Raw genomic sequence first — 53,767 nt, 5'->3', positions numbered from 1 at the left:
GCTATCGTCCACAGTTCTACTTCCGTACTACTGACGTAACTGGCGCAATCCAATTACAAGATGGTACTGAAATGGTTATGCCTGGTGATAACGTTGAGATGGGCGTAGAGCTTATCCACCCAATCGCTATGGACAAAGGTCTTCGCTTCGCTATTCGTGAAGGCGGCCGTACTGTAGGCGCTGGTGTTGTTGCTAACGTATTGAACTAAGCATTAACCTATCAGAGTAATCTGATAGTCGTTAAGCAGTTCGTGAAAAGCCGCTCTCTTTATTGAGGGTGGCTTTTTTTTGGGTGGCAGAATGTTGTTTTAGAATTCTTAGAGAGATTTAAATTGAATGCCATATCTGCTATGTCTCCTATTGTAATATAGCGCTTGTCTTGTTATATTAACGCTGCTTCTTACGAAGCATTTTTTATGAAAAGAGCGTTTGTTGATTAGAGAAATTAGCTAAAATATACAATTTTAACGCTAAAGGCTTGCATTCTATGCTCAATATTGTATAATGCTGTCCTTTACACCCATAGGCGATTGGCTCAATTGGTAGAGCATCGGTCTCCAAAACCGAGGGTTGTAGGTTCGAGTCCTACATCGCCTGCCATCTTCTTATCACATCTTTGTTACACCTCACCATCTCCGAAGCGAGTTCTTTATGAGCAATAATCAAGATAACCTCGAGAATAAGTTATCTGATGCCAAGGCGGGTGCTGGTGGAATGCTGTCTAAAGGTCAGCACATCTCAGCAGGCAATCAAACGACGGCTGTTGAAGTTGCTAAAACTGGCTCAATGAAAGATGTGATTCTGTGGCTACTTGCCGCAGCAGTTTTAATTGGGGCGACGTTAGTTAATCAATATTTACCTGGCTATTGGCAGCCTGCCAATGATGTCTGGATACGTATTGGTATTATCGTTGCCCTTATTGTATTTGCTTTAGTCTGTTTAGCATTAACGCATCAGGGTCGCGCTTTTAAAATATTGTTAAAAGATGCTGCCGTTGAATTACGCCGCGTGACATGGCCAGGCAAAGACGAGACTTTTCAGTATACTTGGCAAGTTCTTGTGATGATTGCCATTGTTGGATTTCTAGTTTGGTTATTAGATAATTTCTTCAACTGGTTCGTTGGCCTCTTTATTGGTTAATAGCACGTATTAGTGAGTATTAACCCAAAATTTACTTATAACGATTAGGAGCGTGACATGCGTTGGTATATTGTCCAAGCGTTTTCAGGATATGAAAAGCAAGTACAGCGTTCATTAACTGATCGTATTAATCGTAGTGACTTCGCTGAATCATTCGGTGACGTATTGGTTCCTACTGAAGAAGTCGTCGAAATGAAAGACGGCAAAAAGCGTAAAAGCGAGCGTAAATTCTTTCCAGGCTATGTATTGATCCAAATGGAAATGAACGACAACACTTGGCACATCGTCAAAGACTGTCCACGTATTATGGGTTTCATCGGTGGTACACCTGAAACGCCAGCGCCAATTACCCAAGTAGAAGCAGATCGTATTTTAAACCGTTTGAATCAGACTGAAACTGACCCACGTCCTAAGACTCTGTTTGAGCCAGGCGAAGAGTTGTTGGTTATCGATGGTCCATTTACTGACTTTAAAGGGTTGGTTGAAAAAGTGGATTATGAAAAGTCTAAACTACATTTAACGGTAAACGTATTTAATCGACCGACTCAGGTCGAGCTTGAGTTTAGTAAAGTTGAGAAACTAGACTAAACCCGTAAAAATTCATCAACCGGGGAGCTGTTAGTCAATAAGGTTTATACCACGTTGATTTGGCGCTATTACCCATTTAGGAGAGTATCATGGCTAAGAAGATTGATGGTTACATCAAACTGCAAGTGCCTGCAGGCAAAGCAAATCCTTCACCACCGATTGGTCCAGCATTGGGTCAAAAAGGCGTGAACATCATGGCATTCTGTAAAGAATTTAACGCTGCAACCTCAAACCAAGAGCCGGGTCTACCGATTCCTACTGAGATCACTGTATATAGCGATAAGTCTTTTACCTTTATCATGAAGTCGCCACCGGCTGCATACTTACTACGTAAGGCTGCTGGTATCGCTAAAGGTTCTGGTACGCCAAACACCGCTAAAGTCGGTAAAGTTGACCGTGCACAATTAGAAGATATCGTTAAGACTAAAGATGCAGATTTAACTGCTGCTGATCTTGATGCTGCTGTTCGTACCATCGCTGGTACTGCACGTTCAATGGGTATTACCGTGGAGGGTGTGTAAATGAGTAAACTTACTAAGCGTCAAAAGTTAATCGCTGAGCGTGTAGAAAACGAAAAGTTATACACAATTGAAGAAGCGGTTCAAATCTTAAACGATTTGCCAGCATTAAAATTCAAAGAGTCTATCGACATCGCAGTAAACTTGGGCGTTGACCCACGTAAATCTGATCAAGTCGTTCGTGGCGCTACCAACCTACCTGCTGGTACTGGTAAAACCAAACGCGTTGCTGTATTTGCTCAAGGTGCTGCTGCTGAAGCCGCCAAAGAAGCTGGTGCTGACATCGTTGGTTTTGAAGACCTAGCAGAACAAATCAAAGCTGGCAACATGGACTTTGATATCGTTATTGCTGCTCCTGATGCAATGCGTGTTGTTGGTCAGTTAGGTACTATCTTAGGTCCACGTGGCCTAATGCCTAACCCAAAAGTTGGTACGGTAACGCCTAACGTTGCTGAAGCTGTGAAAAATGCTAAAGCTGGTCAAGCACAGTATCGTGTAGACAAAGCTGGTATCATTCATACTACTATTGGTCAAGTTGGTTTCACTGCTGAGCAAGTTATTCAAAATGCTGAAGCACTAATCACAGATCTAAAACGTGCTAAACCTGCTACGTCTAAAGGTACTTTCATTAAGAAAATTACCTTGTCTAGCACTATGGGTCCAGGTATCACTATTGATGCTGTTCCTTATCGCACTGCTAAATAATTAAGTATTCACTCTTCAAATATTTTGAATAATGCGTACAAACCAATTCTAAAAAATTAGGTCAGCGTAGCATATGCTACGCTGTCTAAGACCGTAGGTAGAGAGTGGTTTAGTGTCATAGATAGCAATTTTCGAATGGTTAAATATGATAACAAGCTGCTTTTTTTAATCGACTACTGATGAAAATCTTAGTTGTCCTACGCAGACGGTGATCCACCCAGTTGTTGATAAGAGCCGATAGTTCAATCTATCACTTGATGTCATTCTGATAACGGTGCCGTAATCAGTCGTTATGAGTAGGTTTTATTTTTATAGAATTTATGAATAACGTGTCGTATCAAGTCAGTCTAATTCAGTTGTTTAATAATTGAAAATTTCGATTTTTAAGAATTAAAATACTGAGCAGACTGATAAGATTAAAGGAGTCAACTTATGGCATTAACGCTAGAGCAAAAACAACAAGTTGTGGCTGAAGTGTCTGAAGTTGCTGCTAATGCTTACTCAGCAGTAGCTGCCGAATATCACGGTATTGGTGTTGCAAAGCTTACTAAGCTGCGCGAACAAGCCCGTGAGAAAGGCGTGATTTTGAAAGTGGTAAAAAATACCCTAGCAAAACGCGCTTTTGAAGGCACTAAGTTTGAGAGCATGTCAGACCGTATGACTGGTCCACTACTTTTGGCTTTCTCTATGGAAGATTTGGGATCTGCCGCTCGAGTCGTTTTCGACTTTAGCAAAGATAACAAAGCTTTAGAGACCAAATTAGTATCAGTCGGTGGTGTTGTTTATGGTCCAGAAGAGCTAGAGCGCGTATCGAAGCTACCAACTCGCGACGAAGCAATCTCTATCTTGATGGCTACTATGAATGCACCAGTGACCAAGCTTGTCCAGACTATGAACGCTGTTCCTGGCAAGTTCGTTCGCACTGTAGCGGCAATCAAAGACGCAAAAGAAGCTGCTTAATTGCTTGTTTTAACGTAACTTTGACATCGCTGATTGTACTTTATTGCCAACACTATTTGAACATTTGGCAAACAATCAAAGCGATATTAAAATCAATTAAATTTTATCAGATAACGGAGAGTTCTCATGGCACTATCTAAAGATGATGTGTTAAACGCAATCGCTGAAATGTCAGTAATGGATATCGTTGAGTTAATCAGCGACATGGAAGAAAAATTCGGCGTAACAGCTGCTGTTGCTGCTGCACCTGCTGCTGCTGGCCCTGCTGCTGCTGCTGCTGAAGAAAAAGACGAGTTTGACGTAGTTCTTGCCAGCTTTGGCGAGAAGAAAGTTGGCGTTATTAAAGCCGTACGTGAAGCTACTGGTCTTGGCTTGAAAGAAGCGAAAGATTTGGTTGAAAGCGCTCCAGCTCCAATCAAAGAAGGCGTTAACAAAGCTGAAGCTGAAGAGTTGAAAAAGAAACTTGAAGAAGCTGGTGCAACTGTTGAACTAAAATAAGCTGAGCTTATCTTAGTGTTGTACAAAAAAAGCTGGTAATGCCTTGCATTGCCAGCTTTTTTTTATTATAATTCGTAGCTTGACCTTTTGTGTCTGCCAACATACGTATGCAACAACACGGTGGATACCCATCAAAAGGACAGACGATAGCTATGCAAATAGACACAGTGCAAGCACACATACCAGTTTTTGAAATCAGTTAATATCAGCTAAACGTCCATAGATGTTTGGCATTTTTTTGTGTCTGCATGCTTTCCCAGTAATACTATAGTTTATACTGATTCTAAAAGTTATAGTTACCCCAATTATTATTAATTCTGAAAAGCTGTTAATCTTAGGTTATCCATTTAGCATGGTTTTACTGTCAGTAGGTAGGCTCGTAGACGGTATATATCAGCGACGACATTGGTTTTGATGGTAAGTAGATTAGGATCACCCTAATAGAAGTTGTTTCTTCTCAAGAGTATTGGTAAGTATTAACCTATAAATCAATTTATTATAGATTGGCTTATATTGAAACTATCGGTCTAAACCATCATATAGAGTGGCTTAGATACCGATGATAAGACTAGATTGATTTGTAAGATTAAATGCAGTTGTAACATTAAATGATAGTGTCATAGTGGCGCACTGATGAAGCACATACCAATGTATCACCTGTACGAATAGATAAACAGTCACTAGCTGAGTATTAACACCCGTTTTATATTATCGTTTACGTTGCCAAGTTTGCATAATATTAATATCAAATAGTATTGATGCATGCTGGCCACGCTTTCAATTTGTTTCCACGTTTACTGTAAGGACTCTCGATGGCATATTCTTATACTGAAAAAAAGCGTATTCGCAAAAGTTTTGCTGAATTGCCCACTGTGATGGACATTCCCTATTTACTGTCTATTCAAGTAGATTCCTACGAGCAATTTTTGCAAGAGCATAAAAAGCCAAAAGCTCGTGAGAATAGTGGCCTGCAAGCTGCGTATTCCTCTATTTTCCCAATTGAGAGTCACTCTGGTAATGCTGAGTTACAATTCGTTGAATATTATTTGGGCGATCCTGAGTTTGATGAGCGTGAGTGTATCTTACGTGGCTCAACGTTTGCAGCACCAATGCGTGTCAAAATCCGCTTAATTATCAAAGATAAAGACAGCAAAGACAAAGACAGTAAAGCGGCAATCAAAGATATCCGTGAGCAAAGTGTCTATATGGGTGAAATCCCATTGATGACCCAAAACGGTACCTTTATTATCAATGGTACTGAGCGTGTTATCGTATCGCAATTACATCGCTCACCTGGCGTGTTCTTTGATCATGATAAAGGCAAGTCACATTCAAGTGGTAAAGTGCTTTATAACGCCCGTATCATCCCTTACCGTGGTTCATGGCTTGATTTTGAATTTGATGCAAAAGACCTAGTCTTTGCTCGTATTGACCGTCGTCGTAAATTACTGGCATCTATTATCCTTCGTGCCCTAGGCTTGAGCACTGCTGAAATCTTAGATCTTTTCTTTGATAAAGTAGCGGTTTATAAAGGTGAAGAGCAGTTTGAGATTGATCTGGTTGCAGATCGTCTGCGCGGCGAGATGGCTCAGTTCGATATCGTATCACCTGAAGGTGACGTCATCGTAGAGCAGGGCAAACGTATCAATGCCCGTCGTATCCGTCAGCTTGAAGAAGCGGGTATGACCAAAATCTCTATCCCTGATGAATACTTATATGAGCGTATTTTGGCCGAGGATATCGTCGTTAACGATGAAGTCATCGCTAAAGCCAATACATTAATTGACCATGAATTATTGGTTAAATTAAGCGCATTTGAAGCCAGTGACTCTATCAAAGAGTTCAGCATCTTGTTCACCAACGATATCGATCAAGGCAGTTATATTGCCGATACGTTACGTGCTGACAGTACTTCAAGCCGTGAAGAAGCATTGATTGAAATCTATAAAGTCATGCGTCCAGGTGAGCCACCAACGGTCGAAACTGCTGAAAAACTATTTGATAGCATGTTCTTTAACGCTGATCGTTATGACCTATCAAATGTTGGTCGTATGAAATTCAACCGTCGTCTTGGTTTAGAATTTGATAACACGGATGATCCAGATATCCAGCGCGAACGTAGCGTATTGACCAATGCCGATATCGTTAACGTGCTAAAAGAGCTGATCGAAATTCGTAACGGTCGCGGCGAAGTCGATGATATTGACCATCTAGGTAACCGCCGTATTCGTTCGGTTGGTGAAATGGCAGAAAACCAATTCCGTGTTGGTCTAGTGCGTGTTGAGCGTGCGGTTAAAGAGCGTTTAAGCTCAGCGGAATCTGATAACTTGTCACCACAAGATTTGATTAACTCAAAGCCTGTTGCGGCTGCGGTTAAAGAGTTCTTTGGTTCAAGCCAGTTGTCACAGTTTATGGATCAGAACAACCCGTTGTCTGAAGTTACCCATAAGCGCCGTGTATCAGCATTAGGACCCGGTGGTCTGACTCGTGAACGTGCAGGCTTTGAAGTACGTGACGTACATGATACCCATTATGGCCGTGTATGCCCAATTGAGACTCCTGAAGGTCCAAACATTGGTCTTATCAACTCATTGGCAACATTCGCTAAAACCAACAGCTTTGGCTTCTTAGAAACGCCTTATCGCCGTGTGGTTGATGGTAAAGTCACAGATGTTATTGAATATCTATCCGCCATTGAAGAAGTAGGTACGGTCATTGCACAGGCTGATTCACCAGTAACCGCAGAAGGCGCGTTATCTGATGAAATGGTCAGTGTACGTAGCTATGGTGAATTCGTTCGCATGCCGCCAGAAAAAGTGACGCATATGGATGTGTCACCAAGTCAGGTCGTATCGGTCGCAGCAGGTTTGATTCCGTTCCTAGAGCATGATGATGCTAACCGTGCCTTGATGGGTTCGAACATGCAGCGTCAGGCTGTTCCTACGCTACGTGCTGATAAGCCGTTAGTAGGTACGGGTATGGAGCGTCACGTTGCTCGTGACTCTGGTGTTTGTGTCATCGCTAAGCGTGGTGGTGTGATCGAAGACGTTGATGCCTCACGTGTTGTGGTTCGTGTAAATGAAGATGAGATGATTGCTGGTGAAGCCGGTATTGATATCTATAACTTAGTTAAATATACGCGTTCTAACCAAAACACTTGTATCAACCAACGTATTATCGTGAACCAAGGCGATGCTATTGCTGTAGGTGATATCTTGGCTGATGGTCCTTCAACGGATCTTGGCGAGTTGGCATTGGGTCAGAACATCCGCATCGCATTTATGCCGTGGAATGGTTACAACTTCGAAGATTCAATCTTGTTATCTGAAAAAGTGGTAAAAGAAGATCGTTTCACCACTATTCATATTCAAGAATTGACCTGTGTGGCGCGTGATACCAAGCTAGGTACTGAAGAGATTACTGCTGATATTCCAAACGTTGGTGAAGCGGCTCTATCAAGCCTTGATGAAGCGGGTATCGTTTATATCGGTGCTGAAGTTGACGCTGGTGATATCTTGGTTGGTAAAGTGACGCCAAAAGGTGAAACACAACTAACGCCAGAAGAGAAACTCCTCCGGGCTATCTTTGGTGAAAAAGCCGCTGATGTTAAAGACACGTCATTACGTGTTCCAACATCAAGCAAAGGTACGGTTATTGACGTTCAAGTCTTTACCCGTGATGGCGTTGAAAAAGATGCACGTGCGAGAGCGATTGAAAAATCACAGCTTGATAGCTATCGTAAAGATTTAAAAGAAGAGCTACGTATCTTTGAAGAAGCCGCTCGTGGTCGTATTGGTAATTTGCTTGATGGTCAAAAAGTCAGTGGTGGTTCAGGTCTAAAGGCCGGTACAGTGATGGCATTGGCTGATATGAAAGATATGAGCCTTGAGACTTTGCTTGATATTCAGCCAGTTGAAGAAGAAATCTCTGAGCGTCTAACGCAAATCGCTGATTACTTAGTTGATAAGCAAAAAGACATCGATGTGAAGTTTGCTGAGAAAAAACGCAAATTGACTGCCGGTGATGACTTGCAACATGGCGTACAAAAAATCGTTAAGGTATATCTAGCGGTTAAGCGTCGTATTCAGCCTGGTGATAAGATGGCTGGTCGTCATGGTAACAAAGGTGTTGTATCGCGCATTATGCCGGTTGAAGACATGCCTTATGACGAAAATGGTAATACCGTTGACATCGTACTGAACCCACTAGGTGTTCCGTCTCGTATGAACATCGGTCAGGTGCTAGAGACGCATTTGGGTATGGCAGCAAAAGGTTTGGGCGAGAAAATTGACGGCATGCTCAAAGCACAAGCCGCGATCAAAGACTTACGTGATTTCTTAGACCAAATCTATAACAAAGTAGGCGGTGAACAAGTTGATCTAGATAGCTTGAGTGATGACGACATCATGGCGCTATCAGACAACTTGCGTGGCGGTGTACCGATGGGCACGGCAGTATTTGATGGTGCGCATGAGCATCAAGTCAAAGACTTGCTAGAGCTTGCTGGTCTAGCCAGAAACGGTCAGCAGACGTTATATGATGGTCGTACGGGTCAGAAGTTTGATCGTCAAGTAACCGTCGGCTACATGTATATGCTCAAGCTTAACCATTTGGTTGATGACAAAATGCATGCACGTTCAACTGGTTCTTATTCACTAGTGACGCAGCAGCCACTTGGTGGTAAAGCACAGTTTGGTGGTCAGCGCTTCGGTGAGATGGAAGTATGGGCACTAGAAGCTTACGGCGCGACTTACACGCTGCAAGAGATGTTGACAGTGAAATCGGATGATGTCGAAGGCCGTACCCGTATGTATAAAAACATCGTCGATGGTGAGCAATATATGGATCCAGGTATGCCTGAATCGTTTAACGTCTTGACCAAAGAAATCAAATCATTGGGTATTAACATTGAGTTAAAACAAACCCATTAAGAATGGCTGGCTGACTGAATTAAGATTATTACAGTCAGTTATTAACCTTAGTGGTTAGCTAAAAGCAGTATGCTAAATTGCTGCTGCTTTTAGCCATTTATCTCAACCCTATTCATTGCCTTCATTCATCTTATCCGCGTTAATAGTACGCTGTCAGATGATTATAAAGATAACGGAGAAGCAACTTGAAAGATTTACTCGATATCATGCAAAGCCCTACCGGCAACGGTAATCAAGAGTTTGATAGCATTCAAATTACTTTGGCCTCACCTGACGTGATCAAGTCATGGTCGCATGGTGAAGTGAAAAAGCCTGAAACCATTAACTATCGTACGTTTAAGCCTGAGCGTGATGGTCTTTTTTGTGCCAAAATTTTTGGCCCAGTAAAAGATTTTGAATGTCTATGTGGTAAGTATAAACGCCGTAAATTCCAAGGCGTTATCTGTGAAAAATGTGGTGTTGAAGTCACTACTGCCAAAGTCCGTCGCGATCGCATGGGTCATATTGACCTAGCCAGTCCTGTAGCGCACATTTGGTTCTTAAAATCATTACCAAGCCGCATCGGTCTTTTGCTAGACATGACGCTACGTGATATTGAGCGCGTTCTATATTTTGAAAGCTATATCGTTACTGAGCCAGGTCTGACTTCTTTAGAGAAGTACCAATTGCTTGACGATGAAGACTACTACCGAGCGCTTGAAGAGTTTGGCGACGAATTCACTGCCAAGATGGGTGCAGAAGCGGTACAAGACCTATTAAAAGATATCGACTTAGACTTAGAAATCGATGAGCTGCGTGAAGCGATTCCGCAAACGGGTTCTGAAACTAAGCTCAAAAAGATGTCTAAGCGTTTGAAGCTATTAGAAGCATTCCGTGATTCTAATAACAAACCTGAATGGATGGTTATGACCATCTTGCCAGTATTACCACCAGATTTACGTCCTCTAGTACCGCTAGAAGGTGGTCGTTTTGCGACTTCAGATTTGAATGATTTGTATCGCCGTGTTATCAACCGTAACAACCGTCTCAAGCGTCTGCTTGAGCTGAGCGCCCCTGATATCATCGTACGTAACGAAAAACGTATGTTGCAAGAGTCAGTCGATGCGTTGTTAGATAACGGTCGTCGCGGTCGTGCGATTACTGGTAGTAATAAGCGTCCATTGAAATCTTTGGCAGATATGATCAAAGGTAAGCAAGGTCGTTTCCGTCAAAACTTACTTGGTAAGCGTGTCGATTATTCTGGTCGTTCGGTAATCGTTGTAGGTCCAACACTACGCCTACATCAGTGTGGTCTACCGAAGAAAATGGCACTTGAGTTATTTAAGCCATTTACTTATAACAAACTGTTATCTCATGGTTTGGCAACGACGATTAAAGCTGCCAAAAAAATGGTTGAGCGTGAAGAACCGCAAGTGTGGGATATGCTGGCCATGGTTATCCGTGAGCATCCAGTGCTTCTTAACCGTGCACCAACGCTTCACCGTTTGGGTCTACAAGCGTTCGAGCCAGTACTAATCGAAGGTAAAGCAATTCAATTGCATCCGCTCGTATGTACTGCATTCAACGCCGATTTTGATGGTGACCAAATGGCCGTTCACGTGCCATTGACGCTAGAAGCTCAGCTTGAGTCACGTGCTTTGATGATGTCGACCAACAACATCTTGTCACCTGCGAACGGCGATCCAATCATCGTACCGTCACAGGATGTGGTATTGGGTTTGTACTACATTAGCCGCTCATCAGTGAATGCTAAAGGCGAAGGCATGATCTTTGCCACCGTCAATGAAGCATTGCGCGCGATTGGCTCAAACGATTTGCATGTAAACGCGAAAATTAAAGTTCGTGTGACTGAAACGCATTTCGATGAAGAAGGCAACGAGACCAAAGAAATCAGTATCAAAGATACGGTTGCTGGTCGTTTACTTATCTGGAACATCATGCCTAAAGGTATGACGTTTGATGAATGTAACCAAGAGATGACGAAGAAAAACATCTCACGCTTGATCAACTCTTGCTATCGTAAAGTAGGCGTTAAAGACAGTGTTATGTTTGCTGACCAATTGATGTATTTAGGTTTTGCGCAAGCAACGCTGTCTGGTGTGTCTATTGGTTTGGATGACATGGTTATTCCACCGAGCAAAAAGCAAATTATTGAAGTTGCTGAAGGCGAAGTGCGCGAGATTGAAGATCAGTTTGAGCAAGGTTTTGTGACGGCTGGTGAGCGTTATAACAAAGTGGTCGACATCTGGTCACGTACCAATGACAAAGTCGCGAAAGCGATGATGGATAACTTGGCGACCGATAAAGTCATCAACGCGCAAGGTGAAGAAGAAGAGCAGAAATCATTTAACTCTATCTTTATCATGTCAGATTCTGGTGCTCGTGGTAGTGCGGCACAGATTCGTCAGTTGGCTGGTATGCGTGGCCTGATGGCTAAGCCGGATGGTTCAATCATTGAGACACCGATTAAAGCCAACTTCCGCGAAGGTTTGACGGTACTACAGTACTTTATCTCTACGCATGGTGCACGTAAAGGTCTAGCAGATACGGCATTGAAAACGGCTAACTCGGGTTATTTGACTCGTCGTTTGGTTGATGTTGCACAAGATTTGGTTATCACCAGTGATGACTGTGGTACCGAGCAAGGCTTGCTCATGAAACCACATATTCAAGGTGGCGAAATCATTGAGAAATTGGGTGAGCTAGTACTTGGTCGTGTGACCGCGCGTGATGTCACTTACAATGATGACGCTGATAAGATATTGATTCCAGCGGGTACGTTGATCGATGAGCATTGGGTCAATGTGCTTGATGAAAACGCGATCGATGATATCTGGGTACGTTCAGTTATTACTTGTAATGTTGAGCATGGCGTTTGTTCACAGTGCTATGGTCGTGATCTTGCTCGTGGTCATAAAGTGAATATCGGCGAATCAGTCGGTGTTATGGCCGCTCAGTCTATCGGTGAGCCGGGTACTCAGTTAACCATGCGTACGTTCCACGTGGGCGGGGCAGCAAGCTCAGCCTCTGTAGACAACAGCATCTCTGTACGTAATGCTGGTCAAGCGCATTTCGAAAACATGAAAACCGTTCAACATACCGATGGTCACTTAGTCATCGTATCGCGTTCTGCTGAAATCGCGTTGACTGATGAGCTTGGTCGTGAGCGTGAACGCTATAAAGTTCCTTACGGTTCTAGCGTACTTGTGAAAGATGAAGATCAGGTCGAAGGCGGCCAGACCATCGCTAAATGGGATCCGCACACGCATCCTATCATCACAGAATTTGCTGGTACAGCACGTTTCAGTGATATTACTGATGGTCTAACAGCGACTGTGAAGGTTGATGATGCGACTGGTATGAGCTCGTTTGAGATTCTAGCCACTCGTGACCGTTCAAGCTCAGCAAAAGATTTACGTCCTGCGATTATCTTGAACACAGACGAAGGCAAAGAAGTGGTTTACTTCTTACCAGCTGAAACCATCATTCGTGTGAGCGATGGTGAAAAAGTAGCAGCCGGTTCGATCCTAGGCCGTGTACCACAAGCATCTTCAGGTACCAAAGATATTACTGGTGGTCTACCACGTGTTGCTGATTTGTTTGAAGCACGTCGCCCGAAAGATCACGCCATCATGGCAGAAATGTCAGGTGTGGTGAGCTTTGGTAAAGAGACCAAAGGTAAAAACCGCTTTATTATCACCAATGAAGATGGTGAAGTACATGAAGAGCTGATCCCGAAATGGCGTCAAATCAACGTCTTTGAAAACGAGACAGTTGCCCGTGGTGAAGTGATCGCTGATGGTCCACAAAACCCACACGATATCTTGCGCCTAAAAGGTCAAACGGCACTTGCTGATTATATCGTTAACGAAGTACAGGACGTTTATCGTCTGCAGGGTGTAAAAATCAACGACAAGCACATCGAAGTTATTATTCGTCAGATGCTGCGCAAAGTTGAAATTACCGATGGCGGCGATTCAAGTCACTTCAAAGGCGATCAGGTCGAGTACGCTGATATCAAAGCGTTGAATGCCAAACTAGAAGCGGAAGATAAATTCCCAGTACAGTTCGAGCGTCAATTACTAGGTATCACCAAAGCCAGCTTGGCAACGGAAAGCTTTATCTCAGCAGCGTCGTTCCAGGAAACGACTCGTGTGCTAACTGCTGCTGCCGTTACTGGTAAAGTCGATGAACTACGTGGTCTGAAAGAAAACGTCGTCGTTGGTCGCTTGATTCCAGCTGGTACTGGTCTTGCTTATCATAAAGCCCGTAAAGAGAAAGCGGATCAAAAGCTACAAGACAAAGATCTCAATGCAGCGTTTGATATGACTGCTAGCACTGATAGTAAAGACTTTGCTAGCTTTGATGAAGCCTTTGCACAAGAGCTGAACCAAGATAACTAATAGTATTAGACATCTTTGATTCATTGTTAACTTAATAAAAAAGCCAGCCTACGTTGCTGGCTTTTTTACGTTTGCAAATTAGTAAGGTAGTGAGGAAAATTGGTCTAAGAGCTATATCTGGTAAGCGGATAAGTCTTAATATAGCGCCGCTATTTTTTAGCTGATATACTTTCTAGCAAGATTGCTCCAGTTAGTAGTACACTCAAAAAATCATATCATGAGTTATGGATGTGCTAACTGGTCATATTTATTATTAATATAAGGATAATTAAAGTATGGCAGGTAAAACGCGCGTTGCTAAATATCAAGCAGATCGAACCAACCAAAAGCTGTATTTTTGTCGTCTATCTTGCCAAGCGGCTGGAAGTACCAACGATAAGCAGTTATATCAAGCACACTGTGAAACTGCTATTTTCCATTTGTATGGCAGTTTCCTAGCTTTTATCCAAGAGCTTGGTCATTTTTATAGCTTAAACATGACGGCACCCACTTTGTCAGATATCGAGCAAGCACTGAGCGAACGTACTCAAGTGTCACCTGAAATTCAACGCTTGCAGCAGTTACAAGAACAAGGTTTTCTTGCCAATGTAGAGCGCGCTTATCAACGTTGCCTGTATGCGGTACTGCCAGATAACTCGGCGGCTGAAAATGCTAATATGGTTGAGATAGAACCAAAAGATCTTATCGTTAACGTTGTCACTTTATCGAATCAATGGTTGCCAGATGAGGCGACCATACGTGAGTGGCGGCAGCAGCTTTTAGAGCTGATTGAGCAGTTGCGTGCGGGCATGGTTGAGTTTTAGTAGGGTAGGACTTAACTGATTTTATAAGCAGATCTTTAAGATTATAGTTTTAAAATAAAAAAGGGCTGGTTCAGTGATTACTGAACCAGCCCTTTAATGCTAAATAGCCGTTACCCTCGCAAAGTGTTTACTCTGGCATGGGTGGCATACGTTCGACAGGGGTGACCGTTAAAGGATTTTGTGGCACGCTATCGGCGTTATTATTGCTTGGCTGTGACACTGGCGAACGCTCAGGTTCTGATGGCTTACGTTGCTGTGCTTTGGTCTTGACGGGTTTGGCTGACGTACTAGTATCGCCATCATCGTCTTCGCTGTCAACAATGCCATCATCTGTCATCTCTAGGATTTGTTGCATCTGTTTCTTAGATTTGGCACGGTTGTTAACAGAGACCCATTGATTAGGCACATCTTTAAGCTGCGCTCTCATAAAGTCCATCCATACAGGCAGCGCCGCCACGCCACCATACTCACGGCGACCCATGGTTGATGGTTGATCAAAACCCATCCATACGACAGTAGTGTTAGTAGGATGAAACCCTGCAAACCATGCGTCTTTCGCATCGTTGGTTGTACCAGTTTTACCACCAATATCATTACGTCCCAACGCTTTTGCTCGTACAGCTGTACCACGCTGCACGACATCACGCAAGATATCAGCCATATCGTAAGCCACTCTTGGCTTCAAAATACGCGGTGCTTGCATGGCAGTAATATACTGCACGACAGGTGCTTTCAAACGATCTGAGGCTGGACTCCCATCATAAACGTTTAAATCAAGCGCCTCGTTATCTTTTGCCGTATTGTCGCTATCTTCTGCATTGAGGTCAGCAGCTGATTTATTCTCTGCGGCTTTGTCTTTAGCGTTAATTTTTTTCTCTTTTTTAGCAGCAAGCGCTGCATTCTCTTTTTCTATTTTTGCCTCATAATCTACGATAAGCTTTTTATTGAGATTTTCAAGTTGTTCGTTAAAGCATACAGCACAAGCTTGCTGCGGATTGGCTTGGAATAACAATTTGTTTTCGTAGTTGTAGATCTGTTCTATAAAGTAAGGCTGAACACGGTGACCACCATTGGCGAACGTGGAGTAAGCCGTTGCCATTTGTAATGGCGTTGCTTGCCCTGCGCCTAATGCCAACGATAAAGTCGTTGGTAGCTTTTCTTTATCAAGACCGAATTCATCCAATAGATTGCGGGCATCAGAAATACCAATAGCCTGTAATAAGCGGATAGAGACTAAGTTACGCGATAAATACAAGCCGCGACGTAAAGTGATGTCACCTAAGAAACGTTGATCAGAATTTTTCGGTTTCCAGTCACCTACTTGAATCGGACGATCCGAAACAATACTATCTGGGCGATAGCCTTTTTCTAATGCAGTGGTGTAGACCAGTGGCTTGATCGTTGAGCCTGGCTGACGCCATCCTTGCAAGGCACGGTTGAACTTACTGTGGTTAAAGTCAAAGCCACCGACCAATGCATTAACCGCTCCAGTTTCTGGATTCAAGGAGACCAGACTTCCTTGTATTTTAGGAATTTGTCCCAACTGCCAATTACCATTCGCGGTCGGTATCAAACGAATGATATCGTTTTTATTAACAATTTGGCGAGCATTGTCAGGAAAGTAACCGATACGATTGGCAGAAATATACTTGCGTGCCCAGCTCATCCCAGACCAACCAACAGTCACATTCTCACCAGAGGGCATTGTCGCCTCAAAACTGCGAGCATTCACTTTGGTGACTTTGGCAGGAGTCATATTACTATAACGACGGAAATTTTCTAGCGGTTCATCATTTGCTTCAGCCCCGCGCCAACCATGACGATGTTCGTAAGCCACCAAACCTGTCAGTATCGCCGCTTCCGCATCTGTTTGTGCTTTGCTATCAACCGTAAGGCGTACCCGCCATCCACTATGCATCACTTGCTCACCATAGCGATCAACTAAGGTAGAGCGTGTCATTTCTGCCAAATAAGGCATATTAACGTCTAGCTTTTCTTGGTACAAATTGATGGCTACCGGAGAGTTTACCGCTTCGTCGTGTTGCGCTTTATTGATATAGCCCAGCTCAAGCATACGGCCAATGATCCAGTTACGGCGAGTAAGGGCGCGGCTAGGGTTGGCGACAGGGTTGTATTTAGAAGGGGCTTTTGGCAGACCTGCTAACATTGCCATCTCAGCAATATTCAGGTTTTCTAACGATTTACTATAATATTTTTTGGCGGCGGCACGAATGCCATAAGCGCCTTCACCGAGGTAAATTTTATTAACATAGAGAGTCAAGATATCATTTTTACTGAGTTCGTCTTCAATCTTACGAGCCAAAAACAATTCCGTCAATTTACGATTTAAGGTACGTTCTGGACTTAAAAAGTAATTTTTGGCAACCTGCATGGTGATGGTAGAGCCACCAGTTTGGCTGTCATCGTCAGTCACCACTTCAGTCACCGCGCGACCAAGACCTTTAATACTAATACCACTATGCTGGAAAAAGGCCGCGTCTTCTGCCGCTAAAAAAGCATGCGTGAGATCTTCAGGAATGTCATCAAAAGTAACAGGTAGGGAGAGACGATTGCCATACTGACCGATTAATTTATCATCTCGGCTATAGATCTGTAATGGCATCTCTAAATTGGCAGTTTTGATTTCTTGGGTACTAGGCAAGGTGGGTGATAGGTACATCGCCATCCCATAGAAACCAATAGGCACAGCAAGCGCTAAGATAACGGCGAGCGCCAGACAGGCAATGAAAAGCCCCACCAAAAAGCGAATGAGACGAACGGTAGCATTTTTTTTAGCCATAATGAGACTTATCAATTAAAATTTGCAACAAATGAGGCATTATACCTTGAACAAAATAGGGAGGTCATAATAAATGTGTAAGTTGACCTTAATAACTTATTTAAATGCTTGAATCTATCTGGTAAGTAAAGTATTGTACTAAAATATTACAAATCACTATCAGATTGTACACTTAATATAAGGTATAGAGTTTGTGAGGCTATTTACTTCCAAGAGTCGACATTTGATTGGCATAGATATCTGTGCTACTTCGGTCAAATTGGTTGACATACAGCGCCAACAAGGGATGTTTCATCTAAAATCCTATGGTATTGAAAGACTACCGGAAGGCGTAGTCGTTGACAAACTTCTTGTAGATACTGAGGCAGTGGGTAATATTATAGCTGGCTTGGCGCGACGCTGTCAGGTAGTGGGCAGCGATGCCGCTGCCGCCGTCTCAGGCTCAGCAGTGATCACCAAAATCATTGATATGGATATGGTGCTAAGCGATATTGAGCGCGAAGCGCAAATCCGTCTGGATGCTGATCAATATGTGCCTTATCCCTTAGAAGATGTCAATCTGGATTTTGAAGTATTGGGCCCTTCTTTAGTAAATGACGAGATGGTACAAGTGTTGCTTGCTGCCTCACGCTCGGAAAATGTCGACCAAAGAGTTGATGCTTTAACCTTTGGTGGCTTGCAAACCAAGGTCATGGATATTGAAACACATGCTATTGAGCGTGCGTTCGGTTTGATGGCAGACAACTTGCCAAATATGCCAGAGATTGTCGCCTTGGTCGATATCGGACACAACCAAACCACATTATATATCGCCAAAAATGGCGAGTTTATATATAGCCGTGAACAGTTATTTGGTGGCTCTCAGCTCACAGAGGCGATACAAAATCGCTATGGACTATCAGCTGAAGAAGCAAATATTAGTAAACGTGCAGGTACTTTGCCTGATGATTACTATCCAGATGTATTGACCCCCTTTATAGAAAATACTATCCAACAAGTCACGCGCTCTCTACAGTTTTATTTTTCCTCGAGCCAATACAGTAGTATCGATCATATCGTACTGGCAGGTGGTAGTAGCTCTATTGCAGGTCTGGCCGGTATGGCGCAACAAAAACTGGGTGTGACGGTTAGTATTGCCAATCCTTTCACCAACATGACCATTGCGCCGCACATTGATAATGAGCAGCTGGTCATTGATGCCCCGAGTTTAATGGCCGCATGCGGTCTTGCGTTAAGGAGCTTCGACTAATGGCTCGTATTAACCTACTGCCCTGGCGGCAAGAAGAACGTGCGCGTCGCAATAAAGAGTTTCTTACTTTAGTAGTGGCGGTAACTTTATTTGCCTTACTAGCAGCGTTCGCTTCATGGAGCTATTTTAATAATGAGCTTGATGAACAACGCAATGCGAATGTACTGATTGAGCAAGAGAACGCTCGCTTAGACAAAGCATTGATCGAAATTGATAGCCTAGAGCAACGCCGTGAAGATATTATCTCTCGCATGCAGGTGATTCAAGATTTGCAAGGTCGACGACCTGTGCCTGTACGTCTATGGGATGATCTAGCCAAAGCCATTCCGCCTGCGCTTTATCTAAATAACCTAAAGCGCGAAGGCGATATCCTTACTTTGACGGGTCTTGCGGACAATCCAAATGTCGTATCAAGTTTGATTCGCAACCTTGATAGTAGCAAATGGATGGGCAACTCAGCGGTCAGTAATATTCAGCAAAATATTAGCGCGTATACACCAGCGCCTGCGCTTAATGAGCCGGTAACAACTGATGGACAGCCACGTCCCGTTTATCCTGAAGACAGTTACGTACAGTTTGTCGTAACGACCAAGGTGCAATCAGAGACTGCTGTAGCCGTTGATGCTGATGGTAGTACTGGGCTGGGAGGTGAGTTATGAAGCTGAGCCGTAAAAAAAGCCTAATCAAGACTAAAAAGAGCGCTGTCAATCCTAAAAAACAGTTTGACTTGAATGAGTTTCGCCGCAGTTTTGAGTCTTTGGATTCTGAAAACTACGGCAGCTGGCCAATTCCGGTAAAGATAACGGTCATTGGATTTATCATTGCACTGATAGCGGCGCTATCGTGGGCGCTACCGATTAGCAGCAAGATTGATGAGATTACTGCGGCAGAAAGTCAGCAGCAAACCTTACTTGATAGTTACCGTGAAAAAGAATCACGTGCACGTCACTTAAAAACTTATCAGGCACAGGTTGTCCAGATGGAGACGGAATTCAACACCTTACTTGACCAACTGCCAAAAGACACCCGCGTGTCAGAGCTGGTAGAGGGTATTAACATGACGGGTGTTGGCAGTAATATACGCTTCCAAGATATTTCTGTAGAGCCTGAGATTGAAAATGAATTCTTTATCGAGCAGCCTATTCGCATTGCAGCGTTAGGGGAATATCATCAGTTTGGTAGCTTTATCAGTGGTCTTGCTGCCTTACCACGCATTATTACGATGCACGATTTTGAAGTCAGTAATCCACAGCCTACTTTAGATGTGTTGCCGGAGCTGAATTTGGTATTACAAACCAAAACGTATCGCTCAAAAGAAGCGGCGCCTGAAGGTGAAGAGGCTGTTGCTACTGATGCCGCTACGACCGATGCTGCAGGAGGCAACTAATGAATATCAAAAAACTGCCCATGCTACTGATTTTGAGCGCCGCTGCTTTATCAATCACAGGTTGTAGTGATCGTATTGGTATGGCAGAAAAAGCGATGACCGATATTCGCAATCAGCCTGCTCAGCCTATCGAGCCACCGCCAAAAGCTGAGCTGGTAGAAGATTTTGTCTATAGTGCCAGTACGCAGCGCAGCCCGTTTTTGCCGCCAAGCTTAGTCAATATACAAGGTCCTAGCACCTCTATCGATGGCGTGCGCCCTGATATCACCAGAGTAAAAGAACCGCTTGAGCAATATGAGCTCTCACAGCTGACTTTTCGTGGCGTCGTAATTTCGCCAGAAGGTCAGCAGTATGCACTTGTACAGCGTCCTGATGGTTCGGTTGCTAGTGTGAGAGTAGGTGATTATCTTGGATTAAATGACGGCCGTATTGTTGAAATCACGCCGACCCAAATTAATTTGATTGAAATTGTGCCAGACAGTCGCGCCGGGTTTATTGAAAAACCCCAGTCGCTGGTCTCCCCTATAAGTTAAGTCGGCAGATTTTTTGAGGAATAAATAATGACAGTACGCAATAACAAGGTAATGATGATGAGCAACCGCGTCTCTTCTGCTTTTGCCATTTCTGCATTGGCAATCAGCATGGTAGCAGTTAGTAGCAGCGCCCATGCCGCTCAGCGCATTAATAATGTCTCTGTGGTACAGACTGCACCAGCAGTGACACAAATGCGTTTAGGTTTTGTAGGCTTGCCAGTATTACCTGCTGCTTACCAGCTCAATGATCCTAGCCGTCTGGTGTTGGATTTTGAACAGGTGCAAAACGGACTTGCCAGTCGCTTTAACGAATACAATATTGGTATGGTAAATGATGTCACGACGCTAAGCAGCGACAATACGACGCGTCTGATCGTTGGGCTTAAACAAGCGGGCAACTATACGACAGCGATTGATGGCAATGATCTGCTGTTGACCCTTACCGATCCCAGTCGCCCAGTCATCACCAATGACCCGATTAAAGACGTACTCAATGATAATAGCGGCATTACCACGACGGCAGTGGTCACACCGATTGTAGACACCAGTACCGTGCCTGTCACTTCAATGAGAACAGTCGCAACTAGCACGACCGTGGTGAATAACCAAGTGCCGACGGATACAATGGTAGTGCGAGTCAATCCACTGCTAAATCCACAGCTTGCTGCCTCTCAAGTCAGTAAGCAGTATAGCTATGATGGCTTAACGGCGGTGAATTTTTCAGCAGGGAGTAACGGCGGTGGCAACGTCAGTGTTGCGCTTGCCAACGAAGCGATTCCGGTTGATGTACAGCGCCAAGGCAATAAATTGGTCGTACGCCTAACTGGCAGCACGGTACCGAGAAACTTATTGCGTCGCTTGAATATTAATAGTGGTCTCGTTAGTAGTATTGATACCAAAAACCAAGGTCAAAATGGTGTTATCACCATTAATATGACTGAAGATTATGAGTATCAAGCGTATCAGTCGGGTAACCAGCTAAATGTCAGTATCAGTAAACCTGAGCTGCTACGAGAGCCAACACTGGAAGAGAGAGTGTACAGTGGCGAAGCGCTATCCATGGAATTCCAAGATGTTGAAATCCGTAGCGTCTTAGATATCTTAGCGCAGTTCACCGATATGAATATCGTTGCTAGTGATTCGGTGGCGGGTAACATCACCTTGCGCCTGATCAATGTGCCTTGGGATCAAGCGCTTGATATTATTCTAAAAAGTAAAAATCTGGGCAAACGCGAGAATGGCAATGTGATTTTAGTCGCGCCATCTACAGAACTTGCTGAACAAGAAGCGCGTGAGCTTGAAGCGCAGCAAGCGGTTGAATCTTATGCGCCACTGCGTACCGAATACATTCGCTTAAGCTATGCAAAAGCGCAAGATGTATTGACGCTTATTTCGCAAGGTAGTGGTTCATCTGGTGGCAGCAACACTGGCAATTCAAATACTAATGACAACAATACTTTATTGTCTAATCGTGGAACGGTTACGGTTGATGAGCGTACCAATACTCTGATTATCAAAGATGTCGCGGATAGTATCGAAAATATCCACAATCTAATCAGCAAAATTGATATTCCGGTTCGTCAAGTGATGATTGAAGCGCGTATCGTTAGTGCGACTGATAGCTTTAGTAAAGAGATTGGCGTTCGTTGGGGTATCCTATCGAATGGCGCAGCGAATAACCGTAGCCTATTGGTCGGCGGTAGTAATCAGACTTTGGCAGATCTTAAGGATTTTGATATTGAAACGACGACTGTCAATGGTCAAACGGTTTCTTATCCTTCTTATGATATCAGCCGTCCCGATAACTTAAACGTTGATTTAGGCGTTGCCAATCCAGCGGGTAGTATCGCTTTTGGCTTGTTAAGTATGTCTGATGTGATGCTGGATCTTGAATTGTCAGCACTGCAAGCCGACAATCGCGGTGAAGTTATTTCAACGCCGAAGATTTTGACAGCGGACAAACAAACAGCCAAAGTATCATCGGGTACGCAGATTCCTTATCAAGAAGCGTCTGCCAGTGGAGCAACCACGACCAGCTTTAAAGAAGCGGCACTCAGCTTAGAAGCGACGCCAAACATTACACCAGATGGTAAAATTGGCTTGCAACTGGTCATTACCAATGGCACGCCAACAATTATCAATAATCAGGTAGCAATTGCCGAAGATTCAATCTCGACCAATGTCATCGTTGAAGATGGTCAAACCATCGTACTAGGCGGGGTCTTTAAAAACCGTACCACTAATGAGGTATCTAAAGTGCCTTTCTTAGGGGACTTGCCTTACGTCGGTCGTGCATTCCGTCGTGATGTCCGTAGTAACTCCAAAGAAGAGCTACTGATATTTGTTACGCCAAAACTGATCAACGATGGTGTGAGCCGTTTAAATTAATAATCGTGTTATCGGTTATGAATCAAAAAAAGCAAGCCCTAGTGCTTGCTTTTTTTATGGGTAAGTTTTTGTGCGTGCGTGGATTTTACTCATAATAATCACTGCTCATTACTAGCCAGAATATCAATGACGTTGTATCATACCTAATTTAGCTGAGTGAGTGTTATGGTGGAGGAATTACCGTCGGTATTTTTAGTGGGGCCGATGGGAGCGGGGAAGACCACAATTGGCCGACTGCTTGCCAAGCAGTTAGGGCGGACATTCGTAGATAGCGATTGGTATATCGAGTCGCAAACCGGCGCTGATATTGCTTGGATATTCGCTAAAGAAGGCGAAGCGGGCTTTCGTGAACGTGAGACACGTGCCATTGATGAGCTGAGCCAGCAAAAGCAGATTGTCTTGGCAACGGGTGGTGGTGCTGTCATGGCTGCTGAAAATCGTGAATTTCTTAAGCAGCGTGGTATCGTGGTTTATCTCAATGCACCAGTTGATGTGCAAATGGCCCGCACTGCCAAAGATAAGTCGCGACCTTTATTACAACAGCCCAACCCCAGAAAAATATTGCAAGATTTATACAGTAAGCGCGATCCATTATACCGGCAAGTGGCTCATATCATTATGCCTACTGGTCATACGTATCCTCGCCATATGGTCAATCAATTATTACAGCAGCTCGAATCCTTGTGTTGCGCGCCTTCTATAACACCAGACTCTAAAGAAGATTGAAGATAAAAAATAATAGACTATGGCGTGTCCTCATTTTAACCCCTTTAGCTCGCTATCGATTAAATTGAGGACACGCTCTAGATGTATAACGATACTCAGCTAATGTTACTTCACTAAAAAATGCTCAGGGAGACTTTCATGGCAACGGCACTGTTTCATGATGGCTTAACGGTACACACGCAAAGCCATGATTATCCAATCATCATTACTGAAAAATCTGCGACAGAAGCTAGCAGTATGGCGAAGCAAGTCGCACCTTATATTAGCGGTCGCCAAGTATTGATTGTCACCAATGATATTGTGGCACCTTTATACTTAAAATCGTTAGAAGATGAGCTAGCACAGCAATTTACGGTAAAGGTCTGTGTGTTACCAGATGGTGAGCAATATAAGAACCAGACGAGTATTGACCAAATTTATGATGCCCTAATGGCTGAGCATTTCAATCGTGATGTTACGCTTATCGCACTTGGTGGCGGCGTGGTTGGTGATATGACAGGCTTTGCAGCCGCCAGCTTTATGCGCGGGGTGAATTTTATCCAAATTCCAACCACGTTATTGTCGCAAGTGGATTCAAGCGTTGGTGGCAAAACAGGCATCAATCATGCCCAAGGCAAAAATATGATTGGGGCTTTTTGGCAGCCGCAAATAGTACTTGCTGAGATGAGTACGCTAAAAACCCTACCAGCGCGTGAGCTTTCGGCAGGTCTTGCTGAAGTCATTAAATACGCGCTTATCATGGATGCGGATTTTTTGACGTGGCTTGAGCACAATTTACCGGCAATGATGGCTTTAGATTTGGCGGTACTTGGCGAGGCGGTAAAACGTTGCTGTCAGTACAAAGCCGATGTCGTCGCCCAAGATGAAAGAGAGTCGGGTGTGCGTGCGTTATTGAACTTCGGCCACACTTTTGGTCATGTGATCGAAACCCATGAAGGCTATGGTAATTGGCTGCATGGTGAGGCCGTTGCCGCTGGCATGGTACAAGCGGCTGAGCTGTCACAAAAACTAGGCTGGTTAACGAATGAGGACGTGGCTCGTATTAAGCGCGTTTTGACATTGGCCAATTTGCCTATTACCCCGCCTACTATTGACGTACAAACGGCTTTAGACTTGATGGGTCATGATAAAAAAGTGAAACACGGACAAATCCGCCTTATTTTGCTAAAATCAATAGGTGAAGCTGTGTTGACCAATGATTTTGATGCCGAGCTTCTCACTGATGTCTTGTCACAACATAGCTCATGAGAACGTCAAATTTATTGATTGTCACTATATTGGTATGAGCACAGATTTAAAGCGTTTAACTATATCTCACCAAGGATCTCCTCATGGCAGCATCTAGCTCGTCGACTCGCACCGCTGGTCAGTCATATCGTCGTCAAGCACTGATTTGGTTGTTAGTGACCCTAGTGTTGGGCGTTGCTACGGCTTTGGTCTGGATGTTTAGTCAAACACCAGCGATGGGTGCCAAGATTGAAAATGCCCCGATATCAGCCCCGCAAACATTAAGTGCCGAACTTGAGCAGCCATTAGCCATTGAGTCGCTACATGAACTAGATACTGATGTGCAGCCGATCAGTTTTGATGCGACGGTTCGTGATTTACGCAGTTATCCTGATGAATTTAAAGACAAGCGTTATCTGCTAGCTAATAAAGGAAAATGGACCGTGCAGGTGATGAATGTTGCAGAAAACGAGGTGATTGTCAGTTATTTAGAAGGCCGTGAAGACCGTGAGAAGTTTTCGTACTTTCGCTATCTTGATGATAATAATCAGATCCGTTATATGCTGACTTATGGTTTGATGAGCAGTCCGCAAGAGGCTGTTGGTGCTGCCAAATTAATTGATTTTAGGCTACCGGCCAATGTGCGTGTCTTGCCTGAAGAAATTAATCGCTATGTCAGTATCATCGACAATTATGAACGCCCTGATCCGGTCAAAGACTTGAGTGCTAGACGCACACAATCTGTTAATTTGCGTCCAACCAAACGTGAATTGCCGGTCCGTCAGACAACGCAAACTAATGATAGTGTCAATGAAAAAACTGTCAGCAATAATGCCAATCGTGGCGGTCAAGAAGCAACTAATGATAGTAGCGAGGAAAGTATCCGCCAGTCGGTTGATACCTCTGCGACCTTGTCAGTCAATGAAGAACGTACTGTTGGTAATGAATCACAATCAATCTCTGAAGTACCGGCTAAAAACGAAAATGAGGCAAATAGGTCTAATCAGGACAATAAAACGCCTACGACATCAGGAACAGGTAATAGTCCTATAAAAAAACCACCAGTGGTAGTAGCGCCAAAACCACCAAATACCAATAGCAGTAATGGTGCAAGCAATAATTCGAACGCTACTGGTCGAGTCGCCAATACCAATCCTTCAAAAAATAATAGTGACAGCATGAAGGCGCTAATAGAAGATAAAAGTAACTGACCCTTATTGAGTGTTAATTTAATAATGAAACCCACTAACTGTCTCTGTTAGTGGGTTTTTTGATGTATTAGCACTCGTTTTGGCTGTTTTAAAGTGAGGTTTAGAGACAGCTAGGCTTTATGTCTCTTCACAGTTAAGTCTTAAATTTCTCTCTTTGTATTAAGTTTTCAATCTGGTTTTTCATTGTCCTATAACTAATAGTAATAAGTTGTCTTACAATTTATGGCTGATGAATCGATAGAAAAGACTAGATTTTTTGTTAAGCATTAACTAAGATGAGTATGGGCAACGCTCTGTATAGTTATCGTAAATAACGGTTTAACGAGCAGTCATTTAGTAACTTATTATTAGTGGTAAGATAGTTGCTTACTAAACGGTTGTCGCTTCAAGCGTGGCGATTGGCCCTCTATAGTAAGCTTATTACAAATCGCACAATCCCTGCTAGTGTCACTTCGATTAGGGTTACTAAGGCGCTTGTATATAGAGTGTCTGATATTCAATATTAATAAAATGCCATATTGTCGCATGCTCATCTAGCTGCTTACTAAGCCACGCTAGTAGGATGTAACACCAAGCGTTAATGAAAGTGCTAATGAGTGGGTAACTGGTATACAGGGTGTTGTTTTACCCGGTTGCCATGGGCGGTTACTGACTGTTTATTGGTGCATTGTATTATTACACGAGTGGTCTGTTATTAGATTATCAAAGGATTGGTTGCCAAAGCACTGTGAGAGTTAGAGTTTCCTCTTATTCTCACAGCATAACTGTCTACTGAGCATCGCACTATTTATTAATTCGAATATACGAATATTTACCTACCAGCCCGTTCTGCCTGCGGTCACCAGTTTATACTCCGCATTGGATATATAAGCTGCCCGTTTACTCAAAAGGACAAGCTATGTCAATGATCTCTTCCCATACGCATTTGGCCACGCCGGATGACTTTTCTGATAACTGCGGCTTTGGTTTGATTGCTCATATTGAGGGACAAGCCAGTCACGATTTGGTAAAAACGGCTATTCATAGCCTCAGCTGTATGACGCACCGTGGTGGTGTTGCTGCTGACGGTAAGACAGGCGATGGTTGTGGTTTGCTATTGGCGACACCCACGGCTTTCTTCAAAGACATTGCCCGCGAACAGCAGTTAGTAGTCACAGATAATTTCGCTGTGGGTATGGTGTTTGTTAATCTCGACGAGTCCAAGGCCCAGTACAGTCAGCAGGTACTTGCTGATGCAATTATTGCTGAAGGTTTAGAGGTTGCTGGCTGGCGCGACGTGCCACTTGATCTAAGTATTGTCGGTGAGATTGGTCGTGAGACCTTGCCAGGCTTTAAGCAAGTATTTGTCAACGCACCTGACACTTTAGATGCGGAAGATTTTAACCGCAAGCTGTTTGTAGCCCGCAAAAAAGCAGAGCAGCGTTTGGTGGATGACGAGCTGTTTTATGTGTGCTCGCTGAACTGTCAAACGATTATTTACAAAGGCTTGGTAATGCCTTCCGATCTTCCAGCGTTTTTCTTGGATTTACAAGATGAGCGTTTGGCCTCGCATATCGTGGTGTTCCACCAGCGTTTTTCAACCAATACATTGCCGCGCTGGCCATTGGCACAGCCATTCCGTTATCTTGCCCACAATGGTGAACTGAATACCATCACGGGTAATCGTAACTGGTCTAAAGCACGTACGCCAAAATTAAAATCAGACAAACTGCCTAACTTAAATGAACTGACGCCATTAGTGAATAGCACAGGTTCGGACTCATCAAGCTTAGATAATATGCTTGAAGTACTGATGTCTGGTGGTATGAATTTGTTCCATGCAATGTCGATTCTGGTACCACCTGCGTGGCAGAATGTTGATAGTATGGATATGGATTTGCGCGCGTTTTATGAATTTTACTCGCAGCATATGGAAGCGTGGGATGGTCCAGCAGGTCTTGTGATTCAAGATGGACGCTATGCGGTCTGTATGCTCGATAGAAACGGCCTGCGTCCTTCGCGTTGGGTGACCACCAAGAACGGCTATATTACCGTTGCGTCAGAGGTTGGCGTTTGGGATTACTCGCCACAAGATGTATTGGCAAAAGGTCGAGTCGGACCTGGTCAAATGCTGGTCATTGATACGTTGACTGGTCAAGTCTTAGATACGACTGCCATTGCAACTTTACTAAAAACGGCTCATCCATATCGTAAATGGCTACGTGAAGAAGCGACACGCGTCCGTGATGATGAGCGCTTAGAGGAAACCTTGGCAGCGCAAGCTTGCCGTGGTGATAAGCTAAAAGCCTTACAGAAAATGTATCACATCACTAATGAAGAGCGTACAGAAATTATTCGTCCGAACGCTGAAAATGGTCAAGAGCCAGTTGGTTCGATGGGTGATGATACGCCAATGGCGGTACTATCGCAGCAAATTCGCCATGTCGGTGACTTCTTCCGTCAGCAGTTCGCTCAAGTAACCAATCCACCAATCGATCCACTACGTGAATCCATTGTGATGTCGTTACAGACATGCTTAGGTGCGGAAACCAACGTATTTGCGCCATCAGCTAGAGACGCACACCGTATTATTTTATCGTCACCAGTCTTGTCAGCCAGCAAAATGCAGCAGCTTGAAACCTTAGATGATTCGGCGTTCAAAATGGCGCGCATTGATCTGAACTATGACCGTACTGTAGAGCTGTCTGATGCTATCGTGGCTATTTGTGAGCAAGTAGCGACTAGCATCCGTGCTGGTAACACGCTGATCGTATTGTCTGATAAAGATATCGATGCCGACAAAGTACCAGCCAATGCCATCATGGTTACGGGCGCTGTGCATCACTATTTAATTGGGCAAGGTATTCGTACTGATGCCAACTTGGTGATTGAGACCGGTCTAGCGCGCGATTCGCATCAAATAGCGGTATTGATTGGCTTTGGCGCGACCTGTGTGTATCCGTACTTAGCTTATGACGTCATCGATGATTTGGTTGCCACTGGTGAGCTATTGGGCGATCCGATTCAAGCGCGGGTTAATTTCCGCAAAGGCTTGGATAAAGGACTGCTAAAAATCTTATCAAAAATGGGTATTTCTACCATTGTTTCTTATCGCGGTGCGCAGTTGTTTGAAGCAGTCGGCCTCTCAGAAGAAGTCGTCAATTTATGCTTTAAAGGCGTACAAAGTCGTATCAAAGGGGCTACCTTCGCAGACTTAGCTGCCGATCAAGCGCAGCTAGCAGCGAATGCCTTTAAACGTCGCGCGCCACTGGATCAAGGTGGTCTGCTGAAATTCGTCTTTAATAAAGAATACCATGCCTTTAATCCTGACGTGATTAACAGCCTACATACCGCTGTGCGCACGGGCGATTATGACAATTATCGTAATTATGCCAATTTAGTAAATAGCCGCCCAGTTGCCACTTTGCGTGACTTATTGCAGTTAAAGACGGACAATCCTATCGATGTCAATGACGTCGAAGATATCTCCAAGATTTTGACTCGTTTTGACTCGGCTGGTATGTCGTTAGGCGCGCTATCTCCTGAAGCGCATGAAGCCATTGCTATGGCGATGAATACCATTGGTGGTCGCTCAAACTCTGGTGAGGGCGGTGAAGACCCAGTACGTTATGGTACCTTGCGCAACTCAAAAATTAAGCAAGTTGCCTCGGGTCGTTTTGGCGTAACTCCAGCGTATCTACGCTCAGCGGAAGTGATGCAAATTAAAGTGGCACAGGGTGCTAAGCCGGGTGAGGGTGGTCAGTTACCGGGTGGTAAAGTCAACGCCTTGATTGCCCGTCTGCGTTATTCAGTGCCAGGGGTGACGTTGATTTCACCACCGCCGCATCATGATATTTATTCTATTGAAGATTTGGCGCAGCTGATTTTTGACTTAAAACAAGTCAATCCAGATGCCTTGGTTTCGGTCAAACTGGTCTCACGTCCGGGTGTTGGTACTATCGCTACTGGCGTGGCAAAAGCCTATGCCGACTTGATTACCATCTCAGGTTATGATGGTGGTACCGCCGCTTCACCCTTGTCGTCTATCCATCATGCTGGCTCGCCGTGGGAGTTGGGTCTTGCTGAGACGCATCAGTCATTGCGAGTCAATGGTCTTCGAGACAAAGTACGTATCCAAACAGATGGCGGTCTAAAAACTGGTCTGGATGTGGTTAAAGCCGCTATCCTTGGCGCTGAAAGCTTCGGCTTTGGTACGACGCCGATGATTGCTGTTGGTTGTAAGTATTTGCGTATTTGCCATTTAAATAACTGCCCGACTGGCGTTGCCACGCAAAAAGCCCAACTGCGTGATGAGCATTTCATTGGCGAAGCGGAAATGTTGATTAACTTCTTTAAGTTTGTCGCTACGGAGACACGTGAATGGTTAGCGGCATTGGGCGTGCGTAGTATGGAAGAGCTGGTCGGACGTACAGACTTGCTTGACGTGCTAGAAGGCAATACTGATAAGCAACGCCATTTAGATTTATCACCGCTATTATTTAGCCATCCGGCCAGTAGCGGCAAAGCGCAGACCTGTCAGGTAGAGCGTAATGAGCCATTTGATAAAGGCTTACTTGCAGAGCAAATGATTAGTGATATGCTGCTCAATATTCGTCAAGGTAATGGCGGTGACTATAGCTATTTTGTTGGTAACTGTGACCGATCTATCGGTGCTCGTATTTCTGGCGAGATTGCACAAGTATGGGGCAACCTGGGCATGAGTGATATGCCGATAAAACTTCGTTTGACTGGTACAGCAGGGCAGAGCTTGGGTGTTTGGAATGCTGGCGGCTTGAATATTGAGCTTGAAGGCGATGCCAATGACTATGTTGGAAAAGGCATGGCAGGTGGTGAGATTGTCATTTACCCACCAAAAGACTCAAGCTTTATCGCCCAAGAAACAGCCATCATCGGTAATACCTGCCTATATGGTGCAACTGGCGGCAAGCTATATGCTGCTGGTACCGCAGGTGAGCGTTTTGGGGTTCGTAACTCTGGTGCGCATGCAGTCATCGAAAGCACTGGTGATCATTGCTGTGAATATATGACGGGCGGTATAATGACCATTCTTGGGCGTACTGGTCTCAACTTCGGTGCTGGTATGACGGGTGGCTTTGCTTATGTGCTCGACATGGAAGGGGATTTCTTTGATCGCTGCAATCATGAATTGATTGATTTAAACCGTATCTCAAGTGAGCAGACGGAAGGTCATCGCATTCATTTACAACAAGTGATTGAGACCCATGTAGAGAAAACTGGTAGCGCGTGGGGTCAGACTATTTTGGCTGACTTTGAGCATTATGTTCGTAAGTTTTACTTGGTGAAGCCAAAAGCGGCAAACATTGCGAGTCTCCTTAAAACCACGATGGCTGACCCACAGTAGCTTGTATTAAGTTGATTCAATCGATTAATTTAATCAGAGTCGCCAGCGTTCCGTTTTAAGACACGTTTTAACTCACAGGTTTCGAGTAGGTAAGTGGCAGCAACGACATAGATATCTTAAGTCCTGATGTATTAAGTATCGTTGCCTGCCACCACCCATCATAGAAGAGCCTTATATTACAGAGATAACACCATGGCAAAACGCTTAGAAAATAGCTTTCAGTTTTTAGATGTACCTCGGCTTGAGCCGACCAAAAAAGACATCGCGACGCGCTCAACAGAGTTTGTCGAGATTTACAAACCGTTTGAGAATGAATCAGTGGCGCAGCAGTCGCATCGTTGTCTTGAGTGCGGCAACCCGTACTGCGAGTGGAAATGTCCAGTACACAACTACATCCCAAATTGGCTCAAACTGGCGACAGAAGGTCAAATATTTCAAGCAGCAGAATTGTGCCACCGTACCAATACCTTGCCTGAAGTATGCGGACGAGTTTGTCCACAAGACCGTCTGTGCGAAGGTGCTTGCACGTTGAACGACGGCTTTGGTGCAGTGACGATTGGTAACGTTGAAAAATATATCAACGACACTGCTTTTGCACTCGGTTGGCGTCCAGATATGTCTGAAGTGGTATGGACAGACAAAAAAGTCGCGGTTATCGGTGCAGGACCAGCAGGTCTTGGCTGCGCAGATATCTTGGTCAGAAATGGCGTAAAACCTGTCATCTTTGATAAACGTCCTGAAATCGGTGGCTTACTGACTTTTGGTATCCCTGAGTTCAAAATGGAAAAAGACGTCATGCGCAATCGCCGTGTGATTTTTGAAGACATGGGTATGGAATTCCGCCTAGAAACAGAGATTGGCACAGATGTCACTATCGATGAGTTATTGGCTGAATATGATGCAGTCTTTATGGGTATGGGTACGTACACCTATATGCGTGGCGGCTTTGCTGGTGAAGAGCTGACAGGCGTCTACGATGCGCTAGATTACTTAATCGCCAATGTGAACCGTTGTAATGACTGGGAAAAAGACGCCGAAGAGTATATCGACTTCAAAGGCAAGAGAGTAGTGGTATTAGGTGGCGGTGATACAGCGATGGACTGTAACCGTACCAGTATTCGTCAAGGTGCTGAGCAAGTGGTCTGTGCCTATCGCCGTGATGAAGAGAATATGCCTGGCTCACGCCGCGAAGTGGTCAATGCTCGTGAGGAAGGCGTTGAGTTTTTATTCAACCGTCAGCCTACTGAAATCATTGGCTTAAATGGCAAGGTCAATGGCGTAAAAGTAGTCACGACTCACTTGGGTGCACCGGACAACCGTGGTCGTCAGCGTCCTGAGCCGATTCCTAACTCTGAAGAGATCATCCCATGTGATGCGGTGATTATGGCATTTGGCTTTAGACCAAGTCCTGCTGATTGGTTTGAGTCTCAGCAAGTAGCGATGGACAGCTCTGGTCGCGTATTAGCCGCAGAAAAACAAACCTTTAAATTCCAGACCCAGAATCCTAAAATATTTGCCGGTGGCGATATGGTGCGTGGCTCCGACTTGGTCGTAACCGCTATTTGGGAAGGCCGCGAAGCTGCGGAAGGCATCCTCGACTATTTGGAAGTTTAGTCAGATTTATTCAAACTCAGCAATTTATAAGTAGCGTTTGAACATGAACGTCTTTTGTCTTTTGATAGGCAGAAGACGTTTTTTTTGATTAATGCTTTGTAAATAGAGAATCGACTGCTAGCATGTTTGTGAGTAACCTAGGTGATTTATCATTTATCTCGCTTATCAACTAAAACTCGCTTAACCACTAAAAAGAGTAGCCTTGCGTGAAACCAACCCTTTATCAGCATGTTACTGCGCCATTTATTGAGCCTTATGTCCGCTACCAACATGCAGATGTTTTGCATGCCATACGCTTAGGCACCGCTATAATACTGGCCCTATTGGTCAATAAAGTCACTAACTTCCCACATGGTGAATGGACGACCATTACGGTTTTTATCATCTTGGGATTATTACAGTATCAAGGCGCTATTTATACCAAAGCGAAAGAGCGCATACTGGGTACGCTATTTGGTATTGGCACTGCCTTTGGGGTGTTGTGGTTTAATCAAAACGCAGGTGCATGGCTATGGGTAGACTATGCGCTCATCGGTCTATTAAGCGGTATCATTGGTTATTTAGCGGTCAGAAAGCTTGGATATACAGGGCTACTGACGGGTATTACCATGTTGATGATTGTCTCTGATCTAGGTAACAATAGTATCGGTCAAGACGGCATCTACCGCGCTCTGAATATCTTGCTTGGTACTGGCGTTGCGGTAGCCGTGACGCTGATTTTACCGCTCAAATCGACCTTGATGTGGCGGTTTTTGTTGAGTAGTAACCTTGACGCTTGTAGTAGTCTCTACGCTGGCGTAGGTCATCATATTGATGCAACGGAGGGCGGAGTAGATGGGACAACAGATGACTCTGTGCAAAAGTTGAACCCAGTAGCCTTTTCTATTGAGGAAGTGCCCGTTGATAGAGCATTGGTCACAGCGCTACAGAAGATCAATAAACGCTTGCTGGCTGTGCGTCCACATATCGCTGCAACAGCGAGCGAATCAGGGATCGAAAAAGAAACGTTGGAGACTATTCAACGTACCCATCGTAATATCATCGGCACGATTGATTTATTATTAAGTGCCGCGCCGCGCTTGGCAAATATAGAAATCGATGAAGAAAACCATGTCTTATTGATACATTATCAGCATGAGTTGACCCAAGCCATGCACCATATGGCAGCGGTACTACGTAGTCCGAGCGATGAAGTATTTCGACCCATTACTCGTATTGCCGTCTCAGAGTACCCAAGCGTACAGCACTTGGCATTTGAGTGGCAGGGGTATTTTTGGTTGACACAAACCTTGCAGACTCAGTTGCAGCAGCTGAGTGACTTGTTGCAAACCACTAAGCCACACTGGTTTGCAGCATCTGGTCTGGGCTATCAGCGCCGTGAGCAGCGCAGGATAAAAGAGCATGGTGGTGAGACAGATTTGCATTTATAACACATAAAAAAACGCTGACCGTTTAAGATCAGCGTTTTTTATTTTTAAAAGTATGCTTTATTTTAAAGTACTAAATCAAAACTATTAACGACCAGTTTTTAGCTTATCCCAATACTGCTGATACACTTGCAATGCTTCATCACCGACATCTTCTTGAAATTCCGCTTTTGCCAGTACGTCTTTGGCAGGGTAAATCGTTGGATTGTTTTGGACGCTCTCATCCATCAGCTCACGTGCTGCTATATTTGGCGACGCATAGCCAATCTCTTCACTCACGATTTTTGCATTTTCAGGACGCAATAAGTAATCAATAAATTTGTGTGCTGCATCTACTTGTTTGGCATTCTTTGGAATGACAAAATTGTCCATCCATAAGATAGCGCCTTCGGTTGGATATTTATAAACCAAGCTGGTCAGACCTTCGTCATTGGCCATGACTGCCTCGCCATTCCATGTCATACCGAGCGATGTTTCACCTTCGATGTACGGCATACGTGTGGCATCAGAGTTAAAGGTTTTGACGTTTGGCATCAACGTGGTGAGCTTATCGTAAGCGGCTTTGATTTCGTCAGGATTTCTACTATTGCCTGAGTATCCAAGAGTCAGTAGTGCCATACCAAATACTTCACGCACATCATTGGTGAGCATCACTTGACCTTTATACTTAGGGTCCCATAGGTCATTCCAGCTATTGACGGTCTTAGGATCGACACTGTCACCATTAATCGCTAGACCGGTGCTGCCCCACATATAAGGAATAGAGTATTTGTTTTCAGGATCGACTTTAGTATTGGTAAATGAGGTATCGAGGTTTTTAAAGTTGCTCAATTTAGACTTATCTAACTCTTGCAGTAGTCCTTCTTTCGCCATTTTTTCGACATAATACGTCGATGGAATCGCTAAATCATATTGGCTAGAATCATCCAGCAGTTTGAGTTTGGCGTACATCGCTTCGTTAGAGTCAAAGGTGGTGTAATTGACCGAGATGCCAGTCTCTTCTTCGAAACCATCTAAAATCTCTTGCGGCATATATTCTGACCAGTTATACAGATTGAGCGTCTCATTGCTCGCCGCTGCGCTGCCATCCGCTGCATTGTCAGAGTTGCTACAGCTGGCTAGTGCCAAGCCAACAGCTGCCGCTAATAATGCTTTTGGCACTATGCGACCGATACGGGCCGAGGTATTAATGGTTGGATGGAACGATGATAAATGGGTCAAAATATCTCTCCTAAATAAAGATGATGCAAATCAAAAAAATTGATAAAAATGGCAAGACGATAAATGCCTAATGTCGCCAATAAAACTATTATGGTTATCGCTTTGCACAATTTAAAGGGCTATTCTCAAGACAGTACTTAGTAATACTAATAAAGGTAGCGAGTCGTGCCAATCAAATGAGTAGTAAAGCTAACTTAAAGGCAGCCAATGTTTGGTAGGGCTTTTAGAAAATCGCCAACAGTGAATCGAGAGAAGGCAGTATATAACCATGCTATGATTAACGCAGGCCAAAACGCGCTAAGCCCTTAATTCTCATAATACTAAATAACCATACCACAATAATAAAGGATGCAACATCATGACTCAAATTACCTCGACTCACAGCACCTCAGTGATTCCTGCACTGCTCACAGAAAAAGTCGCTATCGTTACGGGAGCCAGTCGTGGTCTTGGCGCACAGATTGCTCAGCAAATGGCAGCAGCAGGCGCAATCGTTTGTGTCAACTATCTCAATAGTGAAGAGGCAGCTAATAGAGTGGTTGCTGACATCATAGCGGCGGGTGGGCAAGCATTTGCATATCAAGCAGATGTCACCGAGCTTGAGCAAGTACAAGCAATGGCGGCTGAAGTCGTCAGCCGTCATGGTCATATCGATGTATTGGTCAATAACGCCTTGCCAAATTATCAGTTTAATCCCAGTGCCGAGTACACCAGCATCGAGACCGTCAAATGGTCGCATTTCTCGCAGCAGATGGATGGTATCGTCAAAGGAGCGGTCAATACAGTACAGGCCGTATTGCCACAGATGAAAGCGCAGCAGATGGGTAAAATCATCAATATCTCAACCAACCTTGTTTATAATCCAGTAGTCACCTATTACGACTATACCACTGCTAAATCAGCATTGATTGGGCTGACACGCAATCTCGCTGCGGAGCTAGGGCAGTATGGCATTCGCGTAAACTTGCTGGCAGGTGGTTTGCTTAAGACCACCGATGCAAGCAGTCTAACCACCGAAGAAGTATTCGATTATATCGCGACCACCACACCGCTGCGTCAAGCGACTTCAGTGGCTGACTTTGCCAATTCTGTATTGCTCATGGCATCAGATTTGAGTTCGGCTATTACTGGACAGTCGATCGCTGTCGATGGTGGTTTGACCATGCCTTAACAATGCCTTGATTGGCTAGTATCATTTGATTGAGTTTAGAAGAGGAATGAGATGAATAATCGTAAACGTACTGGGATTATTACGGCTGTGCTTGGTATCGTCGCTTTTATGGCACTGTTCAATACTGGCTCACCGACCGCTATCATCGATTGGCCAGTTGAGACATATATGGGTTTGGCGTTTACGATTAGTTGGTTGAGCAATGTGCCCAATTGGTTGGCTTATGTATTGGCGGCTGTGGTGTTTATTTTGATTATTGTCGGATTTTATAAGATTGGTAGTTGGGTTTATGGATTGATAGTAAGAAGATCAATTTCACCAACTTTTCCCGTTAAAATTGATCTTGCACCCACAGCTTATCGCCTATGAAAGGTTGTAGCGTGTAACAGTTATCGCACGCTACGGTCTATTTTTATAATGCTACATGCAGTCGATCAAGCACCGACTGAATACCGCGCTCTTCAATTGTACCAGTGACAAAGTCTGCACGCGCAATCAATTCTTGCTTTGCATCACCCATCGCTACCGCATAGCCAACCAAGTCAAACATCTCTAGGTCATTCATGCCATCACCAAATGCCATGCACTCGCTTGCATCTACCGCATAATATTTGCACACATCTTTGATACCTCGTGCTTTAGACGCATCGGCTGGGAGTATGTCTGCACCAATCTGATGCCAGTGCACCAGTTTTAAATCATACTGCGCAAAATCGACGTCTTGCATTTTTTCTTGTTGATTATTAAAAAATACCGAGCACTGATAGACAGTGTTTGACTTGTAATACTCAGGGTCAACGATAGAATTGGGTGTGACAGCATTGAACTCGCGCAAACGGTCATTTTCACCTGACCATGCGATATGGGTTGCCGAGTCAAACTTATGAATCAAATCACTCTGCTGGCACAGGCGCACTATTTTATCTGTTTGTTCAGCGGACAACGGATAGTGGCTAATTCGGCCGCTTTTATCAAAGCTATACTGTCCATTCATACAAATAATGGCATCTAAGACATCAGCTTCGAGCAAGGCTAAAATATCTGCTGGCAATATCGCTTTGGATCGACCTGTCGAAATCACCAGCTTAATATCAGCACCTGCAAGCTGCTCAAGGGTCGCTTTGTTGTGTTCGGCAATGATGCCATTGCGGCTCAAAGTATCATCGATGTCAAAAAAGATGATCTTAGGTGTCGAGATTTTAGTGGTCATACTTTCTTTGGCAATCTTATCTTCGATAAACATGATGATCCTATTATTTTTAGTCGTTTCAATACCAATGATTTAGATACTACTACAACACACCCAAAGAGATAAATAACTATCGAGTAACCTGTGATGCTGCAAATTTGGCTACTGATGCAGTATTTGCTTTGCTGGCGGTGCGATCGATTAATACTTATTCGAAGGATTAACAAAAATCCTAAACGATATGATTAACTTAACAGTGTTGATTTATTATAAGGTTATATTTAATTATTAAAATTAATTTATAAGATGAGATGGACTGTTTTCATTAGTGCATCAGCTACCTAAAGGAACAAGTATGAAATTCTTTACCTTAAAATCGGTTACTGCTTTGGCAACATTGGCACTATCTGCCAATGCTTTTGCGATGGATGTTAAGTTTAGTGATGCTGCTTGGGATGGTAAAAAAATACCTGAAGGGCAGCAGTGTTTGAACTATGATGGCAAAAGTCCAGCCACGCCAAACATGACCATCTCAAACATTCCGGCAGGCGCAGAGAGCTTGGTTTTCGTTTACAACGATGTGAGCAATAAACGTATGCAAAATGGTGGACATGGCATTGTGGAGTTTGCTCTACCAGAAGGTGCTACGAGCATAGAAGTACCACGAGTATTTGGTCATACTTATGAGGTGCCAGTAGGGATTGAGATGGTCGCAGAATACCGTAGCCGTAAAGGCGAGGTGGGTGGTGCATATAAACCGCCTTGCTCAGGTGGCAAAAACCATCTATATACGGTAGATGTGCAGGCATGGCAAGGCGATAGTGTCCTTGCTGAGACAACGGTTGAGATGGGTCGTTATTGATGCCTTGATTGTTTTTGATAGAGAATTGGCAGTCGTCTATGATGCGTTACGTTACTAGTTGGTTTCTATTTTGGGCTTAAATTGCAGTTGATAGGCAAATACAGATTAGACTTTTGAACGATTAGAATAATGCTATTACACTGATTTTGACAACTTTTGTAGTACTATTTTACGGTGATAGATGCTGCGTACTATCCCGTTAAAATTTTTATGCTATAACTCTAAAAATCATAATAGCTGATAAAAAATCGGTCAAAATCCAAAAATTTTATTGATTATATTTTATAATAAAGTGTATCTTAGTTTAGGTAAGCATTTTATAAATAAGGTTTCTTATGCATACAACGACAAGCCATACTCCAGAAAGCAAAAAAAGAAGTGGCGAGCATATTCTTATCAAAATGACATATATCGCCAAAAATGTCGACCTAGATTCGGGAATCGAGCTGACTCGTGCACTTGAGTATTGGCGCAGATATTTTGAAGAAAACGATATCGTTTCAGCTTTAGTTATTAGTGAAGGTTATTTCGTTCAAAGTTTTCAAGGGACAAGGCCTGCTATCAATACTGCTTTAGAGAAAATACTTGACGAGCACTCAGCCATTTTTCCTAATATTGTTAAGATAGAGGAAATAGAATCGCGTCAATGGAATGGGTTTTTAGTCAAACATCTTACGTCAAGCGCTGAAGATGAAGAGTATGCCCTAAAAAGCTTCTCAGCAGGTTCTGACTATAATCCCTATCTAATGACAAGTACTCAGATTGAAAGCTTCTTGACAGCAGTTTTTGAAGATGCTGACTCTAAAAAGTCTTAAATAAGTTCTCTATTCTAATTGTCGTAAAAAAGCCGTCTATATCTATGTATAGGCGGCTTTTTTTGTCATGGGCGCGTGGAATGGACTTTCTTAAAATATGATTGACTTACGATATAAAATGTAGCTATTTACAAGATCTCGCTAGGCTGAAAGTCCAATCTACGCTTGTTATATAGAAGTAAGTCAATTTATACATTTGGAAAGTCTATAGGGATTTGCTGCGAACCCTTAATATGCTCTAAGACTTCTATTATTTTATAAGAGGTCTTAAGCTTATCGTTTTCCATATATTGTTCTTTCTCTAGCCTGACTTTCAAAATATCACCATCTGAAAAAGAAATATCTCGTTTAGCGACTTTATCAATAAAAATTGAGTCAATAATATTAGCTTTTATATCTTCATCACCGTTTGTGAAAGTCCACTTATTGTTCAGATTAAAGCTTATTGATTTAATTTGGAGATAAGTTATATTTTCATCAAGTAATAGGCTTTCAGTAAGCCTTGGAGGAAAGAATCTTGAAACCTCATCTTTTTTAACTTGGATCAATAACTCTCCATTTTTAAGAATCTCAAAAGTATCGATGCCCTCTTTTTCGAGTGGTTTAACAGTCTTAAATAAGTTCTCTCTAACTTCAAATTTATTATATACGATAAAAACATTTTGATTGACTATGGTAGTTTCATTATCGAAGTAAAGCTTTACTTTATCACCATCAAGATACTCAATTTTTTCTGGACGTTTATGACCATATTTCCTAACTAAGTTATATAGAGCAAATAGTCCTCCTGCACCTATAATTGTTATTAAATTGGCTGCAGCTGTAGTATATTTACCTGAGAAAAAATCAATAATTTGAGTAGGAAAATTGGCGATGGCTTGTGTTACTAACTCAATCTCTATCGAACCTTGCTTAACATTTCCTTTTATCTTTAAACTTGCTTTGTATTCACCTTCTGTACTAGCTTTAACTAATTCTTCTATTATTTTTTGCATACCTAATAGAGCCGGAGCTAATAAGGCTACGTCCATTTCATGTTCGCGAATGGCTTCGCCATCGTATTTGACTGTGAAGTTTACACTAGGCATATCATCATCACTCGACACTATTACTACTCCGGTTCACAAAATTCCCAATAAATGATTAAATGCTATATATACATAATTATATACAACTATTCATTAACAACTCTAAAATTAATGAAGGATTAGGAAAAATTTAAACTTATAAATTTCAAAGCTATTCTATTATCACCCAACCTCAACACTCGTTACATTCTGAAAGCCTCTCGGCAATTGACCACCGCGATTGCCGCGAACACCCGTATAGTTAGCCAAGTCATTCGGCTTGAGTGTCACATGGCGTTTGCCAGCAGTAATAATAAGGCTGTCTTGCTGATTCAGTGGCGTGATAGTAAGCACCTCTTCGCCATCTTTTAACTTGATAAGTTTATTGCCTTTGCCGCGCGCCTGTTCAGGTAAATCATCGAGGCCAAATATCAGTAAATATCCTGCATTGGTTGCAACGGCAACATGATCAGGAGTCACGCGTATATTACTATTTTCACCTTCGGCATTAACGGCCGTCTCTACTGGTGCATCAATACGTGCAACAGGGAGCAATCGGCTATCAGTGGCTAGGTTAATGACATTTTTCCCTGCCTTTTGATTGCTATCGAGATTACCGATGGTATTGATAAAACCATAACCTGCGGAGCTGGCAAGGATGATGCGTTGATCGTCAGCACCCGTTAGTAGCTGCTCAAAGCTGGCACCTGCTGGTGGTTTTAACACACTGGTCAGTGGATCGCCTTGACCACGAGCCGAGGCAAGACTATGTGCATCGATACTGTAGCTGCGTCCAGTGCTGTCGAGCACGTAAATCCTTTCATTAGATTTACCGCGGACGTGCGCTTGATAGCTGTCACCTGAACGGTAACTCATGCCAGCGGCATCGACGTCATGACCCTTAGCAGCACGAATCCAGCCTGCTTTTGATAGGATGGCGGTGACAGGCTCGCTCGGTACGAGATCAGACTCTTTTAGTGCTTGCGCTTCTTCGCGTTCTGCTAATGGTGACACACGTTCGTTGCCGTGTTCTTTCATATCAGCAGTGAGCTCATCAATCATCAGATTGGTCAGGCTATCTGGATTGTCCAAATATTCTTGAATAATCGCGCGTTCGGCAGCCAGCTCATCTTGCTCACGACGTAGCTCAATCTCTTCTAACTTCGCCAGCTGACGCAGACGAATATCCAAGATAGCATTTGCTTGAATATCAGTTAGATCGTAGTCCTGCATCAATGTTGCTTTTGGATCGTCTTCTTCCCGAATGATGCGAATCACTTCATCAATATTAAGATAAGCAATCAGCAAACCTGCCAAAATATGTAAGCGTTTATCGATTTTATCAAGACGATATTGCAAGCGGCGTGTGACCACTGAGCGGCGACAGACTAGCCATTCTTCTAGGATTTCTTTTAGGTTTTTGACCTGCGGTTTACCATTTAAGCCAATCATATTCATGTTGACGCGATAATTGCTTTCTAGATCCGTACTGGCAAACAAATGGCTCATGACGCGATCGACATCGACCCGTGTTGATTTTAGCTCAAGCACGATACGGCAGGCATTTTCGTGATCTGACTCATCATGAATATCAGTAATCCACGGCAGCTTTTTGTCGGTCATGAGCTTAGCAATTTGCTCTTGGATTTTGTTGCCTGAAACTTGGTAGGGTAGCGCATCGATGATGACGAGGTTTTTCTCTTTAGGATCAACATGGAACGTCGCACGCATTTTATAGCTGCCACGACCAGTCTCGTACATCGCTTGTAAGTCTTTTTTACTGGTAATGATTTCAGCTGGCGTTGGCAGATCAGGTGCTGGTATCGATTGGGTAAGTTGCTTAACTGACAGTTCTGGGTTTTTTAATAGGCGAATCGCTGCACGAACTACTTCATTGAGGTTATGTGGTGGAATATCTGTTGCCATACCGACCGCGATGCCTGTCGTACCGTTTAATAGGATATTAGGCAGGCGGGCAGGTAGGGTAGTTGGCTCTTGCATCGTGCCATCGAAGTTATCCTGCCAATCGACCGTGCCTTGCCCTAACTCTGCAAGCAACGTATTAGCATAAGCGGACATTTTGGCTTCGGTATAACGCATCGCCGCAAATGATTTTGGATCATCAGGGCTACCCCAGTTACCTTGACCGGTAATCAGCGTATAACGATAACTAAATGGCTGCGCCATCAGTACCATGGCTTCATAACAGGCACTGTCGCCATGCGGGTGATATTTACCCAAGACGTCACCGACGGTACGTGCAGACTTTTTGGCTTTAGCAGTCGATTTTAGGCCTAGCTCGCTCATGGCGTAGACGATGCGGCGCTGTACTGGCTTTAGGCCATCAGCGATGTTTGGCAGCGCCCGATCCATGATGACGTACATGGCATAGTTGAGATAGGCTTGCTCGGTGAACTCTGCGACTGAGCGAGTATCCATCGGTTCATTGGGTATGATTGGGGCAATTGTATTATCAATAACATCAGACATAAAATAGGATTCACTTATCAGTTTTAATAGGTATAGATAATTGGTGCAAGCGTGCAAATAGGATAGTGCTATCGTAAAGGAAATTGGCAGAATTAAAAAGGCATAAGTCAGAATAGACGACAGGTCGTGACGCGCTTATATTTTGCTTTTATAGAGCCTTCTTATCATGTTCTGATACATAGCTTTTATGGATTAAGTTGAGTATAGTAAATCTAATATTTGTTTTCTATATTATTAATAAGTGCCCTAATATTCGAGCGTGTTTATCTTATCTCACTCATTTATCATTGGCGTAATGTGTCGATACGAACACGCTGCCATTGACCTATCTATAATAAGGAATATCTGCTATGTCATCTGACCATTTGTCAAAAATGCTTACACCTGCCGTTATTGAAAACAGAACCAAACACATAGGCAAAAATTTTACTAAAAATGCACTGTTAATTAGTGTTGTAGCCAGTCTAGGATTGACAGCCTGTAGTCCCTCACAAATGAGTAAATCTGTGCCAGCCGAGACAAGCAGCACCGTGGAACAAGATACAGCGGTGATGTCAGAATCTGTCATGGCGTCACCCATTGCCATAAACTTGGCCAGCGGACAACAGATGATGATACGTTCTGCCCCCCAGACAAGTGTCATACGTCCGTCACCGAGCATCATAGTCACACCAGAGACGAAAGACAACTATCAAAAAAACGAGGCGAATCCTGTACATCGGACTACGGACATGGCGGTATCGACCTTATCTATCGATACGGATACGGGCAGCTACGCCAATGTGCGCCGCTACTTAAATGAAGGACAGTTGCCACCCGTCGATGCTGTACGAGTAGAGGAGATGATTAATTATTTTAACTATCAATTTGATGATGGCAAACGCCTTGGCAACGCACCATTTGTTGTATCAACGGAAGTGGTTGATTCGCCGTGGGATAGAGCAGATCAAGGCAATAAAATTGTCAAGGTTGGTATCAAAGCCGTTGATAGTAGCTGGTCACAGAAAACTGATAAGCAGTCCATGCCACCTGCCAATCTCGTATTCTTAGTAGATGTCTCAGGCTCGATGTCGTCGCGCGATAAGCTGCCATTGGCGCAATCGTCGCTTAAACTATTGACGGAACAAATGCGCGCTCAAGATAGCATCAGTATCGTCACGTATTCAGGCAGTACCAGTGTGGCGTTGCCTGCGACCAGTGGTGACCAAAAAGCGAAAATACTGGCTGCGATTGAAAGCTTAAGCGCGGCAGGCTCAACCAATGGAGAAGATGCACTCAAACTGGCCTACAGACAAGCTGAGCAGGCACTAAAAAAGAACGGCATCAATCGAATTATGATGTTAACGGATGGCGATTTTAATGTCGGTATCAGTGATGTCGATGAGATGTTGGATTTGGTCAAAGCCAATCGCGATCGTGGTATCTCTTTGTCTACGGTTGGCTTTGGGCGTGGCAATCTCAATGACCATATGATGGAGCAGATGGCGGACAACGGCAATGGTAATTATAGCTATATCGACAGCTTAACTGAGGCTAAGAAAGTCTTTGGTGATGAGTTAGCCGCGACATTCAACACCGTTGCCAAGGATGTAAAAGTCCAAGTTGAGTTCAATCCTGATGTGGTAAGTGAGTGGCGTTTGATCGGTTATGAAAACCGAGTATTGGCTGAAGAAGACTTTAATAATGACAAAGTTGATGCAGGCGAGCTAGGTGCAGGTAAAGCAGTCATTGCTTTATTTGAAGTGACACCCAAAGGGCAAAAAGGTCTTTATAGCGACCGACGTTATGGAGAAAGCAGTGCTAAAGAGATAAATGCCAATACCAAAAAAGGTCAAAAAAATAATGAGCTTGCTTATCTAAAAATTCGTTATAAGGCGCCTACAGGCGGTAGCTCTAAACTGATTAGTCAACCGATTGACAACACCAGTCATGCTTTGAATAAAGCCAATATTGACACCCAATTTGCCGTGGCAGTAGCGGGCTTTGGTCAACGTTTAACCCAAAGTGAGTATATTAATAATTGGCAATACAGTGATAGCACAAAGCTTGCAAAAAGCAGTATCGCAGATAAACCAAGCAGTGATAAAGATGGCACGCGCCGTAACTTTGTGACGTTGACCGAGCTTGGTAGTGCGCTTGACGGCAAGCGCTAATGAAACGCATATCAGACGATAGCAACTGATATAAACGGATAATTGTTTAGTAGTGAAAACTGGTAGATATGGCTATTATTTTATAGATAGGCTATTGATATAAATAGTAATATACTACGTCAAGGTGCTTTACGAACTCAGGTAGCAATCTTTTGTATTGAGTAGTTTGTACAAAGTGTGTATGTTAAAGAACAAAGGGCTATTTGCTGCTACATTGTTTACTCATCACCATACGTCGACGTCGTCAGCCTTGCCACCCTGAAGAGGGTTCGCTTGCGCTCCGATGTATCGTATGTTTATCACTCTGTGATTGGTATGGGTGGACGATAATGCATTATTATTACTAGGAGAGATAAGATTATGGAAAATCAAGGTAACCTCATTCGTCGTAATGACAAGGTATGGGTCAAAACTTACGAAAAACTTGGTATTCAGTACAATATTGACATGCCAGCTGCCAACACCTCTTTAATTGACGTACTTGAGCAGAACTTCATCAATCACGCAGGCAAAACTGCGTTCGTATGTATGGATGTTAAGCTCTCTTACGAAGATTTAGACTGCTATAGCAAACAAATTGCTGCCTATCTACAGTCACTTGGGCTAAAAAAAGGCGATAAAGTCGCGGTCATGATGCCAAACATTTTGCAGTTACCCGTTTCTGTATTGGGTGTACTTCGCGCTGGCATGACCTTGGTCAACGTTAATCCGCTTTATACCACCAAGGAGCTTGAGCATCAGTTAGAAGATTCTGATACCAAAGCTTTGATTCTTTTAGAGAACTTTGCCAAAACCTATGAAGATATTGGCAAGGACTTGGTTGATCATGTGGTCGTAGCGTCCATGGGTGATTTGATGAGCCCATTAAAGGGTCTGATCGTTAATACCGTTGTGCGTCATGTCAAAAAAATGGTGCCTGATTATCATATTAGAGGCAGCGTTAAGTTCAAAAAAGCACTACATCGCTTCCCAGCCAAAAGCTATAAACGCCCTAACAATATCGGTCTCGACGACGTCGCGGTACTTCAGTACACGGGTGGTACTACGGGCGTGGCAAAGGGTGCGATGCTGACCCATGGCAACTTGGTGGCCAACCTGATTCAAAGCGATACGTATCTAGGTGATGCTTTTGATAAGTTTGATGGTAGTAATGAGCAGCCAGTCATTATGACCGCTCTGCCGCTATATCATATTTTCTCATTTACCGTATGTGGTATGTTTGGCCTATACCGTGGTTGTATCGGTTTGCTCGTGCCAAACCCACGCGATGGCGCCAGCTTGATCAAAGCTTACAAAGACTATCCACCAGCATTTTTCCCTGCGGTTAATACCCTGTTTAATGCCCTCGCCAACAGCGAAGTTTTCCAAGCGTTAGATCATAGCAAGCTTGAGATGTCTATGGGCGGCGGTATGGCAGTATTGAAAGACACGGCCGAAAAATGGCAGAAGATTACTGGTAATGTAATTGTACAAGGCTATGGTTTGTCAGAGACTTCTCCTGTTGCCTCAGCAAATCCGCATGGTACAGGGGAGTTCTCCGGTAACATCGGTTTACCGATGCCTATGACTGATATGGCCATCTTGGATGAAGAAGGCAATGAAGTGGCCCTTGGTGAGCGTGGCGAGATTTGTGTTCGCGGCCCGCAGGTCATGAAAGGTTATTGGAAGCGTGAAGATGCGACGGCGGAAGTCATGACTTCAGACGGTTATTTCCGTACTGGTGATATCGGTGTGATGGATGAAGAAGGTTACTTTAAGATTGTCGATCGCAAAAAAGACATGATCTTGGTGTCTGGCTTTAACGTCTATCCAAACGAAGTTGAAGACGCCATGTCAACGCATCCAAAGATTTTGGAATGTGGTGTTATCGGTATTGATGATGAGAAGAGCGGTGAAGTACCGAAGATTTACGTGGTACGTAGTGACAACAGCCTGACAGCCGAAGAAGTCATCGCTTATGGTAAAGAAAACCTAACTGGTTACAAACGTCCTCGCCATGTTGAGTTTATTGATGAGTTGCCAAAATCTAACGTTGGTAAAATCCTACGTAAAGATTTACGAGTGCTTGAAGAAAAAAACCACGGTTAGATAATTAATAGTCAATGCTAGACAGTTTGTTATCAGCCGCCTTTTATTGGAGCTGATAACGACTATTGTGGTATAAAATTTCGTGATGACCAAAAATGATAAGGCCGGTTTTATACTGCCTTATCATTTTTGTTTGTTTCTACCAGTGTGTTTTGCCAGTATTCATAGAGAATGTTTAGGGCGTGTCTTCAATTCACTTGATAGTCATTTAAATGGGCTAAATATATAGTCAATGAAAAGTAACATCGATACATCACGCACTGCTGATATCAATTTGTTTTGCTTGCTGTGCCTGTGCAGACAGAGGCTACAAAAAATTAATATCAGCACTATCGTCGTGTTTTTGGGGTATTTTGACTATAGCTAAACCTTACCAAAAATCGTCAAATAGCTGGTTAATATCCCGATATCATTTGCGCTACTTTCCTTGTTTGACGGCAATTTATCTCATTTTTATCACCATTTTTAAAATGAAGACACGCCTTAGCAGAACTGCTATAGTGCCTGCCGATATATTTTCTTATTTAGCGATAGAATTGTATGAGTTTGGCGCTATAGAGCTGGCATGATTATCGTCGTAAAAACGTATTAGCGGTTTAACTTTTTAGCCTAGTTTGTAGTAGGCTTAGTGATGAGTGTCAGGATTGTTCATTTATTAGAATGCATAAACAATCCTGACGTTCAGGATATTTTCATCAGATTATTCTATCTTTTTAACGGTAATATTTAGGGGAAGTTATGACGGACAATATCAATAAAGAGACAACAAACGACAGCGGGGCTAAAGATGCTCAGTCAACAATTGAGACCAACACCTTTCCTACGATGCCGACGATAGCTAGTGACCGTCCTTGGCTGAATGCTTACGAGCGCTACAATATCGATGCGACTATCGATATGCCAGATGACAGTACCTCTTTACTTGAAGTGTTCGAACGCAACTTTAGCCGGTATGGACAAAAACCTGCCTATATCTGTATGGGCGCCTCTATTAGCTTTAAGCAATTAGACCTATACAGTCGCCAGATAGCCAGTTACTTACAGTCGTTAGGACTGGTCAAAGGCGACAAAGTGGGGGCGATGATGCCCAATATTTTGCAATATCCTATTGTGATGTTAGGCATCATTCGGGCAGGTATGGTGTTGGTCAATGTCAACCCGTTGTATACCAGCCGCGAATTGTCGCACCAGTTGCATGACAGCGGTGCCAAAGCATTGTTTATCGTCGAAAACTTTGCCAAGACTTACGAAGAGGCAGAAGACAAAGGTCAGGTCAAGCACGTCATTGTCTGTAAGCTCGGTGATATGCTCGGCACGGTGAAAGGAACCGTGGTCAACCTCGTCGCTCGCCATGTCAAAAAAATGATTCCGTCTTATAGTTTGCCAGAGAGCACCAGCTTTAAGCATGCGCTAAATGCGGTCTCAGCTAGCGAGTATAAGCGCCCTGACATGAATCTAAGCGATGTGGCGTTGTTACAATATACTGGCGGCACGACCGGTGTTGCTAAAGGCGCGATGTTGTCTCATGGCAACTTAATAGCCAATATGCTACAGATTAGTGCGCTCATGGACAGTGCTTTTGAAGATGATATCGAAGCTACTGATGTTCTTTTGACGGCGCTACCGCTATACCATGTGTTCTCATTTATGGTTTGTGGGATGTATAGCATGTACCAAGGTTGTGCTGGTTTACTTATTCCAAATCCACGTGATCTTGACGGCTTGATCAAGGAGATGGGTAAATACAAACCTGCTTTTATCCCTGCGGTAAATACCTTGTTTAATGGTTTGGTACATAAAGACAGCTTTGCCGACCTAGATTTCTCTAACTTGAAAGCCTCGATTGGCGGTGGTATGTCGGTATTGCCAAGTGTGGCAAAAGAGTGGCATAAAATCACTGGTTTACCTATCGTCGAAGGTTATGGTTTGTCTGAGACATCCCCTGTGGTTGCTTTTAACCCAATGACCATCGCTGAATTTACGGGTAAAATTGGTATTCCTGCTTCTAGCACCGATGTGATACTGATTGATGATGATGAAAATGAAGTCGCCTTAGGCGATCGTGGTGAAATCTGTGTCAAAGGTCCTCAGGTGATGATTGGTTATCAAAATCGTCCAGAAGAAACCGCCGAGAGCTTTACTGTCAACGGTTATCTAAAAACGGGTGACATCGGTATCATGGACGAAAAAGGCTTTATAAAAATTGTTGATCGCAAAAAAGATATGATTTTGGTCTCTGGCTTTAATGTCTATCCAAACGAAATCGAAGAAGCCATGAGCGAGCATCCAGGTGTGGTAGAGTGTGGTGCCATTGGTATTCCGAACGATGACCGTGGCGAAGAACCAAAAATCTTTGTGGTCAAAAAAGGCAATGTGACTGAGCAGGAGCTGCTTGATTTTGGCAAAAAGCAGTTGACTGGTTACAAACGTCCGCGTCACGTGCAGTTCGTTGACGAATTACCAAAATCAAACGTGGGTAAAATCCTCCGTAAAGAATTGCGTAAGATGGAAGGTTTAGAATAAAGCAAGCGCCATATTTAATGGCAACAGCGGCGTAATAGCTTGAGTGAATCTTGCTATTGCGCCGTCGCCACGTTAGGATGTCGTAATATTTAGGTCTGCTAAGGCATCCAGTTATCCTTTATTTCGGAGTGTCAGTATGTTGGAATCCAAGTGTTTCGGAACTCAAGTGTTTCGCTAAATAAATACTGGCTACTACCCAAATAATGACAGACCCCTTATCTTATGACATTGCTTTTAAAACATCGTACTAGGAATTTTTATGCGTATTGACAATCGTGAGCTTGACCAACTTCGCTCGATCAGCTTTGAGCGCCACTATACTAAGCATGCTGAAGGGTCTGTATTAGTCAGCTTTGGCGATACCAAAGTACTCTGCACAGCCAGTGTTGAATCAGGCGTACCGCGTTGGCTCAAAGGTAAGGGTAAGGGCTGGATCACGGCAGAATACGGTATGTTGCCACGAGCGACCAATACCCGTAATCAACGCGAAGCGGCACGTGGTAAACAGTCAGGTCGCACACAAGAAATTCAACGTCTCATCGGTCGTAGCTTGCGTGCCATGATTGACTTGAGCAAGCTGGGCGAAAACACCATTTATCTTGATTGTGATGTGTTGCAAGCAGATGGTGGTACTCGTACCGCTAGTGTGACTGGCGCAGCTATCGCGCTCATTGATGCGTTAGAAAGCATCCAAAAAGCCAAAAAATTGAAAGCGGACCCATTGATTGGTTTGGTCGCTGCGGTTTCTGTTGGTATGAAAGATGGCAAAGCGTATCTAGATTTGAACTACGAAGAAGACGCCAGCTGTGATACGGACTTGAATGTGGTGATGACTCAGAAAGGTGAGTTCATTGAACTACAAGGTACGGCAGAAGAAAAGCCATTCACCCGTGCGCAAGCAGACGATATGTTGGTACTGGCAGAAAAAGGCATTGCAGAGCTTATTGCGATGCAAAAAATAGCGTTAGGCTGGTAATCTACTGTTAATGTCTAAGATGATTAAATATTTTTTTGATGCTATCGTTAATCTTTGATAGTTAAGTGTCTTTTGACAGATAGTTGTTTCCCAAAACACATGATTGTCTTTTAAAAGATAATTGTCTCTCAAAAAACAGTGGTTCTGCAACAGGTAGTAACGCATGCTCAAGCTGACTGATGATGGTGCCAAAATTACTCTGCAGGCTCAACCGCAAACGGCTGATAATGGTCTGTTTTGGTTTGGGTCAGCATTGCTTATTGGTGCAGTTGCAGTGGCCATGGCCATGAGTCTACTCTCTGAGCGCTTGGCTATTGGTGCGCTTGCTTTGCTTATTATCGGTAGTTTTATTTTTAATAAGCAACGCCAACAACGCAAAAAGGCCATGAGTGGCGTTATTAATAGCGGCATCTTATGGGTGCGAGCTGGCGAGCTGGTGCATGACAATAATGGTAAGCGTGAGCACATCCATTTGACCGATAGTGATGACGTCAAGCTTATCGGCGAACAGCTACAAATTTGCGATAGTGACAATGCACATAAGTATCATATTAGCGGCTTTGAGACTGTCCAAGAGGCAACCGCTGCTAAAGCTATCTTGCAAGGTCAAGCGCTGACAAAGCGCCATGTCAATATTAAGATGAGCAGCGATTAGCGTCTTTACTAGGGCGTGTCCTCATTTTAAAAATGAGGACACGCCCTAGCCTTATAATTGTGAGCTTATACTTTTCTAAAAATTTCTATCCCACTCCCGTATTATTCGTACTTACATTTTTATCGCTTGTCTAAACCCTTTTTCTCTACTACCACTAGTCTGTCTTTTTATACCTTTTATCGTCAATGAAAAAGGAATAATGCTTGCAGATGCACGCTTAAATAGTTTATAAATAGGATTGGAAATCCAACCCCTATTATTGTTAATGCTATCATTGCGATGCTATTGACAAGGAGCTAGTCATGTCGCGTTTGCCAGTGTCTATGTCGTCGGTCACAACGTCATGTAGTATGTCGTGCAGTCTATTGCTACTCACTGTCGGTGTGGTAGGTCAAGCCCATGCAGATAGTATGAGCGCGCTTATTGCGCAAAAGTCCGTCCAGCCTGAGTACAGTGCCCGTTATACACCAACGCATGCTGCGGTACCTGCTGCCAAAGTGAGTACACGCTCTACGATTCAACGTGCTGGCAGCTATCGATCAAGCCCTGTCAATGTTCGACCAACTAGTACTCCCTCTTATTCAACCACTAGTTATTCTAACAACAACCCTTACGCGAATCCGCCAGCTGTCAATACTTCTTATCGTTATCCTGACGTACAACGTCAAGCACCTAGCGCGCTACCAGCATTTTTATCCGGTAATTATGACAACGTCGATAGTGAGTATTTACCGTTGCTCAGTAATGCTGAGACCCAAAGCAATATGGCAGCGCGTGAGGTGGTGAGTACAGCGCGCAAAATGGCACTGAACGAGCGATCGATTATTCAAGGCGGCTGTTGGGATTATCTGGATGCGGTATTTAAACGGGCAGGGGTGACGCGTGATACGGTGCATAGAGGGACTTATGGTCAAGGTCCGTACGCCAATAGTGGCGAGATTGAAGTCGGGGATTGGCTCTACTATATTAATCATGGCTACAATGGTGTTGAGCATAGTGGACTGTTCGTCGGTTGGGTCGATGAACGTGCAAAGCAAGCCTTGATACTGAGCTATGCAGGCGAAAACCGCCGTGAGCCTGCGCGCTACCGTGTGTATGATTTAAGCAATGTCTATCAAATCATGCGCCCTAGTGTTTAAGCTCTACTGTTTGACAGTAAGTCATAAAATACGATTGGCTATGTCAAATGCCTTTGGTATATTAGGATAATAAAAAAGCGTCCGTTACTTATTAAAGTAGCGGACGCTTTTTATTTTTAGGCCGTTAGTTCTAGAAATTAGTGATTAGCAATTTGACTAGATTTTAGAATGGTTTTACCACCACTAAAATTACGATAATGACCAAAGCAAATACTGGCACTTCATTAAACCAGCGCCAAAACTTGTGTGATTTATAGTGAGGATTATCCATCAGTTTTTTACGATAAAATCCGCATGCCCCATGATAGCCAGATAGTAGTACGACCAGCAAGAGCTTAACGTGTAACCAACCTTGAGTTTTATACACATCCCAGCCTAGACCTAACATCCATAGACCAAATACCCATGTCGCTATCATCGATGGTGTCATAATACCGCGATAGAGCTTGCGCTCCATAATGGTAAAGCGCTCTTGGCTAATGCTATCATCGCTCATCGCGTGATAAACGAACAGGCGTGGCAAATAGAAAATCGCCGCAAACCAGCACACCATAGAAATAATGTGTGCTGCTTTAATCCAGTTAAAATAGTCTGCCATCTAGGTTTCTCTTACTCAGCTTTGATTGTCTACTGCTAGTTGGTTATACGGTAAAGTGGAATGTGTTCATCAGGCCTTAATCAGCCATCACGACTTGTGTTTGATGACCGTTCATCGCATCCATCACAGGCAATACTCTAGGCGCTCTTGGTGCGGCAAACTGCTTTGTTAGACCAAGCTCACGCATGAGTCTGTCATCGCCTGATTGACTGGCGTTACCAGTGGTCAGAAGTTTGTCACCATAAAAGAATGAATTGGCACCTGCCATAAAGGCCAGTGCTTGCTCAGAGTCAGATAGGCTTTCGCGACCAGCCGACAGGCGCACATAGCTGGTTGGGCAGCAAATACGC

The 53,767-nt window shown here is 43.7% G+C and carries 38 protein-coding genes and 1 tRNA gene (1 of these 39 only partly in view); 32 read left to right on the top strand and 7 right to left on the bottom strand.

From position 1 onward, the window contains the following. From IE130_RS10990 to IE130_RS10940, 11 genes are all read left to right on the top strand, one after another. On the top strand, positions 1–209 hold a 209-nt coding region (locus tag IE130_RS10990; RefSeq protein ID WP_505909241.1), incomplete at its 5' end, for an EF-Tu C-terminal domain-related protein. 315 nt (positions 210–524) lie between these two features. Further along, positions 525–600 (top strand) — tRNA-Trp (locus IE130_RS10985). Positions 601–651: 51 nt separating this feature from the next. Next, the gene (secE, locus tag IE130_RS10980; protein ID WP_010201719.1) at positions 652–1,140 is read left to right on the top strand and encodes a preprotein translocase subunit SecE; all 489 of its coding nucleotides are present in this window, start codon (positions 652–654) and stop codon (positions 1,138–1,140) included. Positions 1,141–1,197: 57 nt separating this feature from the next. Beyond that, positions 1,198–1,728, top strand: coding sequence for a transcription termination/antitermination protein NusG (gene nusG, locus IE130_RS10975; RefSeq protein ID WP_010201718.1), 531 nt, complete (start codon positions 1,198–1,200; stop codon positions 1,726–1,728). An 89-nt stretch (positions 1,729–1,817) separates the two neighbouring features. Then, a complete protein-coding gene (gene rplK / locus IE130_RS10970; RefSeq protein WP_010201717.1) occupies positions 1,818–2,249 on the top strand; it encodes a 50S ribosomal protein L11 in 432 nt (143 codons plus the stop codon). Continuing rightward, a complete protein-coding gene (gene rplA, locus IE130_RS10965; protein WP_010201716.1) occupies positions 2,250–2,951 on the top strand; it encodes a 50S ribosomal protein L1 in 702 nt (233 codons plus the stop codon). 432 nt (positions 2,952–3,383) lie between these two features. Beyond that, the gene (rplJ, locus tag IE130_RS10960; protein WP_010201715.1) at positions 3,384–3,911 is read left to right on the top strand and encodes a 50S ribosomal protein L10; all 528 of its coding nucleotides are present in this window, start codon (positions 3,384–3,386) and stop codon (positions 3,909–3,911) included. 126 nt (positions 3,912–4,037) lie between these two features. Continuing rightward, the gene (gene rplL, locus IE130_RS10955) at positions 4,038–4,409 is read left to right on the top strand and encodes a 50S ribosomal protein L7/L12 (protein ID WP_010201714.1); all 372 of its coding nucleotides are present in this window, start codon (positions 4,038–4,040) and stop codon (positions 4,407–4,409) included. Positions 4,410–5,221: 812 nt separating this feature from the next. Further along, positions 5,222–9,340, top strand: a complete 4,119-nt coding sequence (gene rpoB / locus IE130_RS10950; protein ID WP_189585786.1) for a DNA-directed RNA polymerase subunit beta — start codon at positions 5,222–5,224, stop codon at positions 9,338–9,340. Positions 9,341–9,525: 185 nt separating this feature from the next. Further along, positions 9,526–13,743 (top strand): DNA-directed RNA polymerase subunit beta', encoded by a 4,218-nt coding sequence (rpoC, locus tag IE130_RS10945; protein WP_010201712.1) that lies wholly within the window; start codon positions 9,526–9,528, stop codon positions 13,741–13,743. 275 nt (positions 13,744–14,018) lie between these two features. Then, positions 14,019–14,546 carry a DUF6586 family protein gene (locus IE130_RS10940; protein WP_189585783.1) on the top strand — a complete coding sequence of 176 codons (528 nt, stop codon included), beginning with the start codon at positions 14,019–14,021 and terminating at the stop codon, positions 14,544–14,546. A 127-nt stretch (positions 14,547–14,673) separates the two neighbouring features. Here IE130_RS10940 and IE130_RS10935 read toward each other — a convergent pair whose 3' ends face one another. Further along, a complete protein-coding gene (locus IE130_RS10935; protein ID WP_189585781.1) occupies positions 14,674–17,346 on the bottom strand; it encodes a penicillin-binding protein 1A in 2,673 nt (890 codons plus the stop codon). A 193-nt stretch (positions 17,347–17,539) separates the two neighbouring features. Between IE130_RS10935 and pilM the strand changes: the two genes are divergently transcribed. The 11 genes from pilM to IE130_RS10880 all read left to right on the top strand — a co-directional run bounded on the left by pilM (position 17,540) and on the right by IE130_RS10880 (position 34,473). Continuing rightward, entirely contained in the window at positions 17,540–18,595 is a 1,056-nt protein-coding gene (gene pilM, locus IE130_RS10930; protein ID WP_189585778.1) for a type IV pilus assembly protein PilM, read from the top strand. Beyond that, positions 18,595–19,254, top strand: coding sequence for a PilN domain-containing protein (locus IE130_RS10925; RefSeq protein WP_189585774.1), 660 nt, complete (start codon positions 18,595–18,597; stop codon positions 19,252–19,254). The genes pilM and IE130_RS10925 overlap by 1 nt, the downstream gene beginning before the upstream one ends. Then, entirely contained in the window at positions 19,251–19,982 is a 732-nt protein-coding gene (locus tag IE130_RS10920) for a type IV pilus inner membrane component PilO (RefSeq protein WP_189585771.1), read from the top strand. The genes IE130_RS10925 and IE130_RS10920 overlap by 4 nt, the downstream gene beginning before the upstream one ends. After that, positions 19,982–20,515 (top strand): pilus assembly protein PilP, encoded by a 534-nt coding sequence (locus IE130_RS10915; protein ID WP_189585768.1) that lies wholly within the window; start codon positions 19,982–19,984, stop codon positions 20,513–20,515. Before IE130_RS10920 ends, IE130_RS10915 begins: the two co-directional genes overlap by 1 nt. A 27-nt stretch (positions 20,516–20,542) precedes the next feature. Continuing rightward, the gene (locus IE130_RS10910; protein WP_189585765.1) at positions 20,543–22,903 is read left to right on the top strand and encodes a type IV pilus secretin PilQ; all 2,361 of its coding nucleotides are present in this window, start codon (positions 20,543–20,545) and stop codon (positions 22,901–22,903) included. 165 nt (positions 22,904–23,068) lie between these two features. Then, on the top strand, positions 23,069–23,629 hold the full coding sequence (aroK, locus tag IE130_RS10905) for a shikimate kinase AroK (protein ID WP_026037374.1): 561 nt from the start codon (positions 23,069–23,071) through the stop codon (positions 23,627–23,629). Positions 23,630–23,767: 138 nt separating this feature from the next. After that, on the top strand, positions 23,768–24,877 hold the full coding sequence (gene aroB / locus IE130_RS10900; RefSeq protein ID WP_189585762.1) for a 3-dehydroquinate synthase: 1,110 nt from the start codon (positions 23,768–23,770) through the stop codon (positions 24,875–24,877). A gap of 83 nt (positions 24,878–24,960) precedes the next feature. After that, on the top strand, positions 24,961–26,067 hold the full coding sequence (locus IE130_RS10895) for a hypothetical protein (protein ID WP_189585759.1): 1,107 nt from the start codon (positions 24,961–24,963) through the stop codon (positions 26,065–26,067). An 898-nt stretch (positions 26,068–26,965) separates the two neighbouring features. Next, positions 26,966–31,429 carry a glutamate synthase large subunit gene (gene gltB / locus IE130_RS10890; RefSeq protein WP_189585756.1) on the top strand — a complete coding sequence of 1,488 codons (4,464 nt, stop codon included), beginning with the start codon at positions 26,966–26,968 and terminating at the stop codon, positions 31,427–31,429. 192 nt (positions 31,430–31,621) lie between these two features. Next, positions 31,622–33,043 carry a glutamate synthase small subunit GltD family protein gene (locus tag IE130_RS10885; protein ID WP_189585753.1) on the top strand — a complete coding sequence of 474 codons (1,422 nt, stop codon included), beginning with the start codon at positions 31,622–31,624 and terminating at the stop codon, positions 33,041–33,043. Between the two features lie 206 nt (positions 33,044–33,249). After that, a complete protein-coding gene (locus IE130_RS10880; protein ID WP_189585750.1) occupies positions 33,250–34,473 on the top strand; it encodes an FUSC family protein in 1,224 nt (407 codons plus the stop codon). Positions 34,474–34,557: 84 nt separating this feature from the next. On the opposite strand, the gene IE130_RS10875 is transcribed toward IE130_RS10880, so the two are convergent. Next, positions 34,558–35,691, bottom strand: coding sequence for an ABC transporter substrate-binding protein (locus tag IE130_RS10875; protein WP_189585748.1), 1,134 nt, complete (start codon positions 35,689–35,691; stop codon positions 34,558–34,560). A 358-nt stretch (positions 35,692–36,049) separates the two neighbouring features. Here IE130_RS10875 and IE130_RS10870 point away from each other — a divergent pair, with 358 nt between their 5' ends. Together IE130_RS10870 and IE130_RS10865 are read left to right on the top strand one after the other, a co-directional pair. Beyond that, a complete protein-coding gene (locus IE130_RS10870) occupies positions 36,050–36,862 on the top strand; it encodes a 3-oxoacyl-ACP reductase (protein WP_189585745.1) in 813 nt (270 codons plus the stop codon). 51 nt (positions 36,863–36,913) lie between these two features. Beyond that, positions 36,914–37,231 carry a hypothetical protein gene (locus IE130_RS10865; protein ID WP_189585742.1) on the top strand — a complete coding sequence of 106 codons (318 nt, stop codon included), beginning with the start codon at positions 36,914–36,916 and terminating at the stop codon, positions 37,229–37,231. A gap of 43 nt (positions 37,232–37,274) precedes the next feature. Here IE130_RS10865 and IE130_RS10860 read toward each other — a convergent pair whose 3' ends face one another. Next, complete coding sequence (locus tag IE130_RS10860; protein ID WP_189585739.1) at positions 37,275–38,105, bottom strand: HAD family hydrolase; 831 nt, start codon at positions 38,103–38,105, stop codon at positions 37,275–37,277. 301 nt (positions 38,106–38,406) lie between these two features. Between IE130_RS10860 and IE130_RS10855 the strand changes: the two genes are divergently transcribed. Further along, positions 38,407–38,913: a hypothetical protein gene (locus IE130_RS10855; protein WP_189585736.1), complete on the top strand. Its 507-nt coding sequence runs from the start codon at positions 38,407–38,409 to the stop codon at positions 38,911–38,913. Between the two features lie 335 nt (positions 38,914–39,248). Further along, complete coding sequence (locus IE130_RS10850; protein ID WP_189585734.1) at positions 39,249–39,728, top strand: BLUF domain-containing protein; 480 nt, start codon at positions 39,249–39,251, stop codon at positions 39,726–39,728. Between the two features lie 188 nt (positions 39,729–39,916). Here IE130_RS10850 and IE130_RS10845 read toward each other — a convergent pair whose 3' ends face one another. Together IE130_RS10845 and parC are read right to left on the bottom strand one after the other, a co-directional pair. After that, a complete protein-coding gene (locus IE130_RS10845; RefSeq protein ID WP_189585731.1) occupies positions 39,917–40,816 on the bottom strand; it encodes an LAPAL motif-containing putative phage structural protein in 900 nt (299 codons plus the stop codon). A gap of 162 nt (positions 40,817–40,978) precedes the next feature. Beyond that, complete coding sequence (gene parC, locus IE130_RS10840; RefSeq protein ID WP_189585728.1) at positions 40,979–43,285, bottom strand: DNA topoisomerase IV subunit A; 2,307 nt, start codon at positions 43,283–43,285, stop codon at positions 40,979–40,981. 350 nt (positions 43,286–43,635) lie between these two features. Here parC and IE130_RS10835 point away from each other — a divergent pair, with 350 nt between their 5' ends. The 6 genes from IE130_RS10835 to IE130_RS10810 all read left to right on the top strand — a co-directional run bounded on the left by IE130_RS10835 (position 43,636) and on the right by IE130_RS10810 (position 52,819). Beyond that, positions 43,636–45,438, top strand: a complete 1,803-nt coding sequence (locus IE130_RS10835; protein ID WP_189585726.1) for a vWA domain-containing protein — start codon at positions 43,636–43,638, stop codon at positions 45,436–45,438. A gap of 360 nt (positions 45,439–45,798) precedes the next feature. Then, positions 45,799–47,526 (top strand): AMP-binding protein, encoded by a 1,728-nt coding sequence (locus IE130_RS10830; protein WP_189585723.1) that lies wholly within the window; start codon positions 45,799–45,801, stop codon positions 47,524–47,526. Positions 47,527–48,264: 738 nt separating this feature from the next. After that, positions 48,265–50,049 carry an AMP-binding protein gene (locus tag IE130_RS10825; RefSeq protein ID WP_189585720.1) on the top strand — a complete coding sequence of 595 codons (1,785 nt, stop codon included), beginning with the start codon at positions 48,265–48,267 and terminating at the stop codon, positions 50,047–50,049. Positions 50,050–50,308: 259 nt separating this feature from the next. Then, positions 50,309–51,025 (top strand): ribonuclease PH, encoded by a 717-nt coding sequence (rph, locus tag IE130_RS10820; protein ID WP_189585717.1) that lies wholly within the window; start codon positions 50,309–50,311, stop codon positions 51,023–51,025. A gap of 163 nt (positions 51,026–51,188) precedes the next feature. Further along, on the top strand, positions 51,189–51,680 hold the full coding sequence (locus IE130_RS10815) for a hypothetical protein (RefSeq protein ID WP_189585714.1): 492 nt from the start codon (positions 51,189–51,191) through the stop codon (positions 51,678–51,680). A gap of 302 nt (positions 51,681–51,982) precedes the next feature. Beyond that, positions 51,983–52,819 carry a hypothetical protein gene (locus IE130_RS10810; protein ID WP_189585711.1) on the top strand — a complete coding sequence of 279 codons (837 nt, stop codon included), beginning with the start codon at positions 51,983–51,985 and terminating at the stop codon, positions 52,817–52,819. 163 nt (positions 52,820–52,982) lie between these two features. On the opposite strand, the gene hemJ is transcribed toward IE130_RS10810, so the two are convergent. Both hemJ and bioB read right to left on the bottom strand, forming a co-directional pair. Then, on the bottom strand, positions 52,983–53,417 hold the full coding sequence (gene hemJ, locus IE130_RS10805; RefSeq protein ID WP_010201681.1) for a protoporphyrinogen oxidase HemJ: 435 nt from the start codon (positions 53,415–53,417) through the stop codon (positions 52,983–52,985). Positions 53,418–53,493: 76 nt separating this feature from the next. Beyond that, positions 53,494–53,767 carry the 3' end of a biotin synthase BioB gene (gene bioB, locus IE130_RS10800; protein WP_189585824.1) on the bottom strand. 797 nt of this gene lie beyond the right edge of the window, so 274 of the gene's 1,071 nt are visible here — the last part of the coding sequence; its start codon lies beyond the right edge, outside the window — the gene reads right to left on this strand; it ends in the stop codon at positions 53,494–53,496.

Origin of the sequence: Psychrobacter glaciei (assembly GCF_014652895.1) — a bacterium.
GTDB lineage: Bacteria > Pseudomonadota > Gammaproteobacteria > Pseudomonadales > Moraxellaceae > Psychrobacter > Psychrobacter glaciei.
This window is presented reverse-complemented; position numbering and strand designations above follow the sequence as displayed.

Excerpts from the sequence above, each read along its gene's own strand:
- secE (WP_010201719.1), top strand. The coding sequence starts at position 652 with ATGAGCAATAATCAAGATAACCTCGAGAATAAGTTATCTGATGCCAAG.
- nusG (WP_010201718.1), top strand. The coding sequence starts at position 1,198 with ATGCGTTGGTATATTGTCCAAGCGTTTTCAGGATATGAAAAGCAAGTA.
- rplK (WP_010201717.1), top strand. The coding sequence starts at position 1,818 with ATGGCTAAGAAGATTGATGGTTACATCAAACTGCAAGTGCCTGCAGGC.
- rplA (WP_010201716.1), top strand. The coding sequence starts at position 2,250 with ATGAGTAAACTTACTAAGCGTCAAAAGTTAATCGCTGAGCGTGTAGAA.
- rplJ (WP_010201715.1), top strand. The coding sequence starts at position 3,384 with ATGGCATTAACGCTAGAGCAAAAACAACAAGTTGTGGCTGAAGTGTCT.
- rplL (WP_010201714.1), top strand. The coding sequence starts at position 4,038 with ATGGCACTATCTAAAGATGATGTGTTAAACGCAATCGCTGAAATGTCA.
- rpoB (WP_189585786.1), top strand. The coding sequence starts at position 5,222 with ATGGCATATTCTTATACTGAAAAAAAGCGTATTCGCAAAAGTTTTGCT.
- IE130_RS10940 (WP_189585783.1), top strand. The coding sequence starts at position 14,019 with ATGGCAGGTAAAACGCGCGTTGCTAAATATCAAGCAGATCGAACCAAC.
- IE130_RS10935 (WP_189585781.1), bottom strand. The coding sequence starts at position 17,346 with ATGGCTAAAAAAAATGCTACCGTTCGTCTCATTCGCTTTTTGGTGGGG.
- IE130_RS10925 (WP_189585774.1), top strand. The coding sequence starts at position 18,595 with ATGGCTCGTATTAACCTACTGCCCTGGCGGCAAGAAGAACGTGCGCGT.
- IE130_RS10920 (WP_189585771.1), top strand. The coding sequence starts at position 19,251 with ATGAAGCTGAGCCGTAAAAAAAGCCTAATCAAGACTAAAAAGAGCGCT.
- IE130_RS10915 (WP_189585768.1), top strand. The coding sequence starts at position 19,982 with ATGAATATCAAAAAACTGCCCATGCTACTGATTTTGAGCGCCGCTGCT.
- IE130_RS10910 (WP_189585765.1), top strand. The coding sequence starts at position 20,543 with ATGACAGTACGCAATAACAAGGTAATGATGATGAGCAACCGCGTCTCT.
- aroK (WP_026037374.1), top strand. The coding sequence starts at position 23,069 with ATGGTGGAGGAATTACCGTCGGTATTTTTAGTGGGGCCGATGGGAGCG.
- aroB (WP_189585762.1), top strand. The coding sequence starts at position 23,768 with ATGGCAACGGCACTGTTTCATGATGGCTTAACGGTACACACGCAAAGC.
- IE130_RS10895 (WP_189585759.1), top strand. The coding sequence starts at position 24,961 with ATGGCAGCATCTAGCTCGTCGACTCGCACCGCTGGTCAGTCATATCGT.
- gltB (WP_189585756.1), top strand. The coding sequence starts at position 26,966 with ATGTCAATGATCTCTTCCCATACGCATTTGGCCACGCCGGATGACTTT.
- IE130_RS10885 (WP_189585753.1), top strand. The coding sequence starts at position 31,622 with ATGGCAAAACGCTTAGAAAATAGCTTTCAGTTTTTAGATGTACCTCGG.
- IE130_RS10870 (WP_189585745.1), top strand. The coding sequence starts at position 36,050 with ATGACTCAAATTACCTCGACTCACAGCACCTCAGTGATTCCTGCACTG.
- IE130_RS10865 (WP_189585742.1), top strand. The coding sequence starts at position 36,914 with ATGAATAATCGTAAACGTACTGGGATTATTACGGCTGTGCTTGGTATC.
- IE130_RS10860 (WP_189585739.1), bottom strand. The coding sequence starts at position 38,105 with ATGTTTATCGAAGATAAGATTGCCAAAGAAAGTATGACCACTAAAATC.
- IE130_RS10855 (WP_189585736.1), top strand. The coding sequence starts at position 38,407 with ATGAAATTCTTTACCTTAAAATCGGTTACTGCTTTGGCAACATTGGCA.
- IE130_RS10850 (WP_189585734.1), top strand. The coding sequence starts at position 39,249 with ATGCATACAACGACAAGCCATACTCCAGAAAGCAAAAAAAGAAGTGGC.
- IE130_RS10845 (WP_189585731.1), bottom strand. The coding sequence starts at position 40,816 with ATGCCTAGTGTAAACTTCACAGTCAAATACGATGGCGAAGCCATTCGC.
- parC (WP_189585728.1), bottom strand. The coding sequence starts at position 43,285 with ATGTCTGATGTTATTGATAATACAATTGCCCCAATCATACCCAATGAA.
- IE130_RS10835 (WP_189585726.1), top strand. The coding sequence starts at position 43,636 with ATGTCATCTGACCATTTGTCAAAAATGCTTACACCTGCCGTTATTGAA.
- IE130_RS10830 (WP_189585723.1), top strand. The coding sequence starts at position 45,799 with ATGGAAAATCAAGGTAACCTCATTCGTCGTAATGACAAGGTATGGGTC.
- IE130_RS10825 (WP_189585720.1), top strand. The coding sequence starts at position 48,265 with ATGACGGACAATATCAATAAAGAGACAACAAACGACAGCGGGGCTAAA.
- rph (WP_189585717.1), top strand. The coding sequence starts at position 50,309 with ATGCGTATTGACAATCGTGAGCTTGACCAACTTCGCTCGATCAGCTTT.
- IE130_RS10815 (WP_189585714.1), top strand. The coding sequence starts at position 51,189 with ATGCTCAAGCTGACTGATGATGGTGCCAAAATTACTCTGCAGGCTCAA.
- IE130_RS10810 (WP_189585711.1), top strand. The coding sequence starts at position 51,983 with ATGTCGCGTTTGCCAGTGTCTATGTCGTCGGTCACAACGTCATGTAGT.
- hemJ (WP_010201681.1), bottom strand. The coding sequence starts at position 53,417 with ATGGCAGACTATTTTAACTGGATTAAAGCAGCACACATTATTTCTATG.